Source organism: Myroides sp. (genome assembly GCF_032073645.1).
In the GTDB taxonomy this organism is placed as follows: Bacteria; Bacteroidota; Bacteroidia; order Flavobacteriales; family Flavobacteriaceae; genus Flavobacterium; species Flavobacterium odoratimimum.
In genome coordinates this window covers 166,445-224,115 of record NZ_DAMANB010000002.1, presented here as the reverse complement: position 1 = coordinate 224,115, position 57,671 = coordinate 166,445, and the positions used below count along the sequence as shown (strand labels likewise).

51 protein-coding genes and 3 tRNA genes (2 of these 54 running past the window's edge) are annotated in these 57,671 nt (G+C 34.9%); 17 read left to right on the top strand and 37 right to left on the bottom strand.

What is annotated here, in order from left to right:
- A protein-coding gene (locus RT228_RS02735) for a hypothetical protein (RefSeq protein ID WP_313138394.1) crosses the window boundary here: on the top strand, positions 1-835 show its 3' portion. It extends 146 nt beyond the left edge of the window; the window shows 835 of its 981 coding nt (coding positions 147-981); the start codon falls outside the window, past its left edge; the stop codon is at positions 833-835.
- The gene (locus RT228_RS02730) at positions 822-2,687 is read left to right on the top strand and encodes a hypothetical protein (protein ID WP_313138393.1); all 1,866 of its coding nucleotides are present in this window, start codon (positions 822-824) and stop codon (positions 2,685-2,687) included. Before RT228_RS02735 ends, RT228_RS02730 begins: the two co-directional genes overlap by 14 nt.
- 9 nt (positions 2,688-2,696) lie before the next feature.
- Here RT228_RS02730 and RT228_RS02725 read toward each other — a convergent pair whose 3' ends face one another.
- The 3 genes from RT228_RS02725 to RT228_RS02715 all read right to left on the bottom strand — a co-directional run bounded on the left by RT228_RS02725 (position 2,697) and on the right by RT228_RS02715 (position 4,562).
- Positions 2,697-3,875: a site-specific integrase gene (locus RT228_RS02725; protein ID WP_313138392.1), complete on the bottom strand. Its 1,179-nt coding sequence runs from the start codon at positions 3,873-3,875 to the stop codon at positions 2,697-2,699.
- Between the two features lie 150 nt (positions 3,876-4,025).
- Positions 4,026-4,099: transfer RNA gene (locus tag RT228_RS02720), tRNA-Arg, on the bottom strand.
- A 10-nt stretch (positions 4,100-4,109) separates the two neighbouring features.
- Entirely contained in the window at positions 4,110-4,562 is a 453-nt protein-coding gene (locus RT228_RS02715; RefSeq protein ID WP_006259672.1) for a GatB/YqeY domain-containing protein, read from the bottom strand.
- 339 nt (positions 4,563-4,901) lie between these two features.
- On the opposite strand from RT228_RS02715, the gene RT228_RS02710 reads away from it, so the two are divergent.
- The 7 genes from RT228_RS02710 to RT228_RS02680 all read left to right on the top strand — a co-directional run bounded on the left by RT228_RS02710 (position 4,902) and on the right by RT228_RS02680 (position 12,508).
- Positions 4,902-5,753, top strand: coding sequence for a helix-turn-helix domain-containing protein (locus RT228_RS02710; protein WP_006259673.1), 852 nt, complete (start codon positions 4,902-4,904; stop codon positions 5,751-5,753).
- Between the two features lie 373 nt (positions 5,754-6,126).
- On the top strand, positions 6,127-6,681 hold the full coding sequence (locus RT228_RS02705; RefSeq protein WP_006259674.1) for a hypothetical protein: 555 nt from the start codon (positions 6,127-6,129) through the stop codon (positions 6,679-6,681).
- A 197-nt stretch (positions 6,682-6,878) separates the two neighbouring features.
- Positions 6,879-7,394: a hypothetical protein gene (locus tag RT228_RS02700; RefSeq protein ID WP_259637857.1), complete on the top strand. Its 516-nt coding sequence runs from the start codon at positions 6,879-6,881 to the stop codon at positions 7,392-7,394.
- Positions 7,395-7,402: 8 nt separating this feature from the next.
- On the top strand, positions 7,403-7,936 hold the full coding sequence (locus tag RT228_RS02695) for a hypothetical protein (RefSeq protein ID WP_230493141.1): 534 nt from the start codon (positions 7,403-7,405) through the stop codon (positions 7,934-7,936).
- Between the two features lie 20 nt (positions 7,937-7,956).
- Positions 7,957-8,748, top strand: a complete 792-nt coding sequence (locus RT228_RS02690; protein WP_259637858.1) for a hypothetical protein — start codon at positions 7,957-7,959, stop codon at positions 8,746-8,748.
- Entirely contained in the window at positions 8,745-9,779 is a 1,035-nt protein-coding gene (locus RT228_RS02685) for a hypothetical protein (RefSeq protein ID WP_259637859.1), read from the top strand. The genes RT228_RS02690 and RT228_RS02685 overlap by 4 nt, the downstream gene beginning before the upstream one ends.
- Entirely contained in the window at positions 9,779-12,508 is a 2,730-nt protein-coding gene (locus RT228_RS02680) for a hypothetical protein (protein ID WP_313138390.1), read from the top strand. The genes RT228_RS02685 and RT228_RS02680 overlap by 1 nt, the downstream gene beginning before the upstream one ends.
- 66 nt (positions 12,509-12,574) lie before the next feature.
- Here RT228_RS02680 and ftsZ read toward each other — a convergent pair whose 3' ends face one another.
- The 13 genes from ftsZ to mraZ are packed head-to-tail and all read right to left on the bottom strand — an operon-like array spanning position 12,575 to position 28,276.
- Positions 12,575-14,635 (bottom strand): cell division protein FtsZ, encoded by a 2,061-nt coding sequence (gene ftsZ, locus RT228_RS02675; protein WP_016650328.1) that lies wholly within the window; start codon positions 14,633-14,635, stop codon positions 12,575-12,577.
- Between the two features lie 13 nt (positions 14,636-14,648).
- The gene (gene ftsA / locus RT228_RS02670) at positions 14,649-16,076 is read right to left on the bottom strand and encodes a cell division protein FtsA (RefSeq protein WP_006259681.1); all 1,428 of its coding nucleotides are present in this window, start codon (positions 16,074-16,076) and stop codon (positions 14,649-14,651) included.
- A gap of 9 nt (positions 16,077-16,085) precedes the next feature.
- Positions 16,086-16,823: a cell division protein FtsQ/DivIB gene (locus RT228_RS02665; protein ID WP_006259682.1), complete on the bottom strand. Its 738-nt coding sequence runs from the start codon at positions 16,821-16,823 to the stop codon at positions 16,086-16,088.
- 17 nt (positions 16,824-16,840) lie between these two features.
- Complete coding sequence (gene murC / locus RT228_RS02660; RefSeq protein ID WP_313138388.1) at positions 16,841-18,184, bottom strand: UDP-N-acetylmuramate--L-alanine ligase; 1,344 nt, start codon at positions 18,182-18,184, stop codon at positions 16,841-16,843.
- A 2-nt stretch (positions 18,185-18,186) separates the two neighbouring features.
- A complete protein-coding gene (murG, locus tag RT228_RS02655; protein ID WP_313138387.1) occupies positions 18,187-19,281 on the bottom strand; it encodes an undecaprenyldiphospho-muramoylpentapeptide beta-N-acetylglucosaminyltransferase in 1,095 nt (364 codons plus the stop codon).
- A 22-nt stretch (positions 19,282-19,303) separates the two neighbouring features.
- Positions 19,304-20,542, bottom strand: a complete 1,239-nt coding sequence (locus RT228_RS02650; RefSeq protein WP_006259685.1) for an FtsW/RodA/SpoVE family cell cycle protein — start codon at positions 20,540-20,542, stop codon at positions 19,304-19,306.
- 6 nt (positions 20,543-20,548) lie between these two features.
- Positions 20,549-21,880: a UDP-N-acetylmuramoyl-L-alanine--D-glutamate ligase gene (murD, locus tag RT228_RS02645; protein ID WP_313138386.1), complete on the bottom strand. Its 1,332-nt coding sequence runs from the start codon at positions 21,878-21,880 to the stop codon at positions 20,549-20,551.
- A gap of 1 nt (position 21,881) precedes the next feature.
- Entirely contained in the window at positions 21,882-23,093 is a 1,212-nt protein-coding gene (gene mraY / locus RT228_RS02640) for a phospho-N-acetylmuramoyl-pentapeptide-transferase (protein WP_006259687.1), read from the bottom strand.
- A 19-nt stretch (positions 23,094-23,112) separates the two neighbouring features.
- Positions 23,113-24,570: a UDP-N-acetylmuramoyl-L-alanyl-D-glutamate--2,6-diaminopimelate ligase gene (locus RT228_RS02635; RefSeq protein ID WP_006259688.1), complete on the bottom strand. Its 1,458-nt coding sequence runs from the start codon at positions 24,568-24,570 to the stop codon at positions 23,113-23,115.
- Positions 24,567-26,570, bottom strand: a complete 2,004-nt coding sequence (locus tag RT228_RS02630) for a penicillin-binding protein (RefSeq protein WP_006259689.1) — start codon at positions 26,568-26,570, stop codon at positions 24,567-24,569. Before RT228_RS02630 ends, RT228_RS02635 begins: the two co-directional genes overlap by 4 nt.
- Positions 26,561-26,920 (bottom strand): FtsL-like putative cell division protein, encoded by a 360-nt coding sequence (locus tag RT228_RS02625; RefSeq protein ID WP_006259690.1) that lies wholly within the window; start codon positions 26,918-26,920, stop codon positions 26,561-26,563. Before RT228_RS02625 ends, RT228_RS02630 begins: the two co-directional genes overlap by 10 nt.
- Entirely contained in the window at positions 26,917-27,828 is a 912-nt protein-coding gene (gene rsmH / locus RT228_RS02620) for a 16S rRNA (cytosine(1402)-N(4))-methyltransferase RsmH (RefSeq protein ID WP_006259691.1), read from the bottom strand. Before rsmH ends, RT228_RS02625 begins: the two co-directional genes overlap by 4 nt.
- The gene (gene mraZ, locus RT228_RS02615; RefSeq protein WP_006259692.1) at positions 27,821-28,276 is read right to left on the bottom strand and encodes a division/cell wall cluster transcriptional repressor MraZ; all 456 of its coding nucleotides are present in this window, start codon (positions 28,274-28,276) and stop codon (positions 27,821-27,823) included. Before mraZ ends, rsmH begins: the two co-directional genes overlap by 8 nt.
- Positions 28,277-28,630: 354 nt before the next feature.
- On the opposite strand from mraZ, the gene RT228_RS02610 reads away from it, so the two are divergent.
- Together RT228_RS02610 and yihA are read left to right on the top strand one after the other, a co-directional pair.
- Entirely contained in the window at positions 28,631-29,398 is a 768-nt protein-coding gene (locus RT228_RS02610; RefSeq protein ID WP_006259693.1) for an alpha/beta fold hydrolase, read from the top strand.
- A gap of 1 nt (position 29,399) precedes the next feature.
- On the top strand, positions 29,400-30,020 hold the full coding sequence (gene yihA / locus RT228_RS02605; protein ID WP_058699138.1) for a ribosome biogenesis GTP-binding protein YihA/YsxC: 621 nt from the start codon (positions 29,400-29,402) through the stop codon (positions 30,018-30,020).
- A 42-nt stretch (positions 30,021-30,062) separates the two neighbouring features.
- Here yihA and RT228_RS02600 read toward each other — a convergent pair whose 3' ends face one another.
- The 4 genes from RT228_RS02600 to tyrS form a co-directional block, all read right to left on the bottom strand.
- On the bottom strand, positions 30,063-30,719 hold the full coding sequence (locus RT228_RS02600) for a response regulator transcription factor (protein ID WP_058699139.1): 657 nt from the start codon (positions 30,717-30,719) through the stop codon (positions 30,063-30,065).
- A gap of 204 nt (positions 30,720-30,923) precedes the next feature.
- Entirely contained in the window at positions 30,924-32,450 is a 1,527-nt protein-coding gene (locus tag RT228_RS02595; protein ID WP_006262251.1) for a RagB/SusD family nutrient uptake outer membrane protein, read from the bottom strand.
- Between the two features lie 14 nt (positions 32,451-32,464).
- On the bottom strand, positions 32,465-35,563 hold the full coding sequence (locus RT228_RS02590) for a SusC/RagA family TonB-linked outer membrane protein (protein ID WP_058699140.1): 3,099 nt from the start codon (positions 35,561-35,563) through the stop codon (positions 32,465-32,467).
- Between the two features lie 714 nt (positions 35,564-36,277).
- Positions 36,278-37,570 (bottom strand): tyrosine--tRNA ligase, encoded by a 1,293-nt coding sequence (gene tyrS / locus RT228_RS02585; RefSeq protein ID WP_006259698.1) that lies wholly within the window; start codon positions 37,568-37,570, stop codon positions 36,278-36,280.
- 182 nt (positions 37,571-37,752) lie between these two features.
- Between tyrS and RT228_RS02580 the strand changes: the two genes are divergently transcribed.
- Positions 37,753-38,751: an NAD-dependent epimerase/dehydratase family protein gene (locus RT228_RS02580; RefSeq protein WP_058699141.1), complete on the top strand. Its 999-nt coding sequence runs from the start codon at positions 37,753-37,755 to the stop codon at positions 38,749-38,751.
- On the opposite strand, the gene RT228_RS02575 is transcribed toward RT228_RS02580, so the two are convergent.
- Genes RT228_RS02575 through RT228_RS02565 form a run of 3 tightly spaced genes read right to left on the bottom strand, consistent with a single transcriptional unit; the run spans position 38,684 to position 41,209 of the window.
- Complete coding sequence (locus RT228_RS02575; protein ID WP_058699142.1) at positions 38,684-39,136, bottom strand: DUF4296 domain-containing protein; 453 nt, start codon at positions 39,134-39,136, stop codon at positions 38,684-38,686. The two genes, RT228_RS02580 and RT228_RS02575, sit on opposite strands and share 68 nt — an antisense overlap.
- Positions 39,137-39,149: 13 nt before the next feature.
- Positions 39,150-40,487 carry a dihydroorotase gene (locus tag RT228_RS02570; protein WP_058699143.1) on the bottom strand — a complete coding sequence of 446 codons (1,338 nt, stop codon included), beginning with the start codon at positions 40,485-40,487 and terminating at the stop codon, positions 39,150-39,152.
- Entirely contained in the window at positions 40,487-41,209 is a 723-nt protein-coding gene (locus RT228_RS02565; protein WP_006259702.1) for a polyprenol monophosphomannose synthase, read from the bottom strand. Before RT228_RS02565 ends, RT228_RS02570 begins: the two co-directional genes overlap by 1 nt.
- Positions 41,210-41,313: 104 nt before the next feature.
- On the opposite strand from RT228_RS02565, the gene RT228_RS02560 reads away from it, so the two are divergent.
- Together RT228_RS02560 and RT228_RS02555 are read left to right on the top strand one after the other, a co-directional pair.
- Complete coding sequence (locus tag RT228_RS02560; protein WP_006262256.1) at positions 41,314-41,988, top strand: DUF4271 domain-containing protein; 675 nt, start codon at positions 41,314-41,316, stop codon at positions 41,986-41,988.
- A gap of 14 nt (positions 41,989-42,002) precedes the next feature.
- Positions 42,003-42,746: a uroporphyrinogen-III synthase gene (locus RT228_RS02555; protein WP_006259704.1), complete on the top strand. Its 744-nt coding sequence runs from the start codon at positions 42,003-42,005 to the stop codon at positions 42,744-42,746.
- A gap of 139 nt (positions 42,747-42,885) precedes the next feature.
- Here RT228_RS02555 and pckA read toward each other — a convergent pair whose 3' ends face one another.
- Positions 42,886-44,499: a phosphoenolpyruvate carboxykinase (ATP) gene (pckA, locus tag RT228_RS02550; RefSeq protein ID WP_058700013.1), complete on the bottom strand. Its 1,614-nt coding sequence runs from the start codon at positions 44,497-44,499 to the stop codon at positions 42,886-42,888.
- A 74-nt stretch (positions 44,500-44,573) separates the two neighbouring features.
- Positions 44,574-44,969 carry a DUF423 domain-containing protein gene (locus RT228_RS02545; protein WP_041894461.1) on the bottom strand — a complete coding sequence of 132 codons (396 nt, stop codon included), beginning with the start codon at positions 44,967-44,969 and terminating at the stop codon, positions 44,574-44,576.
- Positions 44,970-45,086: 117 nt separating this feature from the next.
- On the opposite strand from RT228_RS02545, the gene RT228_RS02540 reads away from it, so the two are divergent.
- A complete protein-coding gene (locus tag RT228_RS02540) occupies positions 45,087-46,442 on the top strand; it encodes a saccharopine dehydrogenase family protein (protein WP_006259707.1) in 1,356 nt (451 codons plus the stop codon).
- A gap of 39 nt (positions 46,443-46,481) precedes the next feature.
- On the opposite strand, the gene RT228_RS02535 is transcribed toward RT228_RS02540, so the two are convergent.
- From RT228_RS02535 to RT228_RS02520, 4 genes are all read right to left on the bottom strand, one after another.
- Entirely contained in the window at positions 46,482-48,167 is a 1,686-nt protein-coding gene (locus RT228_RS02535; protein WP_058699144.1) for an ABC transporter ATP-binding protein, read from the bottom strand.
- Positions 48,168-48,293: 126 nt separating this feature from the next.
- The gene (locus RT228_RS02530) at positions 48,294-48,743 is read right to left on the bottom strand and encodes an OsmC family protein (protein ID WP_058699145.1); all 450 of its coding nucleotides are present in this window, start codon (positions 48,741-48,743) and stop codon (positions 48,294-48,296) included.
- 463 nt (positions 48,744-49,206) lie between these two features.
- Positions 49,207-49,920: a 3'-5' exonuclease gene (locus tag RT228_RS02525; protein WP_006259710.1), complete on the bottom strand. Its 714-nt coding sequence runs from the start codon at positions 49,918-49,920 to the stop codon at positions 49,207-49,209.
- A 3-nt stretch (positions 49,921-49,923) separates the two neighbouring features.
- On the bottom strand, positions 49,924-51,081 hold the full coding sequence (locus RT228_RS02520; RefSeq protein WP_058699146.1) for a serine hydrolase domain-containing protein: 1,158 nt from the start codon (positions 51,079-51,081) through the stop codon (positions 49,924-49,926).
- Between the two features lie 439 nt (positions 51,082-51,520).
- Here RT228_RS02520 and RT228_RS02515 point away from each other — a divergent pair, with 439 nt between their 5' ends.
- Positions 51,521-52,162 carry an O-methyltransferase gene (locus RT228_RS02515; protein ID WP_006259712.1) on the top strand — a complete coding sequence of 214 codons (642 nt, stop codon included), beginning with the start codon at positions 51,521-51,523 and terminating at the stop codon, positions 52,160-52,162.
- Between the two features lie 46 nt (positions 52,163-52,208).
- Here the strand turns inward: RT228_RS02515 and RT228_RS02510 are convergent, their stop codons facing one another.
- From RT228_RS02510 to RT228_RS02485, 6 genes are all read right to left on the bottom strand, one after another.
- Positions 52,209-52,772 (bottom strand): phosphatase PAP2 family protein, encoded by a 564-nt coding sequence (locus RT228_RS02510; RefSeq protein ID WP_006259713.1) that lies wholly within the window; start codon positions 52,770-52,772, stop codon positions 52,209-52,211.
- Entirely contained in the window at positions 52,772-53,071 is a 300-nt protein-coding gene (locus RT228_RS02505; RefSeq protein ID WP_006259714.1) for a twin-arginine translocase TatA/TatE family subunit, read from the bottom strand. Before RT228_RS02505 ends, RT228_RS02510 begins: the two co-directional genes overlap by 1 nt.
- Before the next feature lie 87 nt (positions 53,072-53,158).
- Positions 53,159-53,920 (bottom strand): hypothetical protein, encoded by a 762-nt coding sequence (locus tag RT228_RS02500; protein ID WP_225581470.1) that lies wholly within the window; start codon positions 53,918-53,920, stop codon positions 53,159-53,161.
- A 146-nt stretch (positions 53,921-54,066) separates the two neighbouring features.
- A complete protein-coding gene (locus RT228_RS02495; protein ID WP_006262263.1) occupies positions 54,067-54,834 on the bottom strand; it encodes a hypothetical protein in 768 nt (255 codons plus the stop codon).
- Positions 54,835-55,097: 263 nt separating this feature from the next.
- Entirely contained in the window at positions 55,098-55,835 is a 738-nt protein-coding gene (locus RT228_RS02490; RefSeq protein ID WP_058699147.1) for a hypothetical protein, read from the bottom strand.
- An 83-nt stretch (positions 55,836-55,918) separates the two neighbouring features.
- The gene (locus RT228_RS02485; RefSeq protein ID WP_058699148.1) at positions 55,919-56,671 is read right to left on the bottom strand and encodes a hypothetical protein; all 753 of its coding nucleotides are present in this window, start codon (positions 56,669-56,671) and stop codon (positions 55,919-55,921) included.
- A gap of 45 nt (positions 56,672-56,716) precedes the next feature.
- Between RT228_RS02485 and pepE the strand changes: the two genes are divergently transcribed.
- Complete coding sequence (pepE, locus tag RT228_RS02480; protein ID WP_058699149.1) at positions 56,717-57,469, top strand: dipeptidase PepE; 753 nt, start codon at positions 56,717-56,719, stop codon at positions 57,467-57,469.
- A gap of 40 nt (positions 57,470-57,509) precedes the next feature.
- On the opposite strand, the gene RT228_RS02475 is transcribed toward pepE, so the two are convergent.
- Positions 57,510-57,582: transfer RNA gene (locus RT228_RS02475), tRNA-Gly, on the bottom strand.
- Positions 57,583-57,619: 37 nt separating this feature from the next.
- Positions 57,620-57,671, bottom strand: a tRNA-Gly gene (locus tag RT228_RS02470); it runs 121 nt beyond the window's last position.

Genomic DNA, 57,671 nt, shown 5'->3' with positions numbered 1-57,671 from the left:
TAATGCTATTATTAATCTTAAGAGTTTACATCGAAATACAGATGTCACAACTACTGAGTTATCTAGAGAAGCCAAAAAGATAAATAACATATTAAATATTACGGGAAATATTACTCAAGGAGAAAATGAAGTAATGCTCAAACCGATTCAGATTCTGTATTCTACTAAGACTATTGAGCGATTACCTACAAATAATAGTACAATACACTTCTTAGGGATATCAGAGTCACTGTTATGTTCTAGCAATTGTAGAATTACGGTACCCTTTCTCGTAACTAAAAGTCAAGCAATAACTATAAAAGTATATGATCAGAAAAACAATCTGATAAGGCTCAATTTACTAGGTGAACTATCAACAGGCTACTATACTTATGACATTAATCAATCATTAGAATATCCAGTAGAGGCAATAACAGTAGAGATAATAGGAGAAGAAATTATTCATAAAGTTATTCGTGTACTGAAGAATAAAGTAAATCAGTTGCTTAATATTCGTTTTAAAAATCAATTTGGAGCATATATCTATGCTCAGTTATTTTCTAATCTAGATATAGAAGAGGAGCTAAAGCCTAAGACTTATAGAGATCAAGATGGCCGACAGTTTACTTCTGAAGTAGAGAGTAATTCTATACTTACTATAGATACAGGATATCTACTCCAGTCAGAACTATTTTTAATCAGTCAACTAGTGAACTCCATGCTAGTAGAGCTTGAGATAAATGGTGAATATATCTCTGTAGTCTCTAGTACGAAGAAAACAAAAGTATATCAAGATAGAGAGTTTATACTCTCTAATAAACTAACATTCACATACACTAACTATGAAGCTAATTAGTATTTACCGTGATGGTGTAGAGTTAGCCTATATCCGAGAAACATTATCTCTTAAGATAGATATGTCGTTATTCCCAGACACACTGAAGTTTGAGAGTAATGAATTCCCTTTTCTGATCATTAATAATGCTCAGACAGATAAGCTGTTTGGACTAAATGACATTAGTGTCGACACTTCACCTTACTACGATATTACTATTGTGACATCTGAAGGAAGCATACCAGGAGAACTACAAGTTTTAGAATGTTTTAGTGGATATCGCAAATGCAATGTGAGATTTGCCTCTAAGCTATTTGCTGAATCTAAAAAGAAAATTAGAGATTTAATGCCTATTATATCTGTCATTAATGCTAATCCTCCACTACCTTATTCTGATAAATATGAAGGAGTTCCTCCTGCACCTAGTTACTATAGTTCGTATGTAGATAGTAAGCGACGAGGAGTATTTCCTAATCAGTTATGGACAGCTGCACAGATTAGCTATCCTACTAAGAATGGAGATTATTTGAAACAGGATGATAAGTGGTATAAGTACTGCAGATATTTGAACGGCCGTAATGGAGAAGGTAATTATTATCTGAATACACTAGAAGATACAGTTGAAGGTGGTGAGGTACACAATATCAATGTGCCTACCTGGAATATATTTCTATTAACACCTCTAAAAATAATCTGTGATAATATAGGATTAAAATTTCCTGATAAATTATTAAACAACCCTTTTGCTACTAGTTTAGCATTTTATAGTAGTGAAACTAATCTAACAGAAGTTACTGCAGGTAGTAATTTAATGCATATAGATTTTGGTTTTATGAATTGGGCTTTTATAGTAAATAATACAGATCCTAATAAACCATCTTGGGTCAAGAGATGGAATTTAAATATAACTAAACCAGGAAGACATGTTATCACCTATAAGTTTAAGGCTTATGATAACAGTTATAGAATAGGTTTAGATGTTTTTAATAAAACAGAGCCTACTAACCCTTATACAATTGATATCGAACAAAAAGAGTTCTATGGTCGTGAAGAGATATTTGACAATGCTTTTGACTTCGAAGTAACTCAAGATGATATTGATAAACAAAAGCAATTTCAGTTTGAAGTATATGCTTTTAAGGACGTAGACCCCTTTGAGATCGATCACATTTATAGTAATAGTATTTTAGATAAGTCAGGCTATATGTTTCACCCTACAATAGAACTAGCAAGATATCTCCCTGATTGGACAGTAGGTGATTATCTTGATCAACTTAGGCTATTGTTTAACATACAGTTCAGAGAGCTAGAGAATAACACTTTAGATGTAGAGTATAACGATATGGAGATATCCCATATAGACTATGTAGATTTAGGTAGTCTGTTTATTGAATCATTTCCAAAAAATGAGATAACGGATCTCGTTTTGAAGTTCGGTAATGAAGTAGATACTAAAGTGTATGTAAATAAAGAATCCATAGCAGAAACTAGAATTACTATTGAAGACAAAACTAAGATATTAGAGAATAAATTCAAGTATTTACCATCCATGATTACAGAGGCTTCAGATAAGAAGGATGGTATAGGATTAATTTTACTAAGTAATAATACTGATATGCCTATCGGTTCTATAGGCACTGAGAGCTTTACGATGTCATCTATCTACACACATTACTACAAGAATAGTGCTGAAGCATTCTTACATACTAACAGACTGGAGATAGAATGCAGTGTAACTATTTTTGTATTGAATGAAATACAGATAAAGAGAAAAGTTCTAATCAATAAAAGACCTTATCTAGTACTCCAATTAACTAAAGAGTCGACTGGAGACCTAGTAGATATCAAGCTTTCTCTACTCCCTTTAAAATAATAAAGCCTGCTATTCTGCAGGCTTCTCTTTATCTCCTTTTTTGATGATATTATCTAAATACATTATCTGACCATTTAAGACATCTTCTACTACATGTACATATATCATTGTCATAGTGATACTAGAATGCCCTAGTAGCTTCTGTAATACCTCTACACGTCCACCTTGAATGAGAAAGTTAGTCGCAAAACTATGACGGCTCATGTGATAATTAACATGTTTAGTGATATTAGCTACACGACATACTTCTTTTACATATTCACGAAGCTTATCGATAGCCATCTCTTTAAATATGAATCCTTCTAATGCTAAGTCTTTCGCTGTCTGATTTAGACGTATCGTTTGGTTCTTGCTTCCCTTCACAGATTTAAAGCGAAGGATATTATCCTCTACCTTAGCTGTATCAAGCTTCATAACATCACTAATACGTATTCCGGTGAAGCAACTAAATAAAAACTTACTCGCTGCTATCTTATGCAGCTCACTAATGAATGGAGAACAATAATACTGATGTATCCTTAGTATTTCATCTTGAGATAAGAAGTTAATAGTACCTCTCATCTGCCTGTGCTGTACATCTGTATAGTGTACTGGAGAAGGAATGCCCTTCTTATTAGCCCTTCCTAGATACTTCTTAAAGTTCTTCGTAAGTGTAGATATCGTATTGTGGTTATTCTTCTCTACAGTCTTAAAGTAAATGATCATATCTTCTATAAGTTCCTCCGTGATATCGTGAAAGTAGATAACAGGTTTCCATCTCTTTAGTTTTCGATATACAGCACGTTGCTGCACATAAGAAGCTGGAGCTAACTTAAGCTTCTCCTTCTCTAGTTCTAACTCATAGAACTTGATAAAGTCTAATACCATTGATGGGCTACTGTATTCTACTATAAGCGCATCCATGGTAAGATGTTTATTACCTAATCGATAAGTAACTTCTATTCTATTAATATCAGCGATAGCCTTTTCTATAAGAAGATTGAGATCAGTCGCATTAGGATGTTTTTTCTTTACCCTTTGTTTCTTTTCATCGAAGTCTTTTAACTCCACATAAATATCAAGAGGAAACCTCTTTCTGATCTTATCAATAAAGATTTGTAGATATAGCGCACTAGTACCGTCAGCACGCTTGTAGTCGCTTTTTATGACCACTTTTAGTGTCATTTTACTACCCAACTTCCCACTCATTTTTTGTGGGACGTTTTTGGGAAAACAATATGACTTTTTTGGAGAATTTGTTTGCATGTTTTTTTTAAAAAAGGAGATGCTAACTCCTTGACAATAAACAAACTCACAAGAACATTGAAAAAATGTTTTGTGAGTGTATTTATGTACCTGCGTCCGCGGGAGGGTTCGAACCCCCAACCCTCAGAGCCGAAATCTGATATTCTATCCAGTTGAACTACACGGACATTAAATCTACTATTTAGACAATAGAGATTTTACTGCAGATGAGATGGTCTTACCATCAGCTTTACCAGCTAATTCTTTAGTAGCGATTCCCATTACTTGTCCCATTGAAGACATACCACTGAAACCACCATTCGTAATTATCTCACCTATTATTTTTTGAACTTCTTCTTCTGATAATTGCTCTGGCAAGAATTGTTCTATGATTGCAGCTTGTGCTATTTCTGGCTCAGCTAAATCATTTCTCCCTTGCTCTGAAAAAATATTAGCACTGTCTTTTCTTTGTTTTACTAACTTCTGAAGAATCTTAATCTCCTCTTCTTCTGTTAAATCAGCTTGTGCTCCTGATTGAGTTTGAGCTAATAATAACTCTGACTTTACTGCTCTTAATGCTTCTAAAGCTACTGTGTCTTTCGCTTTCATTGCACTTTTTATAGCGTCCATGATCTTTGATTGTAAACTCATATCAATTATTTTTATTTTTTGCAAATATATAAAAAAGCCCATGTAACTAACAAAATCATATAGTTATAAGTTCACTAAATTCTTTATATTATACAATAATCAACTTATTTATCCGAATAATGTAACTCTTTTCTATTGGGAATCAGAATTAAAAGTTTTAAAAATTAACTTTTAAAAATATTCATAATCATAATAAAATTTGATATTTGTCAAAACTCGTCTGAACTCAATATAGAGACGGTCTACTAAAGCATCAAACCAAAACTAACAAACATAAGAAGCGATATAACGTAAACAAGCAATAAAACATTATAAACACCTATTACTACCTTACAAAATATGCTAACTTCTATCGAACTAAAATCTACCTATGGTATAGAGGTAGGTAGAGCTACTTACCTTACAGAAGACACTGTGCCGTTCGAACAACACAAAGATGTCTACCAACTACTTTGGTTACAAAAAGGAAAAGTAACTGTCACCCTAACTACGAACAAAAAAGAAATTAAAGAAGGAGACTGTCTATTCTTAGGAAAGAATGAGCTATTTCGCCTAACTGCTTCTGAGAGTTACACCTTATACTATGTGCAGTTTACAGATAATTTTTACTGTAGAACAGAACTTGACAGTCACTTTCTAAGCAAGTGCTTCTTCTTTGATAATACGAATGCTATTAATTCGATTACGCTTAAGCCGGAGCACGAAGTTTTTGTACAATGTTATTTTACCACTTTATTAAAACTGAAGTCAAAAGAATATAGTGATGTACATTATATGTTAGCTCATAATATTATAGAGAGAGTTCTTCTGTATATTATGGCAGGCCATATAGAGAAGTTTGTCAGCTTTAATAAAGAGAAACTTACTCCACTACAAATACAACATACTGTAAAATTTAATGAGTTGATCAAAAATAACATTAGAAAAGAAAGAAACGTTCATTTCTATGCAGAACAGATGAATATCTCTATCGCTAAGTTAACTGAAGTGTGCAAAGAAGTATTTGGGACTACGCCTAAAAAAATAATAGCGAGTGCAGTGGTCAACGAAATAAAGCTATTATTAAAGCATACTCCGATGACCATTAAGGAAGTTGCTTTTGAGCTAAACTTTGAAGACGTGAGTAACTTCATCCGTTTCTTTATAAAAGCAACAGGACTGAGCCCTAAAGAATATAGAGAACTATTATAATATCGTTTATCCCTTCTCCCCTTGTAATGACTATTTACAAGGGGATTTTTTACATCCTTCACAGTCAATTCTCTCTCCGACTAAATAATCCTAACAAAAAGAGGTTTTAATACCGTTTAAACTTAAAAACCTAAATAACAACAATCTACTACTATTTAAAGTGTCAATAACATATAAAAACACATCTTAGACTACATAAAACAAATTCACAAATCTTTAAAATCAAGGCTTTTATTAAGAATATTTTATCACATTATGTGATAAATGACAATTCTTTGAAGATAAATGACACTATTTGAGAATCAAAGCTGCTATACTTTTGCCAAACAAAATAACAAATCAAGTATTCCCACAATTAAAAAGAAATAAGCAAATGAAAACAACATTTAAATTAGTATTAGTAGCAGTTTTAGCTTTCGCAAGTACTTCAACTTTCGCACAAGACAAAAAAAGTACAGGAAGCACAAACTTAAACGTTAACTTATCAGACGTTTATGAATTGACTGTTAAGAATCCTAATGTAAATATCCAAATGAACACTGTAGAACAGTTTCAAAAAGGTAGTACTTCAGGTGAATTACAAAACCACTTAGAAGTAACAGCTACTCAAAAATATGAAGTAAAAGTTATCGCTAGCAGTGATTTAACGAATGATGGAGTTAGCATCCCTGTAAACACAGTAGAAGTAAGAGTAAAAGGTAACAATAACTTAGCAGAAGGTGCTGCACCAGCTAACTTTAATGCTACTCATAACATCACTCCATTAGCTACTACAGAGAGCAGCTCTTTAATCACTACATCTGCAGGAAGTGCTAAGATGGGATATGCTATCGAATACGCTATACCAGCAAGCCAAACTTCTGCATATACAGACAAAAAAGCAGGTACATACAGCACTACAGTTACTTATAACTTATATGCTCTATAATAAGATATAGCCTTATACAATATAAATCTACTGTAGTGATATCATTCACTTCAGTAGATTTTTTTTTGGACTAAAAAGCGAATTAATACCCTCTGCTTCTATTCCATTTATTTGTTACCCAAAACAGCTAAAAACATTGACGATTATTGACTTTGTATGCTTTTTTTACTAAATTTAGAATATCTAAAACAGATGATATGAGACAATTATTCTTTACCTTCTTTTTGATCTTAGTCAATGTGGTAATACATGCTCAGAATACTGCGCAAACTAACCTTATCGTGACTCTAAAACCAATACAGTCTATAAAGATTAATGATCAACAATCTAATATCAATCTGTCTTTCGAAACAGTAGAAGATTATACTAAAGGAAAGATCAGCGACCAAGCAGATCATATAGAAGTAATGAGCAGTGGTACTTATGAAGTAAGGGTGGCTGCTAGCTCTCCGCTGACTAGTAATAATGAACAAATAAGTTTAGAAAACATTAGTCTAAACCCTACATTAGGGACTATCGGTGACTTTAGAGAAAATATAACCATGATACCTGTATCACTATCTATGAAAGAACACAATATGATTAGTTCTAATCTAGGTGATGTGAAAAGAACTTTCAATGTGTCTTATAAAATGGATGCATCCGAAGAATTATTAAATAAACCAGTAGGTACTTATAGTACTGTAATTACTTACACTATCTTATCATTGTAATAGTACACGTGTTTAAAAAATCATTATTCATCACACTCCTCTTCTGTGTTACCAGCATCGCTATAGCTCAGATAGGATCTACAAGGGCTAGGATTGTACTAAACTTTAAGGAACAACAATCCTTGGTTATCTCTCATTCTACTGTAGATTTAAACTTAAATAGAGGAGAAGTATATACTCAAGGGGCAGAAACAGGTATTCTGAAAAATCATGTGATCATAAAGTGTTCTACTCCATACGAATTGTCAGTACGCACCATAAATCCATATTTTCAATATGAGTCAACATTGTCATCACTGCCTGTGTCTATCATTCATATCAAGCCAAGTGTAGCAACATCTACCCTATTAAGCTTCCCGTTGAGATTAAGTACAATCAACTTATCTGATAAGCCTCAGATAATCTTACAATCTGAGAACAGAAGTAACAGCCAACAAATAGATGTCAATTACGCGATTCCGAAACAAAACATTGTAAGTATATTAAATAAAAAAGCAGGAACATATAAAACAGAGATTATATACACGCTACTGCCTCACTAAAATTAAAGCACCACATTATAATGAAAAAACTAATACTACTATTCCTTTTACTAAGCGCTCTTCCAATATTCGCACAAGCAGGACTATCTATCTCTCCTGGTAAGATGTACTTTAGAAATGCTGCTGGAACTATAGCTACTCAAAAAGTTCGTATTGCCAATCCAAATGACAAAGCTGTCGAAGTAGGAGTCTCTATCGGAGATTGGAATTATGACGAGAAAGGTAGTAATAACGTAGTAGAAGCAAATACATTAGAAACTTCGGCTTCTCAATGGATTCAAGTATTGCCGAATTCTTATTTTGTAATTGAACCAAATGAAGTCAAAGAAGTAGAGATTATACTTAATGTTCCTCAAAACCTGCCTGCTAATATACCTGTACATACAGCGATGGTGTTCTTCACTCAGTTAAACCCAGGGAATGCAGTGGATGAAAATGGTGCTGCTATCAAAGTGACAGTGCGTATGGGACTAAAAGTATATCATGCAAATCAAAATAATACAGAGTCTGTAGAAATAGTAGATATCAAACCTGCCAAGACTGCTGAGGGAGAAAAAGCGATAGAAGTTAACTTTCAGAACGATGGAAAACTATGGAGTGACGGAAAGATGACAGCGAGTATCTTCAATCAACAAACAGGAGAGAAAACAACATTAAATACACTAGATTTTTACAGTCTACCTACTGACGTAAGAAAGCATATTATACCACTACCGAATCAACTAAAAACAGGCACTTATACCTTTATTATCCAACTAACTTATGGCAAGGATAATATCGTAAAAGTGGCAGAACTAGACTTCACGCTATGAACCTAAAGTTAAATATATACATCAGCCTATTTTTATTACTACTGAGCAATACGGTATTAGCACAGTATGACTTAAATATTTATGGAGGCGGACAGTCTGTATTAAATTCATATAATGATCTAAAAGTGGGAAAAACAGAAGATAAACAGATCTCTGTACAGTTTCGCAGATTCTACGGAACACCTTCTCCTACCAAATGGAAGTTAACGGTAAGACTACTCGATGATTACTATGCAGGCAACTATATGGTACCTGCTGAGATGTCAACATTAAGTACGAATAAACAAGGGGGTAATTTTAATCAACTTGCCTTCAGTGTCGTAGGAAGAGATTTACCTCTAAGCAAATATCAAGAAAATACGATCATAGAGAGTACAACACCTCTACCAGAAGGTAACTACTATACCTTAAACTTTGACATGACTATTCGAGGAGGTGTACATTTACTGACTATCCCTAACAATACTTATATGAGTACATACGAGTTCTCCTTATATGATACTTCATCAGGTAGAGATCAATTACTTCTGCGTAAAACATCTGGTACTGGTAATGCAAGATTCCAAATTAACTATGTAGGAAATCACGGAGATCAAATAGCGGAGTTGCGAAATGGTGCTAGTGAATTTGTCTTTAACTTTGATTCACCAGATGATATTGTAAAAGGGAAAACGATCACGATAAGCAATGCTCTTTACATCAAGAGTTATCAAGGTCATCAAGTACTCGTAAAGACAGCAGATAATATGATGTATAATAACACGATGTCGAATAGCTTACCTGTTTCTATACTAAAACTAAAGGCGACTTTAAATAACCTTGAAGGAGGTAGTCCTTCAGATGCTAGAGATGTAAAGATATTCGGTCCATTATCACTGTCTGCTAATGAACAGCCTCTTGCCTCCTTCTCTAGATGGAGTCAATCGATGTCTTATAACCTTGAACTGAGCATTCCTCCTAATCAGAAGGAATTACAACAAGCTAGTGGTAGATACGAAACTTATTTATACTTTGTAATTGTCCCTAATTAATGCTTAAACAGCTTTATACATTACTGTTTATCTGTTTGTTTTTTCTTTCTAACGCACAACAAACACCTATACACTTAAAGTTTACGGATATAGAAACTCCTGCGGATGAATATGGTAATATCTCATCAGCCATAGAAGTATCTAATGTCAGTAATACACAATGGTCTGGGAATATAAAGATAGAAGGTAATTCTACTAACTTACGTATATCTAGTAACGCTAATAAAATCATTCAGATACATCCTGGACAGAGAGTCTATGTCCCTATCATAGCGAATATAGACCAGTCTGCTAGTAGTGAGATAGATTTGTTCATAAGAGCTAGTCTAAGCAACAATTTAAATCAAATCATACAAGTAGCTGAACAAAAGATTTTAATACAAAGAAACAGACGTATCTTACTTCAAAATCAGAACAATCATTTACAGTTCCAAAAAATAGGAGATACGATACATTTAAAAGCTTTAATTCAAAATAGAGGTAATACATCAGAAAAGCTTCATTATATTATAACCTTTCCGAATCAGGTCAATAAACAACGTACTCATACTTCTCATATCACATTAGCTCCACAGCGAGATACTCTTATTAGTATCAATCAAATTATCTCGAAAGAAGCTGTTAAGCTAGAGGATTTTGATATCACTGCTACGCTACTATATGAAAATGGAGATTTCATATCACGTACTAACTATAGTGTCAGCTCTTTAAAATCTAAACGACGATATAAAATAGATAATTCGAATACAGATCCTTATTACCAGAGAAACACAATAGAACTTAACCGTGTTAGTGGTAATAATGTAATGAACTCATTTCAGTTGATAGGTTCTACAGAAGTTCACTTAAGCGAAAAGACTAAAGTAGGATTAACTGGAGATCTAATCTATTGGGACAAGGAGAACAAATATAATCTACGTCACTTCCTAGCAGATATCAAGACCGAAAAAGTACAAGTACTAGCTGGTAATATTTACCAAACAGGGGAATTCTCATTACAAGGACGAGGGATACAAACTAATATTAATATAAAAGACTCCATTTCTATACAAGGTGGATACTTAGATAAAACCTATTTAATCACAGATGCAAGTGATCGCTCTATTGGCTACAATACATGGATTGGGTTTACTTCACTTAAACATAAATGGAGACAATCACAACTGTACTATGACCTAAACCATCGTTATGATGAGAAAAAGACACTGTGGTATAATACATTTAGCCTATGGAATACGCCTACATTTAATTTAGAAGTGATGGAAGGTGTGTCTAATATAGATAGCAAGGAGAATAATCAATTAGGAGCCTTTATAGGGATAAATGCATATGCCCGATGGGACAAGTATCAATTCCAAACAAATAGCTTCTACAGTAGCCCTTATTATGCAGGTATTAGACAAGGTGCTTCTCAGGTGTCTAGTAGCATCAGAAGAAACTTTGATAAGCATAGTTTTGGCTTGACACAAAGTTTCGTCCACTATGCTCCTAAATACAGTTATACAGACTATAATAACTCAAAACAACAATCTAATACAATAGGACTGAACTATTCCTATAGAATGCAGACCAATATGCTTCTGCTTAGTCCACGTTATGTAAATGAACAACGATTCAATTACAAAACTCAATTAATGGATGACTTAGATGCATTGAGATTAAGTACTTCATTCAATCACAATAGTTTCACTAGTGGCTTAGGATATAATGTATCACTTGACTTAGGAAACTATCTCTCTAAGGTAAGTTTAACAGATAAATTACACTACCGCTTAAATGCAGGTGTCAACTATAAAAGTGTTGATTTTGGCGTAAGTTATCAGTACAATTATAGCAATCTAAGTGAAGTCATCAATTCGAGTTACTTAGGTTTTATAGATACAAGTACTTATACTAATCTGATGATTATGGGAAACTATAGACAACGTTTTTTCAATAATCATGTAGGAGTGGTACTTAACGCTTATTATACGAAGACATCAACGACAGATGACTTATGGCAATTAAATAGTCGCTTAGAATATAAGTTGACAAAGGACTTTGATATCTATGTTAGTAGTTATAACAACTATGGAGGCTTTTCTAAGAACAATAAAACAAATTACGTACAAATAGGTGTAATCAAACAATTAATGCCTTATAAGCCTTATGAGAAAGCGTATACTCTAAAGATAATCGTTTACTACCAAGATGAAGCGAATAATAACTATCCTGCATCTAATAGAATAGTCTATATCAACAATAAATCATTTATCACGAATAAAGAAGGAGCAATAGAATATAAAAAGTTACCTCTTGATAGCTATACCATACAAGTCAAAAATGATCAGGAATGGTTTTCTAATACAGATAAGATCGTATTAAAATCAGATACCACACATAGCATTCACTTAAGACAGACAACTACGTTGTCTGGTAGTATTAATTATGAATTCTCTGAGAACTCACATCTTATCAATAGAAATCTCTCTGGACAACGTATCGTAGCTCAAAGCCATACTGGAGAAAGCTACACTACCTATACGTCAGATAGTGGTAACTATATTCTATACATTCCTAAAGGCGACTATATACTAACGCTATACCCAGAGAATAGTGCTTATGTAGATGTTCTAAAAAATGCTATCAAAGTAAGTACCCATATTAATCAACCGCAGATAAATAATTTCACTATTAAAATCAAGGATAAAGAAGTACAAACTAAAAAGTTTAACTCTATCCAATTCTAGCGTCAAAATATGGCGAAAAATAAAAGGACTATCTTTCGATAGTCCTTTTAAATAATATACTTGTAATTAATCTACATTATCGTGTAAATATGAGTTGTTAGATCTTAACTGCCCATCGTTATTACTATCTAACCCGAAAGTAATACGTGACTTATTAGTTGTCTCGTCTGACTCGTGTAAGTCTACTCCACTTCTTTTATAAGCTGGCTCACGCTCTAACTCTGTTAACTGACTGTTCGTATTATTAAACTTGTAGTTAAACTCTTTCATCTTTTTTCTGCGTTCAGCAGCACGACTCTTAAGTGTAAACTCCTCGATACTCATTTCTATAGGGTTTACTTCATCTAGTTCCTCTTCTACTACTGCATTAGATGCTTCTACTACAGCTGGAGTTGGTTCCTCTGATTTAATAGAAAATCTAAATTCATCTTCTATTGCATCTTGATGTTTATTAATCGGTTTTGCTGATGCTAACTCACTTTCTTTATCTGTATAATCTTCTAAAGAGAACATGATAATTTCTTCTTTAGGAGCAGCCATATTTTGAACTGATTTAGCTTCATTACCATAAGCAATATTGCTTTTTGCTTCTACCACATCATCCTCTAAATGATACACGACAGGAGCATTTGCTTGTGGTTGTTGAGACACTTGTGTTTCTGGTCTTTTTGCTACATTTACAATAACAAACTCAGGATCAACAACATTTATATCTCTTATATCTTTTGTTTTTGCTAAATTTTGCTCTTCTGAAATACTAGTATTTTTTTTTACTTCCTCAGAAGGCGTTACGATTTCAAAAAAAACATCTAATCCATTAGCATCACTTGCTTTCTCAGTAGCTTCTGCTGTCACTTGATTTACTTGAACGTCTTCCTCATTCATTGCCTCTACAGAGATACCTTCATCAAGATCTTCATCTTCAAAATCACCTAACTGATGTACAGTAATTTTTTCTGTTTCTTCTACTGCATCTTCTGAAGAAGAAATAATAGTAGTAACCTTAGATAATGGCTCATCTGGAGAAGAGTAGCCGAAAGACTCTACAGATGAAGCTTGCATTAAATTATGCTCTAACTTCTGATCACCTTCTAATACGTGAATAATCTTATTAGGCTCACCTGTTGTAACAATACTTTTTTGTTGTTCGATATTGAAACCTGTAGCAATAATTGTTACAGAAATAGCATCTCCTAAAGACTCATCTTCACCAACCCCCATAATGATGTTAGCATTATGCCCAGCTTCTGTCTGGATGTGGTCGTTGATTTCACCTATCTCATCAATTGTAATCTCATTTGCACCAGACACAATTAATAACAATACATTCTTAGCACCGCTAATCTTATTATCATTTAATAGAGGAGAATCTAATGCATCTACAATAGCATCTTTAGCTCTAGTTTCACCAGAAGCTGTAGCAGATCCCATTATAGCAGTACCACTATCAGATAATACAGTCTTAGCATCCTTTAAGTCAATATTCTGAGTATAGTGATGCGTAATAACTTCTGCGATACCACGAGCTGCAGTAGATAAGACTTCGTCGGCTTTGGAGAAACCAGCTTTGAAACCTAAATTACCATATACCTCTCGTAACTTATTATTATTGATAACAACTAAAGAGTCAACTTGTTTACGTAGACGTTCAACCCCTTTTAAAGCTTGGTCTTGTCTTACCTTACCTTCGAATTGGAAAGGAATAGTAACAATACCTACTGTAAGGATATCACGTTCTTTAGATAACTGAGCAATAACTGGAGCAGCACCTGTACCAGTACCACCCCCCATACCAGCAGTGATAAATACCATCTTAGTGTTGGTATCTAACATCTTCTCTATCTCTTCTATACTTTCTAAAGCAGACTGTTGGCCCACTTCTGGATTAGCTCCTGCTCCTAACCCTTCCGTAAGGTTAACTCCTAACTGAATTTTAGTTGGAACTGGACTATTTTCTAATGCTTGAGAGTCAGTATTACACACTATAAAATCTACACCTTTAATTCCTTGTTGGAACATGTGATTAATAGCATTACTTCCACCGCCTCCTACACCTATTACTTTGATAACGTTTGATTGGTTTTTCGGTAAATCAAACTTTATTCCTCCAAAATCTGTATTCTCCATATACGTAGCCTTTTTATTCTTGCTTTTCAATAAAATCTTTTATTTTTCTAAAAAAAGTACCAAAGAAATTTGATTCAAATTTTTCTGCCGTTGGCGATCTAAATTCAGTCTCTTTCGGTTCTTCAGAAACTTTAGGTCTTTCTTGACTTACTGTTTCTATTGGATCTTGTGATACAACTGGTTGTTGCACCACAGGCTCTGCGCGATTAACAACAGGCGCCTCCACTTCTGGAACTCTATTCTCAACAGCAATATCTGCTAATGAAACAGCTCCTTTTATATGATGTCTTTCACTTTCCATTACTAACCCTACCGCAGTAGCGTATAATGGACTAGATATCTCTAAATTAGAATCTCCTGCTAAGTGCTCATTAGGATATCCTATACGAGTATCTATACCAGTGATATATTCTACTAATTGCTTAATATGTTTTAATTCAGAACCACCTCCAGTTAAAACAATACCAGCAATCAGTTTCTTCTGTGGGCTTTCATATCCATAACTCTTAATTTCAGAGAATACCAATTGTATGATCTCTTCTACTCGAGCATGAATAATCTTAGACAAGTTCTTTAAAGATATTTCCTTTGGTTCTTTTCCTCTTAATCCTGGAATAGAAACAATCTCATTATCTTTATTTTCTCCTGGCCAAGCAGACCCAAACTTTACTTTTAGTATCTCAGCTTGACGTTCTATAATAGAACATCCTTCTTTAATATCTTCTGTAATAACATTTCCTCCGAAAGGCACTACAGCTGTATGACGAATAATACCGTCTTTAAAGATAGCTAAGTCCGTTGTACCACCACCGATATCGATAAGTGCTACCCCAGCTTCTTTTTCTTCTTGACTTAGAACTGCTTCAGCTGATGCTAAAGGCTCTAAAGTAATACCTGAAAGCTCTAATCCTGCATCTTTAATACATCTCCCTGCATTCTTTATTAATGCGGCTTGACCTACTACTACATGGAATACAGCTTCCAAACGACTTCCATACATTCCGATAGGTTCCTTAATACCAGGCTCTCCATCTATTTTGAACTCTTGTGGAAGTACGTGTATAATTTCTTCTCCTGGAAGCATACTCAACTTCTGAACTTGAGTAATTAATTGCTCAATGTCCTTGTCTCCTATTACTTCATCAGGATTATCTCTACTTATATAATCACTATGTTGAATACTACGTATATGTTGTCCAGCAATACCTACTACTACATTCTTGATCTTATACCCTGCTGCTGACTCAGCATCAGTAACAGCATTCTGAATAGACTGAATAGTCTGCGTGATATTGTTAACAACACCTCGTTTAACACCTAGACTTTTAGCTTTACCTAATCCTAAAATTTCTAGTTTACCGTATTCGTTTTTCTTTCCAATCATTGCGACAATCTTAGTTGTCCCAATGTCTAAACCTACAGCTATATTTTCTTTTTCCATACTCTTTTTCTATTTCGTGCATACCACTTGTTGGGTAAACTTGAGGTTTATATACTTGTATTTCTCTTGTTCAACATTCTCTCTTATCAAATACTGTACAAAGGCTTTATAGTTTTGTAACTTTATTTCCATTTCATCAAACCCTCCAAACAAAATGTCAAAACGGTTTGTACGACTAATCAACATTAAAGTTCCTTTTGGTTCTATAACAATCCCTGTAATGTCTTCTCTTAAGAATTCGTCCTTGTTGATTAATTCAAGTATTTCCTTAATATCTCTTTCATTACTCTTGTTCACCTTTCCCTGCACCATAGGAACTCTATCAGAAAAATTACTTGATAATGGCATCATTTTCCCTAACTCATCAAGATAATAATTATTATCCCCATCTATCACTCTTCCGATTGCTTTTTTTTGCCAAATATCAACGATTATTTTATTATCTATCGTCAAATAAACATCCGCATTTCTGATTAATTCATTTTTTAGCACGTTTTTCTCTAGATTATTCAAATCTAAAACACTTCTATTAATCTCGGAAATTTTTGGAAATTTATTTTTAAGCAAATTGCGAATTTCACTACTTGTTACAAAGTGTTCTTCACTTTCCTTAAAAACCACATCGATATCCTTAACTTCACGATCATTACTACGTTTATTAGTAAAAGAATACAAAAACAGTAACAGTCCACACAATAGCAATATGCGAACATCTGACCACTTTATTTTCTTAAACAACTTTTCCACGTACTAAAACTTCTATATTATTCTAATCCTTTCTTTATATCTTCTACCATTTCTCCTAAATCACCAGCTCCTATAGTCAAAACTAATTCAGCCTTAGAAGCCTTTAAATAAGGTAATAACTCCTCTTTTTGCAAGACCACTTTATCCACTGATGTCATTTGATCTAACAATGCTGCTGACGTCACTCCTTCTATAGGCAACTCTCTTGCTGGATAAATATCTAATAACACTACATGATCGAAGGTAGATAATGCTATAGCAAACTCACTCATAAAGTCTCTTGTACGACTATACAAATGAGGTTGGAACACAGCTACTATCTTCTTATCACTATATAACTCATGTACCGCCTGACTTACTGCTTGTATTTCTGTCGGGTGATGAGCGTAATCATCTATATAAATAAGATCATCTCTTCTGATCTTATAAGAAAACCTTCTTCTAACACCTTTAAAGCTTCCTAAACCATCTACTAATACATTTGCATCTATTCCGTAATTATAAGCCATAGCGAAGGCTACTAATGCATTAGATAGGTTATGTCTACCTGGTAATCCAAAGCGAACACCTTCAATGCTCTCATTAGGAGTTATAATATCAAAAACATACCATCCATTATCAATAGATATGTTCTCTATTCTATAAATACAGTCCTCTCCAAAACCAACTTTAATACCATTTAAGTCTACTTGTTCAGTTTTAAAGAATTTAGTCTTATCCTCAACCTTATTTGCAAAGTCTTGGAATGCTACTAACATTTCTTCTGCAGTACCAAATATATCTAAGTGATCCGCCTCAGTAGAAGTAATACAAGCTGTATCAGGATACAATCTTAAAAAAGAACGATCAAACTCATCTGCCTCTACTACTGTTACTGTTTTACCACTTCCGATTAAGTTAGTCTGATAATTCTCTACTACTCCACCAACAAATGCTGTTACATCAACACCTGCTTGAAATAATAAATGTCCTAAAATACTTGTTGTTGTAGTCTTACCATGTGTTCCTGCTACTGCAAAACAATAGGTATCCTTAGTTATCAACCCTAATACTTCAGAACGCTTACGAATATCAAATCCATTATCGATAAAATAGTTCCACTCTGTATGTGTACTAGGTATCGCAGGAGTGACTACAACTAAAGTTGTTTCCTTATCCTTATACACATCCTTTACTAACTCTAAATTATCTTCAAAGTGGATATCAATTCCAGCTTTTTTTAATTCATCAGTTAATTGTGTTGCAGTGCGATCATATCCTGCAACATTCTTTCCTATAAATTTAAAATAACGAGCTAAGGCACTCATACCTATGCCTCCGATTCCTATAAAAAATACGCTCTTTATCTTACTTAATTCCATACTTAAATATTCATTATAGCTTCTACTTGATCTACTATATCTTTTGTTGCATTAGGTAACGCTAACCTTCTAAAGTTAGTACCTAACTTATTTTGCAACTCTTTATCTTCTACTAACGCAGTAAATGTTGGCAAGAACTGCTCTGCTAGCTCTGCTTCTTTTAGCAATATTGCTCCTTCTTCGCTTACAATACTCATCGCATTTTTAGTCTGATGATCTTCAGCTACATTAGGAGAAGGAATAAATATAACAGGCTTACCTACCAATGCTAATTCAGAAATAGAAGAAGCTCCTGCTCTAGAAATCACATAGTCTGCTGCTGCATAGGCTAAGTTCATCTTCTCCACAAAAGCAGTTACTAATACCCCTTCTGCCTGATATTTCTTATACTCCTCATAGTACAACTTACCACATTGCCATATAACTTGTATATTCTTTCTCTTTATTTCTTCTAAATTCTCTTCAATCAATTGATTTATTCTCCTAGCTCCAAGACTTCCTCCTAAAACTAAAAGAATGTCTTTAGAACTATCTAATCCAAAAGAACGAATACCTTCCTCCTTCATAGAACTAACATCTAATAAATCATTTCTAACAGGGTTACCTGTCTTTATAATCTTTGACGCAGGAAAGAATCTTTCTAGATGATCATACGCCACACATACCTTATTTGCCTTCTTTCCTAATAACTTATTCGTTATACCTGGAAAGGAATTCTGCTCTTGGATTAATGTCGGTATATTCTTACCAGCAGCAACTTTCACTACAGCTCCACTAGCAAAACCTCCAGTACCAATTACTACATCTGGTTTAAACTTTTTAATTATTTTACCAGACTTCCATAAACTACTAATCAGTTTAAACGGAAACGCAAGATTATCTACAGTCAACTTTCGTTGAATACCTGATATCCATAATCCTTCTATCTTATAACCTGCCTGCGGCACCTTCTGCATCTCCATTTTATTCTCAGCTCCTACGAACAAGATTTCAGCATCTGCATACCTTGCCTTAATCTCATTGGCAATAGCTATCGCAGGATAGATATGTCCTCCTGTTCCTCCTCCACTTAATATGACTCTCGGTGCACGTTTCATTTATTATATTATTTCCTATATTCTATTTTACTAATTCTTGATTTTGCCTAAGCTCTTCTTGTTTACCTAGCTCTTCTTGCATACGCTCTTCCTCTATCATTCTTTCCATCTCTTGTTTCTGTATCTCCTGTTCTTTTTTGGTAACACTTAGAATCACTCCTAACGAAATACAAGTCATCCAGATCGATGTTCCTCCACTACTAATCAGAGGTAACGTTTGTCCTGTCGTAGGCAGTAACGACACAGCTACTCCCATATTGATCAAGGCTTGGAATATAAAATAAAACCCTAACCCAGTAACCAACAACTTCCCAAATAAAGTCGGAGCCTTATGTGCTGCAATCAAAAACCTAAAGAACAAATACAGATAAAGAAACAGTATCGATAGTCCACCCACCATACCATATTCTTCAACAATAATAGCATAAATAAAATCCGATGAAGACTGTGGTAAAAAGTTCTTCTGAACACTTTTCCCAGGCCCTTTTCCCACTAATCCACCAGATGCGATAGCTATCTTAGCGTTGTCAACTTGATAAAGATCCTTTCCTCCTTCATCTGCATTAGCGAATCTATCTATACGACTTATCCATGTATCTACACGGTTAGGCATCGTTCCTTCAGGTAAAGCTTTTGCTGCCAATACAAACAAGGTCACAAACAACATTCCTGCTCCAAAAATAGCTGCTAGATATTTAAAAGGATACTTCCCCACAAATACCAATATACCAACCATCAAGAAGATCAAAGCTGCTGTAGAAAAGTTAGCTGGAAAGATTAATCCAACTACAACCATAACAGGCAACCATAACTCTAATACTGAAGGCCAAAACTCAACTTTCTTATCTTGAATACTGACCAGATACTGCGCTACATACCCTAGTACAACTACAGCTGCTATCGCAGATGGTTGTATCTGAATAACGCCTAAGTCTAACCACCTACTCGCATTTGCTCCTCCTATGGTCTTACCTTGAATCAAAGTAAAGAACAGTAACACAATGGCTACTGGCATCATAAGAATGGACAATTGCCTAAAATATCTATACTCTAGTTTATGTGCTAAATACAATAACACAAAACCAATAGATAAGTGAGCAAAATGCTTAAACAAATAAGAGAATGTAGACTTCCCTGTACCTATCGTATAAACTAAGTTAGTACTCGCACTATATACAGGTACAAACGAAAATAAGGCCAGTAAAAATATTACTGTCCATATATGTTTATCCCCATATAAATTAGCAACTAACTTTTTCATTTTATCTTATAGATTATTTACTTCAGCTTTAAACTGATGTCCTCTATCTTCGTAATTTTTAAATAAATCAAAACTTGCACAGGCTGGTGACAGTAATACTGTATCACCACTCTCAGCTAAGCGTTGTGCCATCTTCACAGCATCCTCCATACTCTGAACCTCGATCAATGTGTCCACTACCTGTTCATAAGCTCCTTTTATCTTACTATTATCAACACCTAGACAAATAATACTCTTTACTTTCTCGCGAACTAAAGGCATTAACTCATCATAATCATTTCCTTTATCTACTCCTCCAACAATCCATACTGTTGGTGTCTTCATACTTTCTAATGCAAAAAAGGTAGCGTTGATATTAGTTGCTTTAGAGTCATTTATATACTGAACATTCTCTACTTTCATTACCTTTTCTAAACGATGTTCAGCTCCTTGAAAATCGGATAAGCTCTCTCTAATACTTTGCTTTCTTATTCTTTTTAATTGTGCCACAGCCGTAGCTGCCATAGCATTCTTAACATTGTGCTTTCCTTCAACACCCAATTCGCTAATTGGTAATACCACTGTTTCCTTGTCCATAGCCACTACAATATTTTGCCCTTCTAAATAAGCTCCATATTCTAACTTTTTAGTAATAGAAAATGGTACTCTTTTAGCGGCAGTTTTATTATTAGTTAACCAACGTTGAATCTCCACATCATCATCATCATAGATTAAATAATCCTCTTTGGTTTGATTCAATGTAATTCTAAACTTAGCATTGATATAATTTTCATATTTATAATCATATCGATCTAAGTGATCTGGGCTAATATTAGTAATAACAGCGATATGAGGTCTAAACTTGCGTATGCCATCTAATTGAAAACTGCTCAATTCTAACACATAACACTTTTCAGGATTCACAGCTACCTGCTTAGCGTAGCTATCACCTATATTTCCTCCTATACCAACGTTCAATCCTCCCTTACTCAATAGATGGTAAGTAAGCATCGTCGTTGTTGTTTTTCCATTACTACCTGTTATAGCGACAGATGGCTCTGTATTAAAAGTATAAGCAAACTCTATCTCCGAAATAACATCAATATCCGCTGCTAATGCTTTTTGAATAATAGCTACTTTATCTGGTATCCCAGGACTTTTAACTATTATATCACCACTCAATATTTCTGTTTCTGTATGTCTTCCTTCTTCCCAGCGTACATTGAACTCATTAAGAACAGCCTTGTACTTATCTTCAATCTGTCCAAAATCTGAAACGAATACATCATACCCTTTGGTCATAGCTAGTACAGCTGTACCTACTCCACTTTCTCCTGCTCCTAATACAACTACCTTCATACTATCTAATTTTTAAAGAAACAATACAGAATATTCCTAACAATATTCCGATAATCCAAAAACGAGTTACAATCTTACTCTCGTGATATCCTTTCTTTTGGAAATGGTGATGAAGTGGTGACATTAAAAATATCCTTCTTCCTTCTCCATATTTCTTTTTTGTATATTTAAAGTAACCTACCTGTAATACTACTGATAAGTTCTCTGCTAAAAATATTCCACATAATACTGGAATGATTAATTCTTTTCGTACAGCTATAGCTAATACTGCTATAATACCTCCGATAGTTAAACTACCCGTATCCCCCATAAATACCTGAGCAGGATAAGTATTATACCATAAGAACCCTATCAATGCACCCATAAAGGAGGCTATATAAATAGTCATCTCACCTGAATGGGGTATGTACATTACATTCAAATAGGCTGATAACACAACGTTCCCCGAAATAAACGCAAAAATTCCCAACACAAATGTTGAGATTGCTGATGTACCGGCAGCCAATCCATCGATACCATCTGTTAGGTTAGCTCCATTAGAGACAGCTGTCACAATAAATATCACAATAGGAATAAAGATCAACCAAGTATATTTCTCTGCACCTTCTCCTAACCAACTGATTAAAATCGAATAATCAAATTCATTATCTTTTAGAAAAGGAATAGTCGTTGCTGTTGATTTCACATCATATCTACTAGCTACATCTTCTACTAACGCTCTATTCGCAGGCATTTCTCTGACTGTCACAGTAGGGCTAAAATAAAGCACTGCTCCTACGATTAATCCTAGTCCTACCTGTCCTATTACTTTAAATCGTCCTTTTAGTCCTTCTTTATCTTTTTTCTTCATCTTTAAATAATCATCTAAGAATCCGATAGTTCCCATCCATACTGTCGTTAATAAAAGCAATAAAACGTATGTATTGTCAAGTTTTGCAAACAATAGAACTGGTATAAGGGTTGCTACAATAATGATTAGCCCTCCCATAGTTGGTGTACCTGCTTTTTCCTTCTGCCCTTCTAATCCAAGCTCACGCACAGTCTCACCAATCTGCATTTTTCGTAGATATTTGATAATTCTCTTACCGTAGATGATCGAAATCAGCAATGAGAATATCATAGCCATACCTGATCGGAAAGTGATGTATTGAAACATCCCCGCCCCAGGAATTTTGAAATAATCATCTAAGTACTCAAATAAATAATATAACATACCTTAAATCTCCCTTATTCTATTGTTCTAAAAATTCAGTTACAATCTCTAAATCATTAAAATGATTTCTTACCCCTTTAATCTCCTGATAAGTCTCATGTCCCTTACCAGCGATTAAAATAATATCCCCAGCTTCTGCCTGCTGACAAGCTAATTTGATAGCTTGCTTACGATCTACCACTATTATCGTCTTCATCGTATTCTGAGGCTCCACTCCTTTTTCCATTTCTTCTAAGATTACAACAGGGTCTTCGAATCGTGGGTTATCTGAAGTGAATATTACTTTATTACTCAGTTCTGAGGCTATCTGTGCCATCTCTGGTCTTTTTGTTTTATCTCTATTACCTCCACATCCTACTACTGTGATCAGCTTCTCATTATAAGTACGAATAGAGTTAATTGTTTCTACTACATTTTTTAATGCGTCAGGTGTGTGAGCGTAATCTACTATAGCAGTAACCTTCTTAGAAGATACTACGTATTGGAACCTTCCTGCTACACTAGTTAACTTACTTACTTCTAACAAAGCCTCATCTTCATTCACTCCTAATTGAATAGCTGCTGCATAAACAGCCAATAGATTAGAAGCATTGAAGAGTCCTATTAGTTGAACCCAAATCTCTCGCTGATTAATCTTCATCAGCATTCCTGAGAACTGACTTTCTAATACTTCTGCTTTATAATCAGCTACATTCTTAAGACCATAAGTCTTGATAGTTGCATCTGTATTTTGGGTCATAATCAACCCATTTTTATCATCTACATTCGTTATTGCAAAAGAACCTTTAGGCAACTGATCAAAAAAGGCTTTCTTCGCATTTCTATATTCAGCAAATGTTTTGTGATAATCTAGATGATCGTGTGTTAGGTTAGTAAATATTCCTCCATCAAACTCTAGACTATGTGTACGCATCTGAACAATACCATGCGAGCTAACTTCCATAAAACAGTATTCACATCCAGCCTCTACCATCTCATTTAAATAATGATTGATCGTAAGAGAATCTGGCGTAGTATGAGTAGCATTATAATCTATATCTCCTACTTTTATAACTACAGTAGACAATAGACCTGCCTCGTATCCTAAATTCTTAAACAATGTATAGAGTAGAGTAGCAATAGTCGTTTTACCATTGGTACCTGTTACTCCTACTAATTTTAATTTAGAAGAAGGATTGTCATAAAAATTACTAGCAACGATGGCTAATGCCTTATTACTATCTTCTACTAAAATATAAGTTACTCCTTGCGCAATATCAACTGGTAGTTTCTCACAAATAACAGCACTAGCACCATCTTTGATTGCTTGTGTGATATAATCATGACCATCTACTACAGTACCAGGTATAGCTACAAATAGAGTCTCTTTTGAAACTTCACGTGAATCAAATGCAATCTTTGCTATAGAAAGTTCTAAATCACCTCCTGTAACAGATATCATTTTTGCTTTGTATAATAATTCGTTTAACTTTTTCACGATAGTTCTAATACTACTTTTTGATTTCTACTTATTTTTTGTCCAGCTATTACAGACTGTTTCTTTATTTTTCCTATTCCTTTTATTTCTACTTTTAAGCCTAGATTTTCTAAAAGAGGTACTGCATCCATTGCATACATTCCTCTCACATCAGGCATAACTTCAAGATTATCCATTACTATTTCATGATAATCTTGGTAACTCGTTCTCACATTAGATGGTACTTCATCTATATTGCTCAAACTTGTTGTTGTAGGCACATCCGTATATATCTTCTGTGCTATACGTTTAAATACTGGTCCAGACACATCCGCACCATAATAACTCTTCGTTCTATCTGGTTTATGTATAATTACTATACATGAATATTTCGGATTCTCTGTCGGGAAATAACCAGCAAAAGAAGAAGAATAATACATATCCTTTCCTTTTCCTTTTCCATAATTTACCTGAGCAGTTCCCGTTTTACCCGCCATTGAGAAATTAGGAGAACCTACTTTTCTACCTGTACCTTTTACAACTACATTAGTCAGTACTCCTTGTACCTGTTTAATAACCTCTGGAGAAGCAATCTGAGGGTTTAAAACCTCTGGTTCAAACTTCACCACTGTTTTATTAAACTCTTTTACTTCTGAGACAAACATTGGTTTCACCATTACTCCATTATTTGCTACTGCATTATACAATGTCAATGTATGTAAAGGTGTTATTGAAATACCATACCCAAAAGCCATCCAAGGCAGCGCTAATCCACTCCACCCTTTTTTACCAGGTTTCGGTATATAAGGTACACTAGCTCCTTTAATAGGTATATCTAATGCCTTATCCATACCTAGAGTAGATAGATAATTAGTAAACTCACTAGGCTTATCTTTAAATCCTTCATTCACTGCTTGTGTTATTACAGTGTTTGAAGACACCTCTATTCCTCTAGCTAACGATATCTTACCATATCCTCCCCATTTAGAATCACGAACTCTAGCATTATAGAATTTCACAACACCATCATTCGTATCGTATATCCTAGCAGTATCACTTTTACCTTTTTCTAAAAGAGCTAATAATGATGCTAGCTTAAACGTAGAACCAGGCTCGTGTTTCTCTCCTACAGCATAATTAATCGTTTCATAATAATTACCACTTTCAGATCGTCCTAAATTAGAAATAGCCTTAATAGCACCAGTTCCAACTTCCATTACCACCACACACCCATGATCTGCACTATAATACTCTAATTGTTTTAGTAGTGCATGGTGAGCGATATCTTGTATATAGACATCAATGGTAGATACGATATCTTGCCCATCGATAGGCTCTATCTCATTTTCATCATTAATAGGCTTCCATTGATCCTTTCCAAGACTTTGCATCTTTCTACGACCATCTACTCCACTTAAATAAGATGTAAATGCTCCTTCTATTCCCACTCGAGTGAAAGAATTATCCTCATTCTTTCTTTCATACCCGATTGTTCGTTGTGCAATCTTACCAATAGGATGTTGCCTAATTGTTTTTTGCAGAGATATAAGCCCTCCTTTATAAGGGCCTCTTTTTAAAAGAGGAAAGCTTTTAACTCTTACATATTGTGTATAACTAAGATCTTTAGCTATGAATACATATCTGTTTCCATTCTTTCTGGCCTTTCTAAGCAAATTCTCATAATAGCTAGAAGGTTTCTTAAACATCACTCCTAAAGAATCAGATAATGGCTTCACATTCTCATAAAAATCCTTCTCACTAGGTGCCAAACCATCAAAACGAATTTCAAAGACCGGTACAGAAGTCGCTAATAGACTTCCATCTGACGAATACACATTCCCTCTATTCGCAGGAATCTCTTCTATCTTTACTCTAGTTTTATCTTGAGCCTTAGCTCTTAGCTCTTTTCCTTCTATCCCTTGGATCTGTACTAATCGATAGACAATCCCCCCTGCAAAGAGCAAAACCAAAGCAGAGATAAGGTATATATTCACATAAATATTCTTATTATTTAGCGCCATAACTTATCCCAAAAACTTTCTTTTTCTACTTCTCTAGTTACTTTAATCTTCGTCGCTGGTGTCTCTGAAGGGAATATCCCATCTTCTTCTAAGTTCTTAGTGATGGTAGATTCCATCTTCAGTTCCATTAACTCTGATCGTGTATCAACAAACTCTGCACGCAACATCTTCACTTCATGAGTTAGTTTTGCTATTTTAAATACTTTCGCCTCATACGACTGAGTATTACCAATTAACAATAAACTTAAAATGATTACATAAATAATAAATGCCCAAGTCTTAGCTGAATTCTCATTAACAAGAATCTTCGCTTTGATAATATCTCCTGGGCTACTTATTTTATTTTTCATTTTTTCTCGGCAATTCTCAATTTCGCAGAGCGAGCTCTATTATTTACTGCAATTTCTTCATCAGTAGGCAAGATTAACTTCCCTAGCTGTTTCATCGGAACTTCAAATCTTCCAAAGAAGTCTTTTTCAGGTTCTCCTTCGAACATTCCGTTTTTCATAAATCGTTTCACTAAACGATCTTCTAATGAATGGTAAGAGATAATGCTCAATCTCCCTTTCGGCTTCAAGACCTCTTGACTTTGCGTCAACATTTCTTTCAATACATCCATTTCCTGATTCACTTCTATTCGAATCGCTTGATATATCTGAGCCAAAATTCTAGCACTCTTATGTGCAGGTAAGAATCTAGCCAACACCTCTTTTAATTCATCTGTATTCTTGATTGGGGCATCTGTTCTAGCTTTGACAATTGTATTTGCAATTGCTCCGGCATTTTTTAATTCCCCATACATATAAAACATATTTCTAAGGTCTGCTTCTTCATACTCATTCACCACGTTAAAAGCAGAGATATCTCCAGACTGATTCATTCTCATATCTAGCTCACCATCGAATCTAGTCGAGAATCCTCTCTCTGGCACGTCGAACTGATGTGATGACACTCCTAAATCTCCTAACACTCCATCTACCTCCTTCACTCCATGAAAACGCAAATAACGTTTCAGGTATCTAAAGTTTTGATTAATCAAAGTAAACCTTGGGTCATCTATCGCATTAGCTAATGCATCCTCATCTTGATCAAATGCAAACAACTTTCCTTCACTTCCTAGACGGTTAAGTATCTCTCTAGAGTGCCCTCCTCCTCCGAATGTCACATCTACATAGACACCATTCGGATCAGTAATTAATCCATCAATACTCTCTGTCAACAAAACAGGTCTGTGATAACCGTATTCTTCTTTACTCATCAAAACTTATATTACTCATTACATCCTGAGCCAACTCTCCGAAATCAAAATCATCTACCTCTAGCGTTGCCTCATACAATTTCTTATCCCAAATTTCCATTATATTCACTTTAGACGAAAAAACAAGATCCTTGCTTATTTGTGCAAAGTCGATTAAGTCTTTCGCTATCAAAAGACGTCCTGCATCATCTATTTCAACATTCTTTACACCGGCCATAAAACGACGAATAAAAGCATCATTCTTTTTATCAAAAGGATTCAACTTTCCTATTTTGCTCATCATTTTATCCCATTCCGCCATCGGCCATAACTCTAAACAGCTCTCAAAAACAGAACGTTTTAATACAAAACCATCACCAATACCAGGCAACTGCTTCTTTAGAGAAGCAGGTACTAGCACCCTTCCTTTGGCGTCTATTTTGCATTCATATGTTCCGATTATTGCCATCTATGTACACCTATAAATATAATCTTAGCAAATGTAGTCAATTTTTTACCACAATTTACCACTTTTTCCCACTTTGTTGATAAGTTTTGAGTGTTAAACTAAATAATTCAAGTAAATAGGGTAATCAGCTGACTAATAGCCCTTAATTTTAAAATACAAATCACAATTCGAACCCTCGCATTTGACTATAAAAATGCTTTTATCAACATCCATAAATTAGCATTTACAACAAGGCCAGAAGCGCTGAAATGGACAAATTCACACTTTTACAATAAATTATTACTCCTTTTAGAATTTTTCTCATATTTAAAAACGTATATTTGTGGGAATTTAAAAATCGCATTTAGAAACTACATGGAGCGAACTTTAAAAGAAGATGGTAAATTCCGTTTTATAGAAATTGGCGAAGGTACACCAATTGTTATCTTACACGGATTAATGGGAGGTCTGAGCAATTTTGATGGTGTTACAAATTTTTTCCCAAATGAAGGTTACAAAGTAGTTCTTCCAGAACTTCCACTTTACACGAACAGTATTTTAAAAACGAATGTAAAGGCTTTCGCAAAATTTGTAAAAGATTTTATAGATAGAAGAGGTTATAAAAAAGTGATCTTGCTAGGAAATTCTCTAGGAGGACATATCGCTTTGTACTTTTCAAAAATGTATCCTGAATATCTTCAAGCGATGGTATTAACAGGAAGCTCTGGCTTATACGAAAGTGCTATGGGAGACAGTTACCCTAAACGTGGGGACTATGAATATATCAAGAAGAAAGCTGAAGATGTATTTTATCACCCAGAAATAGCTACTAAAGAAATCGTAGACGAAGTCTTTGCTACAGTTAATGATCGAATGAAAGTAATCAAGACTATTACTATCGCCAAAAGTGCGATACGACACAATATGTCTAAAGATTTACCTAAAATAAAAGTACCTACGTGTTTAATCTGGGGAAAGAATGATAAAGTAACCCCTCCTGAAGTAGCTGTAGAGTTCAATGAACTACTACCTGACTCTGACCTGTATTGGATCGATGAGTGTGGACATGCTGCTATGATGGAACACCCAGATCAATTCAACGAATTACTAAACGCGTGGTTTATCAAAAGAAATATCAAGTAAAATGAAAATAAATACAGCTGAATTTGTTGTTAGTAACTCTGACGCTAAGAAGTGTCCTAATGAACCTATCCCTGAATACGCATTCATCGGTAGATCTAATGTAGGTAAGTCTTCTCTGATCAATATGCTTACTAATCAAAAATACTTAGCCAAAACCTCTTCTAGACCAGGAAAGACACAACTAATCAACCACTTTAAAATTAATTCTAATTGGTATTTAGTAGACTTACCAGGTTATGGGTATGCAAAAGTATCTAAAAAGACTAAAGCTGTATTCCAGAAGTTCATCACAGATTACTTCGAGAATAGACAACAATTAGTAAGTGCCTTTGTATTAGTAGATATCAGACATGAGGCTCAGAAGATTGACTTAGAATTCATGCAGTATCTAGGAGAGACAGAAGTTCCTTTCTCTATCATCTTTACTAAAGCTGATAAAGTAGGTAAACAAAAAGTAGCTGGACTAATAGCCGACTACAGAAAGAAAATGTTATCTGATAACTGGGAAGAAATGCCTCCGTGCTTTGTTACCTCATCAGAAGACAAAACTGGTAGAGACGAAGTCTTAAACTATATCGAAGAAATAAACGTTGAGATGTTTAAAAATCAAAACTTTATATAAAACAAAAAAACTGCTTAATAGCAGTTTTTTTTATTTCTATCATTAGATATAATACTCATTTACTGTAATAATACCTGCCCTAATAGCATATCGTGTTGCATCATACACATTGCTAACACCTAGTTTCTTAAATATATTCTTGCGATGTGTTATCACTGTATGAGCACTAATATTGCGGTCTGCAGCTATCTCCTTAGTCATTTTTCCAGATGCTATTTCTTTTAGTATCTCACGCTCAGCATTAGTAAGCACCTGTTCCACTTTCAGAATACTATCCTGATGTTCTTCCAGCTTCTTCATTATCCAAGGTGCGAGATAGGTCTCCTTAGAAATAGTCTTATAGATACCCTCCTTGATATGTTCTAGCTTATCATTTTGGAAGACAATATTAAAAGCAGAAATGCGATTAGACAAAAACTGTTTTAACCATTGCTCATTTAACTCACTAAAAAACAACAACCATTGTGACTTCTCACTTTGCTCTCGCAGCAGTAGCAATAACTCCGTTTGCTTCTCTAGACATCTACTAAAAGGATCTACAATAATGACTGCACTAGGGTTCTTTAGAAGATAACTCTTTAAGCCCATCAAATCATCAATCTCAACAATACTTACCTCTCCTGAGCAAACCTCTCTAATAAGCCCTTGTAAAGCGTAACGCGTGATTTCTTGACTCTCTACTATCCCTATATTTAACATCCTTATCTCCTTAAGTTAACTCTTCCACTCCTCTATTGCTAGAATAAAGTATCTTATTAATATTCTACTACAAAAATACATAACTTTTTCTAGTATTAACACAACACTAAATAGTCTTATAACAAAAAAGGTTACTCTTAATTATAATATTAAGAGCAACCTTTTATATGAATAAACGCTAACTAATTCTTTTTATTTTTTCCCTTATTTATAAAGGTTTCCATTTTCGATCTCCTCTACCTCTGGAATTCTAAATAAGTAATTCACACTATTAGGAACAAAAGAAGACTTGTCAGAAAAACTAATGATTCTATGTCCTTGTGGTAATAAATCTACCGTTATCTGGCTTATCTTACCTTGGCTATCCATTACTTCATAAGTATAAGGAACCAACTTATCTTGAGGATATAACTTTCTTTCTACAGCCAACTTGTTACGCACAATATCCACTCGTGAAAATCCTTCACCAAACAATTCTTTTCTTCTCTCTATCCAGATTTCATCAAGAAGAGCTTGTCCACTTAATCCACTCACTTCCTTAGCACCTCTTGCTGTTTTTAAAACATTCAAGGCATTAATAGCATCAGCACGTCCTAATCTAGCTTTTGCTTCTGCACTTATTAGATACATCTCTGACGAACGCATTAATACAATATCTGCTATACGACCAGCTTTAAACTTAAATTTAGCATATCTCATATAAGCTACATCTCTCGTTTTCGGAGAAGTATTAGAAGGATCTGGAGCCCAGTAAATCATACTTTTTCTATAATCCCCTTCATCAAATAACTCTTTAAAGTAAGGGTCAGCATTAAAACTGAAATAATAACTCTCTTTTGATGTTACATCTAAATAGTTAAACTGATAAGAAGCCCCACTTTGTTCAGATGTCTGTTGATGTCCCCATATCCACTCTACATTACTAGAGTCGTTAAAACCACTCTTATAATCATCTTCTGACATCAATTGACCATACTTGCTCAACACTGCCTCTGCATAAAAATTAGCTTTCTCCCAATTCTGAGTATACAAATAAGCACGTGCCAATAATCCTTGTACTACAGTCTTATCAAATTTATACTTAAGATTTCTCTTATAAGTATCAGGTATCAAAGACAACGCTTCTTCTAAATCCGAAATGGCTTGTTTATACACTTCTGTCACAGTAGCTGCTGATGCAGGTACTGTACTAGGTGTAGTTGCAGTCAAATAAATAGGCCCTACTACAGCATTAGGATTTACGTCTATAGCTAATGCATAACTAGAAGCTAAGTGTAAGTACATAAATCCTCTCAACGCTAATGCTTGACCACGTACACGCTGTTTTTCATTTACAGTACCTTCTGAAGCAAATACTTTATCAATTACGTTATTAGCATTATCAATCGTTTTATACGTAAGATTCCAACTAAACGAATTTGTCCCTCCACGATTATAAAGAGCTGTGAAAGCATAATGACTACTAAATCCATACATATTATTCACCACTACATCATTCCCCATAGCGTCGTTTGTTCTTAAAAACGCTCCATATCCTGGATTAGCATAAGTACTATATGAATCCATTAAGTTAGCCCATGTACCGATCAATACCTTGTCATTACCTTCTACTGTAGTAAAAACATTCTCATTCACCACTGCATCTGTAGGTTCAGTATCTAAAGAACAAGAAGTCATTCCAATAGAAAATAGAACACTAAACGCTATATATTTAAAAATTGTTTTTCTCATGATTTCTTAATTCTTTATAATTTAATATTTAATCCTAAAGACAATGTCTTCATCGCTGGGTATCTATAATAAGTAGTCCCGTTGAATGTTTGCTCTGGATCAAAACCTTGTTCTTTTGTCCATGTAAATAAATTCTCTGCTTGGAAATAAATAGAAGCAGATGATAAATTAATTTTTCTTAACCACTCTTGTGGAACGTTATAAGCTAACGTAAGATTCTTTAATTTTAAGTATGAACGATCTACCAAGAAACGATCTGAAGTATTCGTCCAGCTATTAGCAGGATTAGTTGTTAATCTAGCGATATCAGTATTAGGATTCTCTGGCGTCCATCTTCCCATCATATCCGCACTCCATGTACTACCATTACCTGCATGTCTATACATTCCTACCTTATCCCCATTATAAATCTTACCTCCTATATTATAAGTAAAGTTAGCAGATAATTGCCATGACTTATAAGACAACTCTGTTGAGAAACCTCCAGATACATCAGGTAACGAAGTTCCTTTGTATACTTTATTTTTATTTCCACTTACACTGCTGTAGTTCTCAGTCACTGTACGACTACCATCCTCATTCTGAATATACCATTGTGCATTACCATTCTCTGGATTTACACCAGCCCACTCAGGCAAATAGAAATCATAAATAGATCCTCCTACTTTCCATATCTGGTTCCCTTTATTGATTTCAGAACTAGGTAATGAAGTAATTTTATTTTTATATGTAGTCAAGTTTAATCCTACACGCCATCTCCAATCTTCTGTTTGAATAGGAATACCATCTAAAGTAAATTCCCATCCATAGTTTTTAATTCCTCCAATATTTACATCTTTGTTAGCAAATCCAATAGATGGAGCTAACTGTTGATTAAATAATAAATCTTTTGATCTTCTTTCGAAGTACTCTACTGTACCAGTCAGACGATTATCAAACAATCCAAAATCTAATCCAATATTTAAGTTTAAGTTCGTTTCCCACGATAAGTTAGGTGTATCCATTCTAGAGCTAACTAATCCAGATTCTCCTAAGTTATTACGTATAGCATACAACCCTTGATAAGCATAATACCCTACCTTATCATTTCCTTGTGCACCATAACTTGCTTTTAATAATAAGTTGTTTAACCAAGTATCTCTATACTCACTCATAAAGTCTTCATCTATAATTCTCCATGAAGCACCGAATGACCAGAAACCTCCCCATTTATTAGATGATTTAAAACGAGACGATCCGTCTGCTCTATAAGATCCAGATAAATAATATTTCTTATCATAAGAATAGTTTACACTCCCGAAGAAACTCAACATACTATATTTATCAGCCTTTCCATAAAAATCTATCAATCTAGAAGCAGCATCAGGCTCCTCGAATCCCATCATCGCAATCTGTTCTCTTGCACCTCCAAAATAGTTAGAATCATACTGATAATACTCTTGTCCTGCCATTACAGCTAAAGCGTTCTTATCATCTAAATCAATATTGTAGTTTAAAACATTATTAAACGTCATATTAATTGTTCTTGTATTTCTACGGCTAATACTTCCTCCATAATTAGCAGAAGCTCCTTTATCAGGGTTTGACACACTATGGTCATACATACTATTGTAATCAACACTTAAAGATGTCTTTAATTTTAAGTTATCCAAAAACTTAACCTGTCCGTATGTTCTAATACTCGCTACATCTCTTTTTATTTCACTCTTATCCAATGGAAGAGTTTCTACTAAGTTGTAATTTCTATAAGATGTAGTTCTATAGTTCCCATAGTCATATATCAGTCCTCCAGTATTTGCATCTCTTAGATATTCTCCTGTAGCTAAATCACGTTGATAAATAGGATAAAAAGAAGGTAACCCTCTCGCAAAACCAATTACATTATTAATCGCACTATCATCCTGTTTCGGATAGTCTTGTATAGAATGAGACGCAGAAACATTCATCCCTATTTCTAACCAATCCTTAGCATCTATCACGATATTAGAACGCATATTAAAGCGTTTAAAACCTGATTCTAACACGTATCCTTGATCGTTTAAATACCCTCCAGAAACGTAGTATCGAGTATTCTTACCTCCTCCACTTACACGTAAATTAATATCTGTAAATCTCGCATTCTGACTTAATGCATCATTCCAATCGTCATTCCACAAAGGCTTTAACCCTGGCAATAACTTACCGTCTGTACCTACAGGAAATGGGTTACCTGTTCCGTAAGGATTAATCCCCACCGAACCAATCAAGTTATTTGTCGCATAAGCAGCTGCTTCGGTAGCATTCATTTTTGCAGCATCCATCTGCCCATTTCTTAATGCTTCCCACTGCAATTCCATGTACTGATTAGTACTTAATTGTTTATAATCACTACGTGCTCTATCAGAAAAACCATGCTTTGCACTGATTTCTATCTGGGGTTTTGTTTCTTTACCACCTTGCTTAGTTGTAATCATTATTACCCCATTAGCTGCACGAGATCCATATAACGTTGCTGCAGTAGCATCTTTTAACACCGATATAGATTCGATATCTGTAGGAGAAATAGAATTTAAACCTCCTTCAAAAGGCACACCATCAACTACAAATAAAGGATCACTATCTGCATTCATAGACCCAATACCACGGATTCTAATTGTCGCATTAGACCCTGGCTGTCCACTAGCCGAGAAAGACTGAAGACCCGCTACAGTACCTTCTAATGCTTTAGACACATCACTTACTTGTGCCTTCTCTATATCTTTAGCTTGCACTAAACCTACTGACCCAGTATACGTCTTCTTATTAGCAGTACCATAAGGCACTGTAATTAATACTTCTCCTAGTTCACTCGCTTCGTCTGCAAGTTTTACATTCAGAACTTCCTGTCCTTTATATGTAATATTCTTTGTGGTATATCCTATAAATGAAAAGACTAATACCTGTCCATTATTAACTTTTATAGAGTAATTACCATCTAAGTCTGTCATTGTTCCTTCATCACTTCCCTGAATCAGAACACTCACACCTGGTAAGGCTCCACTTATATCTGTAACAGATCCTGTCACAAGTTTTTCTTGCGCCTGTAAGTTTAAAACACTAACAAACACAAATAAGATTGCGTAAATTTTTTGCATAAAACAATTAGTTTAAAATGAACTATCTTTGAAAGACTGATTCATTATGTCTAGAAATATTGAAATGTAGTATCGGTACAGCCACCATTAGCTGACCTAAAAAGAATAAACTATAGGCAGCAACACATGCACATCATAGAAGATGCGCTAGAAGAAAAGAAATCAGTAAATCTAAAAATACGAGTGTCAAGTTCTCGCTTTTGTTGAATTGATTGCATAATATTTAGGTTATATATTTTTTTCTTATCAGTGAAAAAAGCAAAGTAGGGAAACCCTTATATGTAATTATTTTCTTACAAAACAAACAATAATTATACACAACAGATTAAGGATATAGCACTCCCTACTTTTGTAATACAAAGGTATTTCAACACCTCATTCTATGAAATACCATGTATATGGTATATTTTAATTCTCTCTCATAATATTCAGAGAAGAAAGACTCCATAACCACCCAAAACGACAAAATAGTCAACCTTTTAATTAGAGCCAAAAACTAGTAAATACAAGGAGGGAGTACTCCTTTTTTCACAACAAAAACCCGACTGGTCGCATATTTATCGCATAGTGATGGCATACTGCTCGCATAGTTTTACCCATTTTTTATGCGATCACTATGCCATCAATACCCCATTACCTTATGACCCTATCAATTATAGACCAAAAAAAAGGGCTCCCATTACTGAGAGCCCTTATATAAGTATACTTATAATCTTACTTTACATGTAAAACGAAGTAATTTTTCTTTCCTTTTTGTAGTAATACGAATTGATCATTAATCAAATCATTTGTAGTCACTACGTAGTCTTCAGCTACTTTCTCTTTGTTTACAGAGATAGAGTTAGCTTGTAACGAACGACGAGCATCTCCATTAGATGAAGCCAAATTAGAATTAGCCGCTAAGGCATCTACGATAGTTAACCCAGCTTCGATATCTGCTTTTGCTACTTCTGATTGTCCCACTCCATCAAATACCTCTAAGAAAGTCTTCTCATCTAATTGTTTTAAATCTTCTGTAGAAGAGTTACCGAACAAAATATTAGACGCTTTGATAGCATTATCTAATTGCTCTTGACCGTGTACCATAATCGTTACTTCTTCTGCTAGGCGACGTTGTAACACACGTAAATGTGGAGCCTCTGAATGCTCTTTTACTAATGCTTCAATATCTTCTCTAGAGATGAATGTAAAGATCTTAATATAACGCTCAGCATCAGCATCAGCCACGTTTAACCAGTATTGGTAGAATTTATATGGAGAAGTGTACTCTGCAGACAGCCAAATATTACCCCCTTCTGACTTACCGAATTTAGTTCCGTCAGCTTTAGTAATCAATGGACAAGTAAGCGCATATGCTTTCTCGCTAATTGTTCTACGGATTAACTCTGTACCTGTAGTGATATTTCCCCATTGGTCAGATCCTCCCATTTGTAATGTAATATTATTCTCTTTGTATAAATGCAAAAAGTCATATCCTTGCATTAATTGATAACAGAACTCTGTAAATGACATTCCATCTTGGAACTCACCGTTTAGACGTTTCTTTACAGAATCTTTAGCCATCATATAGTTTACTGTGATATGCTTACCTACTGTACGAATAAACTCTAAGAAAGAGAAATCCTTCATCCAGTCATAGTTATTTACTAACACAGCAGCATTCTCAGCACCTGAATTAAAATCTAAGAAACGACTTAATTGTTCTTTAATCGCATTTTGATTATGACGTAAAGCTTCTTCGTCTAATAAGTTTCTTTCATTAGACTTTCCTGAAGGGTCACCTACCATACCAGTAGCACCTCCCACAAGAGCATAAGGTTTATGTCCAGCTAATTGAAAGTGTTTCAATAGCATTACTCCTACTAAATGTCCAATATGCAATGAATCGGCTGTTGGGTCAATTCCCACATACGCAGCACGCATTTGCTCCAACAAATGTTCTTCAGTGCCTGGCATTACGTCGTGGAGCATTCCTCTCCAAGTCACTTCTTCAATAAAATTCTTCATTTAAATAAATTTTACACAAAGATAGCTCAAAACCTTAGCTTATGGAATAAAAATTCTCAAACACTGCATTTTTATACGTTTTCTACATTTATCCTTTAAGAACTAATAATAGGGGCGTTAGAATTCAACTTTATTTCATAATTTTTCACTATGTAAAACATATAACTTACTTTTGTCTAAATATGATACTAGTAACAGGAGGTACAGGCTTAGTAGGAGCACATTTATTATTACATCTTCTTCAGTCAGAAGGTGCAGTTCGTGCTATTTATAGAAATGAGGATAGTATTAAAAAAACGAAAAACCTCTTCGTCTTAAACAATCAAGAAGCCCTATTCTTAAAAATAGAATGGGTCAAAGCAGATCTAATAGATGTACCTGCCTTAGAAAAAGCCTTTGTTGGAATTGATTATGTATATCATTGTGCAGCTTTAGTCTCTTTCGAGCCTAAAGATGAAAAAAAACTTCGCAAGACAAATATAGAAGGCACTGCAAATATCGTGAACCTATCTATCGCCTTTAACGTAAAAAAACTGTGCTATGTTAGTTCTATCGCCGCTCTAGGTGAGACGATAGCCAAAGATAAAATCATTACAGAAAAGACAGATTGGAACCCTGAGCTATACCATGGAGACTATGCTATCACTAAGTATGGAGCCGAAATGGAGGTATGGAGAGGGACTCAAGAAGGACTAGATGTAGTCATCGTCAATCCTGGTATTGTATTCGGACGTGGCTTCGGTTATGAAGGTAGTGGAGCTTTCTTCCAAAAAGTAAAGAAAGACTTCCCATTCTACACCACAGGTATTGCGGGAATCGTAGGAGTAAATGATGTGGTAAGAGCAATGCATCTCCTCATGATCAGTGATATTAAAAATGAGAGATTCGCATTAGTCTCAAATAATATTACTTACCAAGAGCTTATCAATCATATCGCAGACTTAATGGGTAAGAAACATCCTAGTATCCATGTATCGCGCACATCAAGTCTATTCGCATGGAAGTTAGACAACTTCGTCTCTCTGATAACGAGAAAAAAAAGAAGCTTTACACGATCAATCGCGCAAGCTTCTCATTCTTCTTATATTTATGATTGTTCAAAAATTAAAAACACTATTGAATTTGATTTCGAAGACTATCAATCTTTTCTCGATCCAATTTCACAGTATCATCAACTTTAATATCTTCTTTACTTAATTCGTCTTTAGGCTCATCTTGAGATTTAGACAATAAAGAGTCTGCCACAACCTTAGCCGCTTCTAGACGACTTAGAATATTGTTCTGCATACTGTGGTACACACCATCCCCTAGCTCTACATAGTATCTATTATTCGATACAAAAGCAAGACTGTCTATATCGTACTTCTTAAAGATAGAATTAACGTCAAGTCTCTTTAGAGTATCTTCTCTACTATATGCACTTACACTCTCGATAGAGTATAACAATGCCATATCATATAAGATATCTTCCATTTTTTGTTGCTCGATAAATGGAGACGGTTTTACCACATCATTCTTACATGACATAAGTATAAACACAGCTAATATTACTAAGTATTTATTCATCTATTCTTTGATTTTATCGTACGAATAATAATCGTTGTCCTTTGTGTTCTTCTTTTACCTTATCGTTCTCATACGCTAAGAAACCATTTACAAAAGTATGAGTAATTTTAGAACTAAATTTCTCTCCTTCGAATGGAGACCACCCACATTTATATAAAATATTGTCTTTATTTACTTCCCAGTCATGATTCACATCTACGATAGCTATATCAGCATGGTATCCTTCTTTTACATAACCGCGTTTCTCTACTTGGAATAAAATAGCAGGATTATGTGCTGTTTTCTCTACGATTTTCTCTATACTGATTTTCCCTTGTTTAGAAGCTTCAAATAGCGAAACTAAAGCATGCTGCACAAGTGGTCCTCCAGAAGGAGCAGAAGAATACGCTTTACTCTTCTCTTCTAAGGTATGAGGTGCATGGTCAGTAGCGATAACATCTATTCTATCATCTAACAACGCCTTCCAAAGACCATCTCTATCAACTTCTGTTTTTACAGCAGGATTCCACTTGATAAAGTTACCTTTTTTATCGTAATCTTTATCCGTGAACCATAAATGGTGAACACATACCTCTGCAGTAATCTTTTTATCTTTTAAAGGGATATCGTTTCTAAACAATTCTGTTTCCTTCGCTGTAGAAAGGTGGAATACGTGTAGTCTAGCTCCTGTTTTCTTCGCTAACTCTATCGCTTTAGAAGAAGATAAATAACAAGCCTCTTCACTTCGGATAATCGGGTGATACTTCACAGGGATATCTTCTCCGAACTCTTCTTTATACTTCGCTAAGTTAGCCTTAATGGTTCCTTCATCCTCAGCATGTACAGCGATAAGCATAGAAGTACTCGAAAAGATCTTTTCTAATACATCCTGTCTATCTACTAACATATTACCTGTAGACGAACCTAAGAAAAGTTTAATACCAGCTACATTACGTGGGTTTGTTTTTAGCAGTTCTTCTAAGTTATCATTTGTACCTCCCATCATAAATGAATAGTTAGCAAATGACTTAGTAGACGCTATTTCGTACTTCTGTTCTAATAATTCTTGAGTCACAGCATTAGGTACTGTATTCGGTTGCTCTATAAAAGAAGTAATCCCTCCAGCAATAGCTGCTCTAGATTCAGATTCTATATCACCTTTATGAGTCAATCCTGGTTCTCTAAAATGCACTTGATCATCAATCATTCCAGGAATAACATAATTCCCTTTTGCATCAACAACAGTTACATCATCAGAAACTTCGATATTAGGAGCTACTTTTGCAATAAAGCCATTCTCGATTAGAACATCCGCTTCTACAATAGTCCCTTCATTTACGACTTTTCCGTTTTTAATTAAATAGTGTGTCATTATAGTGTGTTTAGTAGTTTACGTATACGTAGATTAATAACGCCAAAAACAGCTTCTTTAATAATTCCTCCAGACATTTTAGATTCGCCTCTCGTCCTATCTGTAAAAATAATAGGCACTTCCGTAATCGAAAAGTTCTTTACATAAGTACGATACTTCATCTCGATCTGAAAAGCATACCCAACAAAGCGCACCTTATCAAAATCAAAACTCTCTAATACTTTGCGTGAAAAACAAACAAAGCCTGCTGTCGTATCTTTAATTTTCATCCCAGTTATCATTCTAACATAAATAGAAGCTCCATAAGACAACAAAACACGGTTTAACGGCCAATTCACCACATTAACACCTGTAACATATCTAGAGCCAATCGCTAAGCCTTGATTCGCTTTACAAGCTTCTAAAAGTTTAGGAAGGTCATTCGGATTATGAGAGAAATCCGCGTCCATTTCAAATACATAGTCATAGTCACGTGCCAAGGCCCATCTAAAACCATGGACATAAGCAGTACCTAGCCCATTCTTACCTTCTCTCTTCTCTAAAAACAAAGATTCGGGATACTTACTTTGCAACTCTTCAACTACAGCTGCAGTACCATCAGGGGAATTATCATCAACAATCAGAACATGAAAATGCTGAGGCAATGCCATAACAGCATCGATAATCAATTCTATATTTTCAATTTCATTATACGTTGGTATAATGACAAGTCCTGACTCCATTTTTTAAAACGTTTGCCACAAAAATAACCTTTTTCTAGAAAGTTATCACTTAAATAAAATACAAAGTCAATCTAAAAGGTTTTTTTGCTAATTTTGCAGATATTATGGAGAATCTAATACTTATCGAGCGTGTACTCCCTAGTAAAGATTGGGCAACAGTCCTATTCTTTATCGGATTCTCTATTATTGCAGTTAACCGTACCATCTTCGGCGTACGTTTTTCTGAGTTTACAAAACTAGCAGCATCGAATAAGTACTTAAAGATTTATAAGGATAATACAAACTTAAGAAATAGTTTCACTTTATCTTTTTTACTTGTACAGCTTATATCGATTACTTTCTTTATACAAATAACATTAAAAGCTTTCGAACTCATACCAGATTACAGTTTTGGTTCATTCTTAATGCTTTTAAATTTTGTAACCACCTTTATCATCGGAAAGTATTTAATAGATAAGATTATATCAACAACATTTGGTATAGACGAATTTTCGGATGCGTTAAATCTACAAAAAGCTACCTATCGAAATTATATCGGAATGTTACTGTTAGCAGTAGACGTTCTTTTATTCTACAACAATATAACCAACAAACTTATAATCGGATTCATGTTGATTGCATTAATCGCAACAAATATCCTTTTATACGTTCTTTTTATAAAAAACAACCAAAAATCAATAATGAATAAGGTGTTCTATTTTATTTTGTATCTTTGCACCCTTGAAATAGCTCCTTATCTATTATTATATTTCTGGTTAAAAGATTACGGAGCATTATAAGAAAAAGTACAATTATGAAAGTGAAAACAATTTTGGTTTCTCAACCAGAGCCTAAAGTAGAAAACTCACCTTACTTCGAATTAGAGCAGAAATTCAAAGTAAAAATTGACTTTAGACCCTTCATCCACGTAGAAGGTGTACCAGCCAAAGAGGTAAGACACCAAAAGATTGATTTAAACAATTACACTGCTATTATTTTAACAAGTAAGAACTCTGTAGACCACTTTTTCCGCGTAGCAGAAGAAATGAGATATAAAGTTCCTGAAACGCTTAAGTATTTCTGTCAGTCAGAGGCGGTAGCATATTATTTACAAAAATATGTAGTATACCGTAAAAGAAAGATTTATGTAGGTCAGAAAGACTTTGCAGAATTAGCTCCTTTGATTAAGAAGTATAAAGATGAGACCTTCTTACTTCCTGCATCAGATCAATTAAATCACGATGTACCAACTACTTTAAATGATTTAAAAGTAAATTGGACTCCAGGTACATTCTATCGTACTGTTATGAGTGACTTATCAGATTTAGCAGATGTGAAATATGATGTTTTAGCTTTCTTTAGTCCTACAGGTATTAAATCTCTATTCAAAAATTTCCCTGACTTTAGTCAAGACAATACGAGAATAGCTGTATTTGGAACTACAACGCAAAAAGAAGCTTTAGACAATAACTTAAGAGTAGACATCATGGCTCCTGCACCAGGAACACCGTCTATGACTATGGCATTAGAAAAGTACATTCAACAAGTAAATAAATAATATCTATTTATATCATAAAAAACCACCTCTATGAAGAGGTGGTTTTTTTATACTTATTAAATAAGAGTTCACTGCTTAATTAAGAGCAAAAAAAAGGAGATGATTACATCATCTCCTTTTTTCTATAGCTATAATTATATTATAATTGAGGTCCAGCAGCTACTAGCGCTTTACCTTCGTCATTATTAGAATATAACTTAAAGTTTTCTATGAATAATCCAGCTAATTCTTTTGCTTTCTCTTCCCATTCAGAAGCATTAGCATACGTATTACGAGGATCTAGAATAGTAGTATCTACACCTTCTAAAGCTGTTGGTACAGCGAAGTTATAGATAGGCACGATAGTAGTCTCAGCATTCTCGATAGAACCGTCTAAGATACGATCAATGATAGCTCTAGTATCTTTAATAGAGATACGCTTACCAGTACCATTCCATCCTGTATTTACCATATAAGCAGTAGCATTGTGCTCTTCCATTTTCTTCACTAACTCTTCACCGTATTGAGTTGGGTGTAGAGATAAGAAAGCCTTACCGAAACAAGCAGAGAATGTAGGTTCTGGTTTAGTTACTCCACGCTCAGTACCTGCTAACTTAGCAGTAAATCCTGATAAGAAGTAGTATTTAGTTTGCTCTGGAGTTAACTTAGAAACTGGAGGCATTACACCAAAAGCATCTGCAGTTAAGAAGATAACTTTAGTAGCATGTCCAGCTTTAGACACAGGCTTAACAATATTCTCGATATGTTCGATTGGGTAAGATACACGTGTATTTTGTGTTACAGAACCATCGTTAAAGTCAATAATACCATTAGCATCAACAGTAACGTTCTCTAATAAAGCATCACGACGGATAGCACCATAGATATCTGGCTCATTCTCTTTGCTCAAGCTGATTGTCTTAGCGTAGCAACCTCCTTCGAAGTTAAATACACCTTCATCATCCCATCCGTGCTCATCGTCTCCGATTAACTCACGTTTTGGGTCAGTTGATAAAGTTGTTTTACCTGTACCTGATAATCCGAAGAAAACAGCTACATCACCATCTTTACCTTTGTTAGCAGAACAGTGCATAGCAGCCATTCCTTGAAGAGGTAAGTAGTAGTTCATCATTGCGAACATACCTTTTTTCATCTCACCACCATACCAAGTACCACCGATAACTTGAATCTTCTCAGTCAAGTTGAACGCGATATAAACCTCAGAGTTTAATCCGTAATCTTTATAGTCTTTGAAAGTAGTTTTAGAACCGTTCATTACTACGAAGTCTGGCTCACCGAAGTTAGCTAACTCTTCTGCAGTAGGACGGATAAACATATTAGTTACGAAGTGCGCTTGCCACGCTACTTCCATAATAAATCTAACTTTTAAACGAGTATTCTCGTTAGCTCCACAAAACGCATCAACAACGAATAATCTTTTTCCAGATAACTGATTAACAGTATTCTCTTTTAAAGCATTCCAAGTTCTGTTATCGATTGGTTTGTTGTCATTTGGAGATTCTGGTGAATTCCACCATACTGTGTTTTCTGTAACTGAATCTTTAACGATGTACTTATCTTTAGGAGAACGTCCTGTAAACTCTCCAGTCATTACGTTAACTGCACCTAGCTCAGTTACAACTCCTTTATCATACCCTGTTAAGTTAGGGTTAGTTTCTTCATTATATAAAACGTCGTACGAAGGATTATAAATTACCTCTACAACATCTTTAATACCATATTTTTCCAGTGAAATTGATTCAGAAATATCCATTTTCATTATTTAGGTTGTGTATTAATTTGTTTGCAAACTTAGAAATAAATTTAAAATATAAATATACAAAAGAATTATTTAATCATGTTTTTACTTTTATACGCCTGAATTCCAGCGTATAGCCATGCAACAATGAACAATACTCCTCCTACAGGAGTAATTGGACCAATAACTCTTAAGTCTATGGTTATCATATCTTTAAAGGTAAGAAGGTATATAGAACCGCAGAAAAACAATATTCCAAACAAAACCAGATACATAACTATTTTTTTAGCCTTGTCTGAAAATATTCCGCATATACCTATAAAAAGTAAAAAAAGTGCGTGGTACATTTGATAACGAACGCCTATTTCAAAAGTAGCTACTTGAGCCTCTGTTACAACTTTCTTTAGACCATGAGCTCCAAAAGCTCCTAGCATAATACCAATTGCGCCGATTATAGCAGCTATAAATATAACTTTTCGTCCCATTTATTTTTCTTTCAAATATACAACTTATCAGACAAATAGCACATTAAAAATTTTGTAGAATTTAATCTATTTATTGAACTACTAATTTTTGTATCTTGAAAAACCAACTAGAATATTATGACAAAAGAAATTTTAATAGTAGGAGCAGGTAGATCCAGCTCTTCATTAATCAAGTATCTCTTGGACAAATCAGACTCAGAGAACTTACACCTTACTATAGGGGATTTATCTCTAGAATCCGCGAAGCAAAAAGCGATGAATCATCCTAATGCTACGGCGATCGCATTTGACCTATTCAACGAAACAGAAAGACAAACCTTAGTACAGAAAGCAGACATTGTAGTTTCTATGTTACCTGCCATACATCACTTAGAACTAGCTAAAGACTGTGTGAAGTATAAAAAACACATGGTTACGGCATCTTACATCAGCCCTGCTATGCAAGAACTCAATGAGGAAGTAACTAAAAACAACCTCATCTTCATGAACGAAATAGGCTTAGATCCAGGGATAGACCACATGAGTGCGATGAAAATTATACATGATATCGAAAGAAAAGGAGGGAAAGTCATCTCTTTTGAATCTTTCTGTGGTGGACTAATCGCTCCAGAATCTGACAACAATCTATGGAATTACAAATTCACTTGGAACCCTCGCAATGTAGTATTAGCTGGACAAGGTGGTGCAGCTAAATTCTTACAAGAAGGCCAATATAAATACATCCCTTACAACAAAGTATTTAGACGTACTGAGTTTTTAGATGTAGAAGGATATGGAAAGTTCGAAGCTTACGCCAATAGAGATTCTCTAAAATACAAAGATGTCTATGGACTTCGTGATGCTAAAACCATCTTTAGAGGTACGATCAGAAGAGTAGGATACTCTAGAGCCTGGAATCTTTTTGTAGAATTAGGAATAACAGATGATAGCTATACTATAGATAATTCTGAAGAGATGACCTATAGAGAGTTTATCAACTCCTACTTGCCCTACCACCCTACAGATACTGTAGAGACCAAACTAAGATTAGCACTAGGTATTGACCAAGATGACATTATATGGGACAAGCTACTAGAGCTAGACTTGTTCAACCCAACTAAAAAAATAGGATTAAAGAAAGCGACTCCTGCACAAATCTTAGAAAAGATCTTAAGTGATTCTTGGTCACTGAGTCCTGAAGATAAAGACATGATCGTGATGTATCACAAGATAGGATACGAACTACATGGACAGAATCACCAGATAGACTCACGTATGGTCTGTATAGGAGATAATCAGATCTACACTGCTATGGCTAAGACAGTAGGTCTTCCTGTAGCGATCGCTACTCTAAAAATCTTAAAAGGAATCATCACTACACCAGGTGTACAGATGCCTATAGAAGAGGAAGTATATACTCCTATCCTAAAAGAATTAGAAGAGAATGGCATTCACTTTATAGAAGAAGAAGTTCCTTATTCAGGATATAACTAACTAAAAAAAGCTCCAGTATCGGAGCTTTTTTTCACTATCTTATTTCGGGATAGAACTAATCAATCCTTTTGTGTACACAGTCTTAGGGTGAGCATACAACTCATCTGCCTCGCCTATTTCCTCTATCTTACCTTTATTCATCACCATCACCTGATCAGACATATACTTCACTACAGACAAATCATGGGAGATAAATATATAAGTAAAATTATACTTATCCTTCAAATCGTTTAGTAGATTCAATACCTGAGCTTGTACAGATATGTCTAGTGCAGACACAGACTCATCACATATGATCAGTTTAGGTTGTACTGCTATCGTCCTAGCGATACCGATACGCTGTCTCTGTCCTCCAGAGAACTCATGTGGATAACGGTTAAATACAGATTCGTCTAGCCCCACTCGGTATAGTATTTCTATCACTCTCTCCTTTCTATCCGCATCACTACTTCCTATCTTGTGTACTTTCATAGGTTCTAGAATAGCTTCTCCTACAGTCAGACGAGGGTTTAAAGACGAATACGGATCTTGGAATATAATCTGTATATCTTTTCTAAACACCCTAAACGTCTTAGAAGAAAGCTTCGTGATGTCTTGCCCTTTATAGAATATCTGCCCTTTAGTGGCTCTATCGAGTTGTAGGATAACATTGCCTAATGTAGACTTACCACACCCACTCTCACCTACTAGTCCAAGTGTCTCACCTTCATATACATTAAAACTAATATCTTGTAGCGCGTGGAATACACCTTTTTTAAACAGTCCTCCGTTAATGACATAATCCTTGAACACATTCCTAATCTCTAGCAACGGAGCATTACTATATAACTTTTCTAATCTATCTTTTCTATCCTCAGTAGTCACCACATCTCTCACCACCTTATTATTCAGAAAGTCTCCTATCGTTGACAGTCTTTTTAATCGCTCTGTAAGAGAAGGTCTAGACGCTACTAAGGCTTTAGTATACATATCTTGTGGATTGTTAAACACTTCTGTTGACTTTCCTTGTTCTACGATATCCCCTTTATACATCACTAGAATACGGTCGCTGATAGACGACACTAGATTCAAGTCATGAGAGATAAATAAGATACTCATCTTATTATCGCGTTGTAGGTCTTTCAGTAGATTAATGATTTCGTTTTGCACAGTCACATCTAATGCTGTCGTAGGCTCATCCGCTATCAGTAGCTTAGGCTTGCACGCTACAGCCATAGCGATCATGACTCTTTGCTTTTGTCCACCAGAGATTTGGTGAGGGTATTTAGTATAAACTTGATTAGGATTAGGCAATTTAACTCTATCGAAAAGGCGTAACACCTCTTCTCTTAAAGCCTTCCCCCTGAGCGAAGTATGCTCTCGAAGTATCTCAGCCACCTGTTCGCCACAAGTAATAGAAGGGTTTAGAGCACTCATCGGCTCCTGAAATATCATTGATATCTGAGCTCCACGCAACAGTCGGAACTCACTATCTGTATTATGCGTAATATCTTTTCCTTCAAACACGATATTACCCGAGCTAATACGAGATATTTCTCGAGGCAATAGCCCCATTAACGCAAGTGATGTAACTGACTTACCAGAACCCGACTCTCCTACTACACCAAGAATCTCGTTAGCATAGATATCAAAAGAGCTACTTTTGATAATAGTATTCCAAGATTTCTCTTTCAGAAAATCGATTTGTAAATCCTTTACAGATAATATAGGTATATCTTCTTTCATTTTTTATATTCAGTACGATCACTAGAATAACAAAAATATATAATAATTGTGATATAGTATAAGCTATCTAATAAACTAATTAAACATCTATACTATACCACAATTTTTACAGAATATACGGACATACTACGCTACTTTTACTTGGTCATATTCCTTGACTAACGTAACGATAGTAGGAGTTTTTTCTTTAAAATTTGCAAACATTGGGCAAGCTGATTTTACAGCATCTAGCCATTCTTTTAGCAACACTATAGATGCCTCAGAAGTAGGTTTTACGATTACATCTACTCTGTTGAAGTGGTCTAAGCTATCCTTTTCGAAGCCTTCCCCTTTTATCACACCAGACACTTCTATCTGAATAGATTTTAGATCTAACCCCAATGTATTACCGACTAATTTTCCCACTGCGTGGATACTACCTGCTAGCTTAGCTAATAATAACTCTGCAGAGTTCGCATTCACGTCTCTTACTAATTCTCTTCCATCTTTCACTGTGAAAGAGTAGTTGGCTGTTTTTACAGCGAATTGTTGTTCTCTTACTGAGAAGCCCAACACTTTTAAAACTTTACTTTCCATTCTTTTAATTATTTATAAAATTGACACTATACAAAAAGGTCCCTTCAGCTATCTGCCAAAAGGACCTTCTTATTTATTCTTAACTATAAAAATAGTATGATCAAAACAAGCTATCTCTCTTGGCTACGTATGTATACATCAAACGCTTAGGAAAACAAATTCCCTTATACGATGTTGACGTTAATAGATTATAGACTAAATTCATTACTTTATTTTTATATGTTTCTTTCTTAAAAAAAAATAAGCCCCTGTGAGGTACAGAGGCTTATTAAATATCTTTATACTTATCCAAAGACAGCTCTATACCATAAACGATGCATTCTTCTTAGAGAATACACATTTTGTTGAATAAACCATATTTGAATAAATTTTCTGCATTACTATTTCCTTATTTGAAGTCAAAATTAGAAAAAAATTATTTTAACAACAAGCACTAACCAATGTTTTTTAATATTTCTTTAACTTAAACAGAAAATATCTCGCTCTGACTTAATAGTTCCTCACGCTTAAATCTCAGCAAAACCTGTGCCACTGCTACCACATCTTTCTCACAATACACGATAATTCTGTCAATATCTTTATCTTCATAATACACCTTAGCCACCTCACTCCCGTCTATATCGTCTTTAGGCGAGGGTATACCTAATATTCTAGTCAAAAGCCTTAAAGATGTAAAATGTTTATAATCTCCTATCTTCCACATTTCCATGGTATCTAGATGATTTACTTCCCACGGTTTTTTCCCAATAATACACAGTTTGTTGGGGATTTTTACCTCATTTATCAACATCCGCCTCACAACAAAGGGAATGTCAAATTCCTTAATATTATGCCCACATAGAACGCGAGTAGGATCATTAAAATATTCGTCTATTAAATTAGAAAATTCTTGTAACAGACGGCGTTCCTCTCCTGCAAAGGATTTGACTCTAAACTGTCTATCTCCATTCTTATAAGTAAAATATCCCACTGAGATACATACCACCTTACCAAACTCTGCCCAAATCCCTGCACGTTCATAAAACTCCGCTGCAGTCTGCCCATCTCTTCTCTGATAAGCCGTCTTGATATCAAACAGATCTTGCATCTCCTCATCTAGATCATTAAAAGCAGGCACTTCAGGCACTGTCTCAATATCAAAAAAGAGTAGGCTATCTAGCATCACATTTCTAAGCATATCTTATTTCCTTTGGTTCAACATATTATAAGCCTCATCGATATAAGTGTACAGATCGTTACTATGAGGATCTTCCTCTGTCTGTAATCCCTTTAAGTGTCCTAGACGCACAATGATCACATTATCCTTAGGAGACACAATCACGAACTGTCCTAAATGACCTCGCATATAGAAGAAATCTTGTCCCTTGTGATTCACTAACCACCAACCATAGCCATACTCAGGCGCATCTTTAAAACGTGGGGTAATTGACTTTCTAATAAATGCGCTATCTAATATCTTATCACCGTTCCACAGCCCCTCGTCTTTATACAACTTACCAAACCTAGCAAAATCACGCGCATTACTCGTAAAACAACAGTATGACTTCTCTACCCCATCCCCTTCATGGTCTAGCTGCCATAACGCTGGATTCTCTGCTCCCATAGGCTTCCAGAAATATTCTGATATATAATCAGTCATATATTTACCAGTAGCTTTCTCTAGTACCATCGTCAATAGCTCTGTATCTCCACTTTTATAAATAAACTCTTGTCCAGGCTTATCCTTTATCTCTAAGCCTAGCATTACATTTCTCAGATCTTTATCAAAATAAGCTCTCGTCACCACTGAGAACGGACTGTAATATGCCTCATCCCAATCTAATCCTGATGCCATAGAAGATAGATCTCCTACCGTTACTTCATCTTTATACTTCCCTTTTAGCTCTGGTAAAAATTCTATTACCTTCTGATCTAAGCTCTTGATCTCACCTCTCTGTAATGCCTTACCTAAGGCAGCAGATACGATACTCTTAGCCATCGAGAAGGAGTTGGTATAAGAGTCCTTTCCATACCCGTCATAATAAGCCTCGTAGAAGATACTATCATTCTTGATGACTAAATAAGCTATAGACTCTAGTTCTTTATGGGTATTCTCTAAGTTGTCACTCGCTTTTATAGTATTATAATCCTTCGTGAATGCCCATGGCTGTCCTACATCATTCTTAATCTCCCTAGTCGGAAAATATTTATAATCATCTAAGAACGCTGTCTTATATCCATTAAAGTATATGGTACGCACCGCCGTAAAGAGATAATCCACTTTAAATATATACATCAGTGCTACTACCAGTGCTATCAAAATCACTAGCCACTTCAGAACTTTCTTTAATACCTTCATAATAGTTTAAATAATTGGTTCCTATAAATTTAGAAAAATAAATCACTTCTTTAACGGTTATTTTTAATAACACCTTTTAATATGATTACATCACGATGACTCTATTTGGAGTATTTGGCTATTAATTACCTTTTTGACCTATTATAAAGTTCTACATAGAGGATAATCTCCTCTATATCAACACTTCTTATTTATTAATGCAATTTCTGTTCGGATAGTGTTCGGAAATACCAAGTAAATACTAGGGTTAAGAGGTGTTTTTGCGAACTGTACTAATTCTCTATCCGAACCATCTATACAGTAGATCTACAGTATATATCGCTATTTACGGTCTAAGCAAACTCTAAATAGGCTAATAATCATAAAACTACAGGAGTATTTGGTCAACGTTCAATCTAGGATTATATTTGTGCCTTTAATTATTACTTGAATTTCGATTATGCATTTTATATCACCAGAGTTAGAGGATTATGCGGCAAGACACTCAGAAAATGAGCCTGAGTTATTAGCCAAACTAGATAAAGAAACGTACCAAAAAGTACTACAGCCTAGAATGCTGAGTGGTCACTTCCAAGGTCGTTTTTTGAGTATGATCTCTAAGCTAGTTAACCCTCAGCACATATTAGAGGTAGGTACATTCACCGGATATGCTACACTATCACTAGCAGAAGGGCTGAGAGCTGATGGTACTATCGATACAATAGATGTAAACGAAGAGTTAGTAGACTTTCAACGAAAATACTTCGATATGTCTGACTATGGGCATCAGATCACTCAGCACTTAGGTAGTGCATTAGACATTATCCCTACTTTAGATAAGAAGTTTGACCTAGTATTTCTAGATGCAGATAAAAAGAATTACACAAACTACTTTCACCTCATCATCGAGAAGATGAATAAGGGAGGAATCATCCTATCTGATAATGTCCTATGGTCTGGTAAGGTAGTAGAAGATATCAAATGGAATGATAGAGCTACTATAGAGATCGATCAGTATAATAAATTACTAAAAGAAGATCCTCGTGTAGAGACGATACTATTACCAATAAGAGATGGACTAACAGTATCAAGAGTACGATAACAAAAAAGGCTTAGAATCTAGATTCTAAGCCTTTTTTTAATGTTAGTTAGACTAACTTATATTTCTTCTCTACCCATTTAAATCCTTGGTAGAATAATGTTCCTGAGATAATTCCTGCACACATTCCTACGAAAATGTCTGTAGGGAAATGCAATGACAAGTAGATTCTACTATATGCAAATACGAGTGGGAATATAAATACTAAAAACGCGTACTTATAATACCTTCTCAATATTAAAAATAAAAATAGCATAGTCGCAGTAGAGTTAGAGGCATGACCTGAGAAGAAACTCAGTGAGCTACTGCACTTCACTACTCTAAGCATCGCTTTAATATCTTCTGTACTACACGGTCTAGGGCGACCTACTGTACTTTTGACTAGATTAGTAGATTGATCTGTAAAGGCGATAAGCCCTGCTATGAACAGTAGGATAATACCCAGTGTCTTTAGTGATACTTTCTTATATACTAGATACAGTAATAAGAGGTAAAACGGAAGCCAGTTAAACTGCTTCGTGATAAATAACCAAAATGGGTCAAATGTAGGAGTACCTAAGTTGTTTAAGAACAACATTAGTTCCTTATCCCATTGCACAATTGTTTCTAACATTAAAGTTGTCTTTTTATTGGCCCTGTAATATTCTCAATGTCCTCTTTCTGCTTCTCTACTTCATTCTGAATATCCTTCATAGGATTAATATCTATATCGAAGGTCTCTGTTATATCTTTTTTAATACCAGATTCTTCTGCGCTTTTATTGATTTCGTGTTTGATATCGTTTGTTGCATTCTTTAACTGAGCCATAAACTTACCAAAGGTACGTGCCATCTCTGGAACCTTATCAGAACCAAACAACATTAAAATTATAATAATGATGAAAAATATTTCACCCCCTCCGATTCCAAACATAAATATTCGTTTTTCTATTTATAAGGTTACAAATCTACGAAGTTTATTAAATTCTCACATAGATTTTATCTAAAACCATTTGTTAAACTATTCTATCTTAGTCTGCTTCACTTCTAGATCTAACTTCTCATGGATCAGTTCGATAAACTCTAAGGCAAGTTCTCCAGCCCTACTAGCGACTTTCTTTTCATCTACTATATTCGTGTTCAGAATAGAAGCCATTAGTTCATCTGTAGCCACATAATAAGCAAACCCGTAAACATAATCTTTAGGAATGCTGTAATCTTTAGTCAGCTTCTCTGGGCTAATATACATTAAGAACTTATCTTTTCGTCCTTCTTGTCTTTCATAAGCTAATGCTTTCTTCAGCATCTTAGTACGTCCTGAGATCATATTCACTATCGCATCTACAGAGATCAGTCCACTTCCTGTAGTAGCGGTATATAACTTACGCTCAGCTGGTGTACGTATCTTAGTCCCTTTAGGGATTAGCCCTAGAGATTCTGAAGTGATCTTCGTGATCACTATTTCGTCTAATTCATAATAGAGTGAGTTAGGCTCTAGTGGTATTAAAATAATATCTCTCTTTAAATCTATATCATCTAACTGATGTCTATATCCTAGAAAAACAGGTCCTGAAAACATAATCGTATCATTCTCCTGTGCCTTCAGTTTAAAATATCCTCCAGGAGCAGTCATCGTAGACTCTCCAGTATTAATATTCGCTACATATACCCCATCTAATCTCTTCGTTCTAGATACAATCTTACCATCTATCATCTTTCTTTCTTGCGCGAAAACAACAGAAAAGTTCAATATTAATAGAAAGGCTACAAATATTCTCATCATTCCTTAATTATAATTGTAAAAATATTCCATTCTATAGGATACACAAATTTTACCCTCGCAAACTTATGTTAAATAAAACAATGTGCTTATAAACACTATAACTGATCCTGTTTAAATAACGACCTATAACTAGATAAATCACTTATTTAATCGCTCTGCCCCGGTACTTGTTGTTCTAATTCTTTAAAAGGTCTGTCCTTAATCACTTCTAAGAAGTCGACTGCTACAGGAGCAATCACTGTCTCTAGGTAAGTCATATCTACAGGTGTTACCTCTAGTGCTTCTTTTACCTTCTCATCGTTCACTGCATAAAGAGCAAAACTCTCTACGTAGTCATAAGGTATCTTATATTTATCAACCAATAGCTCATCACTTACGTAGTCTAAAAATTTATCTGCTCTAAACCCGGCACGCTCATAGACCAGCGCTTTCTTAAGCATCTTCGTTCTACCGTTGAGCATATTGATTAAAGGTGCGATAAGACCAGAAGTAGCATAAGCTAGCTGTCGCTCCATAGGACTAGGTCCTTTAGACTTATATGTATATTTAGGATATGGAGACTTACTCTTTTTCGTAACAACTATTTCGTCCAATACCTCTCCTGTAGTATTTCTTTCTAAAGAAAACAGAACAAGGTCTCTGTTTAAATCTACTTCAGTAATCATATACACATGTAATAGGTATGATAAACTAACGAATCTCAAAGTATCATTCGCTTCCCCCTGCAGACTGAAGTATCCCTTATCATCTGAAAATACAGAAGTTCCTTTAGAAGCATTAAGAACTAACACTTCATCTCTATCGCCATCTCTAAAAAGAATTTTTCCATTTAACGTTTTTAATCCTTCTTGAGCTAATACAAGTTCTCCCACAAGAAAAGTTACTATAATGGCAATGTCTTTTATATTCTTCATATACTAATTTATAAAGTGTTCACTTCTAAGCAAGCAAAGCATTAATCTGCTCTACTCACATTCCTAAAACTCAAAATAAGTATTCAATAAAACTTTCATCTAACCAGCCCTCATCTATCTCTATTACCTCAATGCCACCCCACGCTACTTCAGTCTCTAATGACTCAGAGGTGATCAAAAGAAGAGAAGTTACACCTCCTCTATTCTTCTAAAACAAGCAAATACTACAAGACTAGGAAGAAGTATAAGTAAGCTATAATAGATTATTTTGTCTTCGTTTTGACCATTTCTAGAAAATCTAATACAACTGGAGCTATCATTCTTTCTAAGAATTTAGTATCAATTATCGTAGCATTCACGATATTTCTTATCTCTTCTCTAGACACAGCATAGTATGCAAAGCTCTCTACATAATCAGGAGGTATCTTATAATACTCTACTAACCTTTCTTCGTCTATCGTGTTTAACAACTTACTTACTCTGAAGTCCTCCCTCTCATATGCTAGATTCTTCTTAAGCATGGCAGTCCTACCAGATAATAAATTCACCAGTGGATCTAATATTCCTGTAGTAGCTGTTCTGAGCTTTCGTTCTGCAGGAGTATATCTTTTCGTATATTTATTTGTAAATCCTTGTCCTCCTGCATCTACTTTAGTGATTAGAATCTCGTTTAATCTCGTACTTAAATCAGGCAAGGGTTCTAAGGGAAATAAGAGCACACCTCCCTTCATATCTGCTTCTGCTATGATATAAGTATATTCCATATGGTATACACTACTAAATCGTATAGTATCTTGTGGTTCTCCATATATATCAAAATAACCTTTCTTATCCGCTAATGCCGTTTTGTTTCTATTGATATTAGTGACCACCGTCCCATCTAAATCACCTCCACGAGTGACTAGCTTACCACTTATCATCCCTCCCTGATCTTGACCGAAACAGTGACCTATCCCAGTTAATAAGAGTAATAAAGTCGATAACTTCTGAATTATATTCATTACAATACTTCTATTTATTGGAAGACAATGCTCTGCCTTGACAGCCTTCTTTATATTATACTAAATATGACCTTGTACACATATCATATTTCTTCTTCCTTCTTATTCTTAATCATTTCTAGAAATTCAAATACCACTGGTGTAAGTTCTCTTTCTAATTCATTGACATTAACCATTCCTACATTGAGTAACTCTTTTATTTCTGTTTTTTCTACTGCATAATACGCAAAACCCTCCACATAATCTAAAGGTATTTGATAGTAATCAACTAATCGTTCGTTAGTAACCACTTCTATCAGCTTATCTACTCTGTGGTCTGTCTTCTCATAAGCAAGGTTCTTCTTAAGCATACTCATTCTCCCTGACAGCATATTTACAAAGGGATCTATTGGTATCATTCCTCCACCTGTTTTAGCAGTTCTAAGCTTGCGTTCTGCAGGAGTATATCTTCTTGTATACTTATCTGTAAAGCCTAGTGCATCACTATCTATCTTCGTGATGACAATATCGTCAAGTCTATTGATGCTGTATAACGGTTCTAATGGAAATAGTACAGGACTGCGCTTGATATCAAATTCGTTAACTACATACTGATACTCTGTATGATTAGGACCGATAAATCTTATCGTATCATTAATATGACTGCGAATAGAGAAATACCCCTTATCATCAGATAATACAGAAATGTCCTTTGAAGAATTTAGAATCACTATTCCTTCAAAGTTTCCGTCTCTAGTCACTATTTTTCCATTAAGAACGGATGGGGAGTCCTGAGCAAAACAAATACTGCTTATCAAAAGCAGGATTATACTCAAGGCGTTTTGAGCATGGTTCATGATAGTGTTTTTTAGTTAGGTGAACATTTGCAGGTGAAAAGGCAAATGTTCTATTTAAACGACTTATTTTTACAAAAATTATTTATCCACATGAAAAATCTAATTATTGCGAGTACTTCTACCATATATAATGGGACTTATCTAGAGTACTTATTACCTACATTAAAAGAACATTTTAAGAACATATCTACTTTATTATTTATCCCTTATGCACGTCCAGGAGGCATCACGCATGATCAATATACAGAAAAAGTAAGAACCGCTTTTGCTACTATCAATATTGATGTCAAAGGAATACACGAGTACACTAACCCTGTAGAAGCTGTACAACAAGCAGAGGGAATCTTCACAGGAGGAGGAAACACCTTCTTATTAGTACAACAACTATATAAAAACAATGTACTGAATGCGGTAATAGATGTTGTAAACAACGGAACGCCATATCTAGGATGTAGTGCAGGAAGTAATATCTGTGGGCTTACAATGGAAACGACTAATGATATGCCTATCGTATACCCACCTTCATTCAAGACATTTGGTTTCGTACCCTTTAACCTAAACCCTCATTACCTAGACCCTATCGAAGGTTCGACTCACATGGGAGAAACTAGAGAAACACGTATCAATGAGTTCCACGCTTTTAATACACAACCTGTAGTAGGGCTTAGAGAAGGTAGTTGGTTAGAAGTAAAAGGTGACCGAATCACTCTAAAAGGTGAATTAGACGCTAGAATATTTGAGCAAAATAAAGAAGCTTATGAAGTAAAAACTAATACAGACTTAAGCCATCTTAACTAAACAAAAAAAGCCCTAACAAATGTTAGGGCTTTTTTTATAGAGCGGAAGACGAGGCTCGAACTCGCGACAACCAGCTTGGAAGGCTGGAGCTCTACCAACTGAGCTACTTCCGCAGATGATGTTATTTTAAAACCTACATCAGGTTTGTAGAGCGGAAGACGAGGCTCGAACTCGCGACAACCAGCTTGGAAGGCTGGAGCTC

Coding starts and splice junctions, on each gene's coding strand:
- RT228_RS02730 (WP_313138393.1), top strand. CDS start 822: ATGAAGCTAATTAGTATTTACCGTGATGGTGTAGAGTTAGCCTATATC.
- RT228_RS02725 (WP_313138392.1), bottom strand. CDS start 3,875: ATGAGTGGGAAGTTGGGTAGTAAAATGACACTAAAAGTGGTCATAAAA.
- RT228_RS02715 (WP_006259672.1), bottom strand. CDS start 4,562: ATGAGTTTACAATCAAAGATCATGGACGCTATAAAAAGTGCAATGAAA.
- RT228_RS02710 (WP_006259673.1), top strand. CDS start 4,902: ATGCTAACTTCTATCGAACTAAAATCTACCTATGGTATAGAGGTAGGT.
- RT228_RS02705 (WP_006259674.1), top strand. CDS start 6,127: ATGAAAACAACATTTAAATTAGTATTAGTAGCAGTTTTAGCTTTCGCA.
- RT228_RS02700 (WP_259637857.1), top strand. CDS start 6,879: ATGAGACAATTATTCTTTACCTTCTTTTTGATCTTAGTCAATGTGGTA.
- RT228_RS02690 (WP_259637858.1), top strand. CDS start 7,957: ATGAAAAAACTAATACTACTATTCCTTTTACTAAGCGCTCTTCCAATA.
- RT228_RS02685 (WP_259637859.1), top strand. CDS start 8,745: ATGAACCTAAAGTTAAATATATACATCAGCCTATTTTTATTACTACTG.
- RT228_RS02680 (WP_313138390.1), top strand. CDS start 9,779: ATGCTTAAACAGCTTTATACATTACTGTTTATCTGTTTGTTTTTTCTT.
- ftsZ (WP_016650328.1), bottom strand. CDS start 14,635: ATGGAGAATACAGATTTTGGAGGAATAAAGTTTGATTTACCGAAAAAC.
- ftsA (WP_006259681.1), bottom strand. CDS start 16,076: ATGGAAAAAGAAAATATAGCTGTAGGTTTAGACATTGGGACAACTAAG.
- murC (WP_313138388.1), bottom strand. CDS start 18,184: ATGGAATTAAGTAAGATAAAGAGCGTATTTTTTATAGGAATCGGAGGC.
- murG (WP_313138387.1), bottom strand. CDS start 19,281: ATGAAACGTGCACCGAGAGTCATATTAAGTGGAGGAGGAACAGGAGGA.
- RT228_RS02650 (WP_006259685.1), bottom strand. CDS start 20,542: ATGAAAAAGTTAGTTGCTAATTTATATGGGGATAAACATATATGGACA.
- murD (WP_313138386.1), bottom strand. CDS start 21,880: ATGAAGGTAGTTGTATTAGGAGCAGGAGAAAGTGGAGTAGGTACAGCT.
- mraY (WP_006259687.1), bottom strand. CDS start 23,093: ATGTTATATTATTTATTTGAGTACTTAGATGATTATTTCAAAATTCCT.
- RT228_RS02630 (WP_006259689.1), bottom strand. CDS start 26,570: ATGGCGCTAAATAATAAGAATATTTATGTGAATATATACCTTATCTCT.
- RT228_RS02625 (WP_006259690.1), bottom strand. CDS start 26,920: ATGAAAAATAAAATAAGTAGCCCAGGAGATATTATCAAAGCGAAGATT.
- rsmH (WP_006259691.1), bottom strand. CDS start 27,828: ATGAGTAAAGAAGAATACGGTTATCACAGACCTGTTTTGTTGACAGAG.
- mraZ (WP_006259692.1), bottom strand. CDS start 28,276: ATGGCAATAATCGGAACATATGAATGCAAAATAGACGCCAAAGGAAGG.
- RT228_RS02610 (WP_006259693.1), top strand. CDS start 28,631: ATGGAGCGAACTTTAAAAGAAGATGGTAAATTCCGTTTTATAGAAATT.
- yihA (WP_058699138.1), top strand. CDS start 29,400: ATGAAAATAAATACAGCTGAATTTGTTGTTAGTAACTCTGACGCTAAG.
- RT228_RS02600 (WP_058699139.1), bottom strand. CDS start 30,719: ATGTTAAATATAGGGATAGTAGAGAGTCAAGAAATCACGCGTTACGCT.
- RT228_RS02595 (WP_006262251.1), bottom strand. CDS start 32,450: ATGAGAAAAACAATTTTTAAATATATAGCGTTTAGTGTTCTATTTTCT.
- RT228_RS02590 (WP_058699140.1), bottom strand. CDS start 35,563: ATGCAAAAAATTTACGCAATCTTATTTGTGTTTGTTAGTGTTTTAAAC.
- tyrS (WP_006259698.1), bottom strand. CDS start 37,570: ATGAAGAATTTTATTGAAGAAGTGACTTGGAGAGGAATGCTCCACGAC.
- RT228_RS02580 (WP_058699141.1), top strand. CDS start 37,753: ATGATACTAGTAACAGGAGGTACAGGCTTAGTAGGAGCACATTTATTA.
- RT228_RS02575 (WP_058699142.1), bottom strand. CDS start 39,136: ATGAATAAATACTTAGTAATATTAGCTGTGTTTATACTTATGTCATGT.
- RT228_RS02570 (WP_058699143.1), bottom strand. CDS start 40,487: ATGACACACTATTTAATTAAAAACGGAAAAGTCGTAAATGAAGGGACT.
- RT228_RS02565 (WP_006259702.1), bottom strand. CDS start 41,209: ATGGAGTCAGGACTTGTCATTATACCAACGTATAATGAAATTGAAAAT.
- RT228_RS02560 (WP_006262256.1), top strand. CDS start 41,314: ATGGAGAATCTAATACTTATCGAGCGTGTACTCCCTAGTAAAGATTGG.
- RT228_RS02555 (WP_006259704.1), top strand. CDS start 42,003: ATGAAAGTGAAAACAATTTTGGTTTCTCAACCAGAGCCTAAAGTAGAA.
- pckA (WP_058700013.1), bottom strand. CDS start 44,499: ATGGATATTTCTGAATCAATTTCACTGGAAAAATATGGTATTAAAGAT.
- RT228_RS02545 (WP_041894461.1), bottom strand. CDS start 44,969: ATGGGACGAAAAGTTATATTTATAGCTGCTATAATCGGCGCAATTGGT.
- RT228_RS02540 (WP_006259707.1), top strand. CDS start 45,087: ATGACAAAAGAAATTTTAATAGTAGGAGCAGGTAGATCCAGCTCTTCA.
- RT228_RS02535 (WP_058699144.1), bottom strand. CDS start 48,167: ATGAAAGAAGATATACCTATATTATCTGTAAAGGATTTACAAATCGAT.
- RT228_RS02530 (WP_058699145.1), bottom strand. CDS start 48,743: ATGGAAAGTAAAGTTTTAAAAGTGTTGGGCTTCTCAGTAAGAGAACAA.
- RT228_RS02525 (WP_006259710.1), bottom strand. CDS start 49,920: ATGCTTAGAAATGTGATGCTAGATAGCCTACTCTTTTTTGATATTGAG.
- RT228_RS02520 (WP_058699146.1), bottom strand. CDS start 51,081: ATGAAGGTATTAAAGAAAGTTCTGAAGTGGCTAGTGATTTTGATAGCA.
- RT228_RS02515 (WP_006259712.1), top strand. CDS start 51,521: ATGCATTTTATATCACCAGAGTTAGAGGATTATGCGGCAAGACACTCA.
- RT228_RS02510 (WP_006259713.1), bottom strand. CDS start 52,772: ATGTTAGAAACAATTGTGCAATGGGATAAGGAACTAATGTTGTTCTTA.
- RT228_RS02505 (WP_006259714.1), bottom strand. CDS start 53,071: ATGTTTGGAATCGGAGGGGGTGAAATATTTTTCATCATTATTATAATT.
- RT228_RS02500 (WP_225581470.1), bottom strand. CDS start 53,920: ATGATGAGAATATTTGTAGCCTTTCTATTAATATTGAACTTTTCTGTT.
- RT228_RS02495 (WP_006262263.1), bottom strand. CDS start 54,834: ATGAAGAATATAAAAGACATTGCCATTATAGTAACTTTTCTTGTGGGA.
- RT228_RS02490 (WP_058699147.1), bottom strand. CDS start 55,835: ATGAATATAATTCAGAAGTTATCGACTTTATTACTCTTATTAACTGGG.
- RT228_RS02485 (WP_058699148.1), bottom strand. CDS start 56,671: ATGAACCATGCTCAAAACGCCTTGAGTATAATCCTGCTTTTGATAAGC.
- pepE (WP_058699149.1), top strand. CDS start 56,717: ATGTTCTATTTAAACGACTTATTTTTACAAAAATTATTTATCCACATG.